51 protein-coding genes (2 of these 51 running past the window's edge) are annotated in these 56,023 nt (G+C 72.7%); 20 read left to right on the top strand and 31 right to left on the bottom strand.

Features of this window, described 5'->3' with window-relative positions; all coding sequences use genetic code 11:
- Window positions 1-598 carry the 5' portion of an ArsR/SmtB family transcription factor gene (locus tag AF335_RS27500; protein ID WP_102921205.1) on the bottom strand. The gene continues 158 nt to the left of window position 1, outside the view, so only the first 598 of its 756 coding nucleotides appear in the window; it begins with the start codon at window positions 596-598; its stop codon lies beyond the left edge, outside the window.
- Between the two features lie 565 nt (window positions 599-1,163).
- Here AF335_RS27500 and AF335_RS27505 point away from each other — a divergent pair.
- The gene (locus tag AF335_RS27505) at window positions 1,164-2,144 is read left to right on the top strand and encodes a helix-turn-helix transcriptional regulator (RefSeq protein ID WP_102921120.1); all 981 of its coding nucleotides are present in this window, start codon (window positions 1,164-1,166) and stop codon (window positions 2,142-2,144) included.
- Window positions 2,141-3,115: a radical SAM protein gene (locus tag AF335_RS27510; RefSeq protein ID WP_102921121.1), complete on the top strand. Its 975-nt coding sequence runs from the start codon at window positions 2,141-2,143 to the stop codon at window positions 3,113-3,115. Before AF335_RS27505 ends, AF335_RS27510 begins: the two co-directional genes overlap by 4 nt.
- A 48-nt stretch (window positions 3,116-3,163) precedes the next feature.
- Here AF335_RS27510 and AF335_RS27515 read toward each other — a convergent pair whose 3' ends face one another.
- Window positions 3,164-3,622, bottom strand: a complete 459-nt coding sequence (locus tag AF335_RS27515; protein ID WP_102921122.1) for a VOC family protein — start codon at window positions 3,620-3,622, stop codon at window positions 3,164-3,166.
- A 110-nt stretch (window positions 3,623-3,732) separates the two neighbouring features.
- Window positions 3,733-4,323 (bottom strand): TetR/AcrR family transcriptional regulator, encoded by a 591-nt coding sequence (locus tag AF335_RS27520; protein ID WP_102921123.1) that lies wholly within the window; start codon window positions 4,321-4,323, stop codon window positions 3,733-3,735.
- A 366-nt stretch (window positions 4,324-4,689) separates the two neighbouring features.
- Between AF335_RS27520 and AF335_RS27525 the strand changes: the two genes are divergently transcribed.
- A complete protein-coding gene (locus AF335_RS27525; protein ID WP_102921124.1) occupies window positions 4,690-5,073 on the top strand; it encodes a VOC family protein in 384 nt (127 codons plus the stop codon).
- Between the two features lie 5 nt (window positions 5,074-5,078).
- Entirely contained in the window at window positions 5,079-5,492 is a 414-nt protein-coding gene (locus AF335_RS27530) for a VOC family protein (RefSeq protein ID WP_102921206.1), read from the top strand.
- Window positions 5,493-5,576: 84 nt separating this feature from the next.
- Here AF335_RS27530 and AF335_RS27535 read toward each other — a convergent pair whose 3' ends face one another.
- The 6 genes from AF335_RS27535 to AF335_RS27560 form a co-directional block, all read right to left on the bottom strand.
- Window positions 5,577-6,452: an RICIN domain-containing protein gene (locus tag AF335_RS27535; protein ID WP_102921125.1), complete on the bottom strand. Its 876-nt coding sequence runs from the start codon at window positions 6,450-6,452 to the stop codon at window positions 5,577-5,579.
- Between the two features lie 208 nt (window positions 6,453-6,660).
- The gene (locus AF335_RS27540; protein ID WP_102921126.1) at window positions 6,661-7,005 is read right to left on the bottom strand and encodes a hypothetical protein; all 345 of its coding nucleotides are present in this window, start codon (window positions 7,003-7,005) and stop codon (window positions 6,661-6,663) included.
- Window positions 7,006-7,088: 83 nt separating this feature from the next.
- The gene (locus AF335_RS27545; RefSeq protein WP_102921127.1) at window positions 7,089-8,543 is read right to left on the bottom strand and encodes a carbohydrate binding domain-containing protein; all 1,455 of its coding nucleotides are present in this window, start codon (window positions 8,541-8,543) and stop codon (window positions 7,089-7,091) included.
- A 98-nt stretch (window positions 8,544-8,641) separates the two neighbouring features.
- A complete protein-coding gene (locus AF335_RS27550; protein ID WP_102921207.1) occupies window positions 8,642-9,694 on the bottom strand; it encodes a glycosyltransferase family 4 protein in 1,053 nt (350 codons plus the stop codon).
- A 97-nt stretch (window positions 9,695-9,791) separates the two neighbouring features.
- Window positions 9,792-10,706 (bottom strand): hypothetical protein, encoded by a 915-nt coding sequence (locus AF335_RS27555; protein WP_102921128.1) that lies wholly within the window; start codon window positions 10,704-10,706, stop codon window positions 9,792-9,794.
- Window positions 10,707-11,716: 1,010 nt separating this feature from the next.
- Window positions 11,717-12,538, bottom strand: a complete 822-nt coding sequence (locus AF335_RS27560) for a glycoside hydrolase family 16 protein (protein WP_102921129.1) — start codon at window positions 12,536-12,538, stop codon at window positions 11,717-11,719.
- A gap of 284 nt (window positions 12,539-12,822) precedes the next feature.
- Here AF335_RS27560 and AF335_RS27565 point away from each other — a divergent pair, with 284 nt between their 5' ends.
- Window positions 12,823-13,380: a COG1361 family protein gene (locus AF335_RS27565; RefSeq protein WP_102921130.1), complete on the top strand. Its 558-nt coding sequence runs from the start codon at window positions 12,823-12,825 to the stop codon at window positions 13,378-13,380.
- A gap of 574 nt (window positions 13,381-13,954) precedes the next feature.
- On the top strand, window positions 13,955-15,178 hold the full coding sequence (locus AF335_RS27570; RefSeq protein WP_102921131.1) for a cation:proton antiporter: 1,224 nt from the start codon (window positions 13,955-13,957) through the stop codon (window positions 15,176-15,178).
- Here AF335_RS27570 and meaB read toward each other — a convergent pair.
- The 5 genes from meaB to AF335_RS27595 all read right to left on the bottom strand — a co-directional run bounded on the left by meaB (window position 15,175) and on the right by AF335_RS27595 (window position 23,665).
- The gene (gene meaB / locus AF335_RS27575; protein WP_102921132.1) at window positions 15,175-16,173 is read right to left on the bottom strand and encodes a methylmalonyl Co-A mutase-associated GTPase MeaB; all 999 of its coding nucleotides are present in this window, start codon (window positions 16,171-16,173) and stop codon (window positions 15,175-15,177) included. The two genes, AF335_RS27570 and meaB, sit on opposite strands and share 4 nt — an antisense overlap.
- 13 nt (window positions 16,174-16,186) lie before the next feature.
- Complete coding sequence (gene scpA / locus AF335_RS27580) at window positions 16,187-18,388, bottom strand: methylmalonyl-CoA mutase (protein ID WP_102921133.1); 2,202 nt, start codon at window positions 18,386-18,388, stop codon at window positions 16,187-16,189.
- Window positions 18,388-20,286, bottom strand: coding sequence for a methylmalonyl-CoA mutase small subunit (gene mutA / locus AF335_RS27585; RefSeq protein ID WP_102921134.1), 1,899 nt, complete (start codon window positions 20,284-20,286; stop codon window positions 18,388-18,390). The genes scpA and mutA overlap by 1 nt, the downstream gene beginning before the upstream one ends.
- Window positions 20,287-20,386: 100 nt before the next feature.
- A complete protein-coding gene (locus AF335_RS27590) occupies window positions 20,387-21,412 on the bottom strand; it encodes a CinY protein (protein ID WP_102921135.1) in 1,026 nt (341 codons plus the stop codon).
- A 102-nt stretch (window positions 21,413-21,514) separates the two neighbouring features.
- Window positions 21,515-23,665: a SpoIIE family protein phosphatase gene (locus tag AF335_RS27595; RefSeq protein WP_102921136.1), complete on the bottom strand. Its 2,151-nt coding sequence runs from the start codon at window positions 23,663-23,665 to the stop codon at window positions 21,515-21,517.
- Between the two features lie 70 nt (window positions 23,666-23,735).
- On the opposite strand from AF335_RS27595, the gene AF335_RS27600 reads away from it, so the two are divergent.
- Window positions 23,736-25,163, top strand: a complete 1,428-nt coding sequence (locus tag AF335_RS27600; RefSeq protein WP_102921137.1) for a lipase maturation factor family protein — start codon at window positions 23,736-23,738, stop codon at window positions 25,161-25,163.
- 28 nt (window positions 25,164-25,191) lie between these two features.
- On the opposite strand, the gene AF335_RS27605 is transcribed toward AF335_RS27600, so the two are convergent.
- Window positions 25,192-26,607 (bottom strand): FAD-dependent monooxygenase, encoded by a 1,416-nt coding sequence (locus tag AF335_RS27605; RefSeq protein ID WP_102921138.1) that lies wholly within the window; start codon window positions 26,605-26,607, stop codon window positions 25,192-25,194.
- A 236-nt stretch (window positions 26,608-26,843) separates the two neighbouring features.
- Here AF335_RS27605 and AF335_RS27610 point away from each other — a divergent pair, with 236 nt between their 5' ends.
- A complete protein-coding gene (locus AF335_RS27610; protein ID WP_102921139.1) occupies window positions 26,844-27,866 on the top strand; it encodes a PHP domain-containing protein in 1,023 nt (340 codons plus the stop codon).
- Between the two features lie 72 nt (window positions 27,867-27,938).
- Entirely contained in the window at window positions 27,939-28,892 is a 954-nt protein-coding gene (gene ligD / locus AF335_RS27615) for a non-homologous end-joining DNA ligase (protein WP_102921140.1), read from the top strand.
- A gap of 15 nt (window positions 28,893-28,907) precedes the next feature.
- On the opposite strand, the gene ligD (AF335_RS27620) is transcribed toward ligD (AF335_RS27615), so the two are convergent.
- Window positions 28,908-29,810, bottom strand: a complete 903-nt coding sequence (gene ligD / locus AF335_RS27620; protein ID WP_102921141.1) for a non-homologous end-joining DNA ligase — start codon at window positions 29,808-29,810, stop codon at window positions 28,908-28,910.
- Between the two features lie 41 nt (window positions 29,811-29,851).
- Here ligD (AF335_RS27620) and ku point away from each other — a divergent pair, with 41 nt between their 5' ends.
- Complete coding sequence (ku, locus tag AF335_RS27625; protein ID WP_228773475.1) at window positions 29,852-30,826, top strand: non-homologous end joining protein Ku; 975 nt, start codon at window positions 29,852-29,854, stop codon at window positions 30,824-30,826.
- A gap of 27 nt (window positions 30,827-30,853) precedes the next feature.
- Here the strand turns inward: ku and AF335_RS27630 are convergent, their stop codons facing one another.
- On the bottom strand, window positions 30,854-33,559 hold the full coding sequence (locus AF335_RS27630; RefSeq protein WP_102921143.1) for an ATP-binding protein: 2,706 nt from the start codon (window positions 33,557-33,559) through the stop codon (window positions 30,854-30,856).
- A 513-nt stretch (window positions 33,560-34,072) separates the two neighbouring features.
- Here AF335_RS27630 and AF335_RS27635 point away from each other — a divergent pair.
- Genes AF335_RS27635 through AF335_RS27655 form a run of 5 tightly spaced genes read left to right on the top strand, consistent with a single transcriptional unit; the run spans window position 34,073 to window position 38,464 of the window.
- On the top strand, window positions 34,073-35,623 hold the full coding sequence (locus AF335_RS27635; protein WP_102921144.1) for a sensor histidine kinase: 1,551 nt from the start codon (window positions 34,073-34,075) through the stop codon (window positions 35,621-35,623).
- Between the two features lie 25 nt (window positions 35,624-35,648).
- Window positions 35,649-36,041 carry a roadblock/LC7 domain-containing protein gene (locus tag AF335_RS27640; RefSeq protein ID WP_221505784.1) on the top strand — a complete coding sequence of 131 codons (393 nt, stop codon included), beginning with the start codon at window positions 35,649-35,651 and terminating at the stop codon, window positions 36,039-36,041.
- Complete coding sequence (locus tag AF335_RS27645; protein WP_102921145.1) at window positions 36,038-36,403, top strand: DUF742 domain-containing protein; 366 nt, start codon at window positions 36,038-36,040, stop codon at window positions 36,401-36,403. The genes AF335_RS27640 and AF335_RS27645 overlap by 4 nt, the downstream gene beginning before the upstream one ends.
- On the top strand, window positions 36,384-37,034 hold the full coding sequence (locus tag AF335_RS27650) for a GTP-binding protein (RefSeq protein WP_102921146.1): 651 nt from the start codon (window positions 36,384-36,386) through the stop codon (window positions 37,032-37,034). Before AF335_RS27645 ends, AF335_RS27650 begins: the two co-directional genes overlap by 20 nt.
- Window positions 37,031-38,464 carry a cytochrome P450 gene (locus tag AF335_RS27655; RefSeq protein WP_102921147.1) on the top strand — a complete coding sequence of 478 codons (1,434 nt, stop codon included), beginning with the start codon at window positions 37,031-37,033 and terminating at the stop codon, window positions 38,462-38,464. The genes AF335_RS27650 and AF335_RS27655 overlap by 4 nt, the downstream gene beginning before the upstream one ends.
- Here the strand turns inward: AF335_RS27655 and AF335_RS27660 are convergent.
- A complete protein-coding gene (locus AF335_RS27660) occupies window positions 38,353-39,495 on the bottom strand; it encodes a terpene synthase family protein (RefSeq protein ID WP_244927186.1) in 1,143 nt (380 codons plus the stop codon). The genes AF335_RS27655 and AF335_RS27660 overlap by 112 nt on opposite strands.
- A 381-nt stretch (window positions 39,496-39,876) precedes the next feature.
- Here AF335_RS27660 and lnt point away from each other — a divergent pair, with 381 nt between their 5' ends.
- Complete coding sequence (lnt, locus tag AF335_RS27665; RefSeq protein ID WP_102921149.1) at window positions 39,877-41,448, top strand: apolipoprotein N-acyltransferase; 1,572 nt, start codon at window positions 39,877-39,879, stop codon at window positions 41,446-41,448.
- Here lnt and AF335_RS27670 read toward each other — a convergent pair.
- Window positions 41,420-42,325: a Gfo/Idh/MocA family protein gene (locus AF335_RS27670; RefSeq protein WP_184743947.1), complete on the bottom strand. Its 906-nt coding sequence runs from the start codon at window positions 42,323-42,325 to the stop codon at window positions 41,420-41,422. The genes lnt and AF335_RS27670 overlap by 29 nt on opposite strands.
- A gap of 106 nt (window positions 42,326-42,431) precedes the next feature.
- Between AF335_RS27670 and AF335_RS27675 the strand changes: the two genes are divergently transcribed.
- A complete protein-coding gene (locus tag AF335_RS27675) occupies window positions 42,432-43,088 on the top strand; it encodes a TetR/AcrR family transcriptional regulator (protein ID WP_107503497.1) in 657 nt (218 codons plus the stop codon).
- A 1,080-nt stretch (window positions 43,089-44,168) separates the two neighbouring features.
- On the opposite strand, the gene AF335_RS27680 is transcribed toward AF335_RS27675, so the two are convergent.
- From AF335_RS27680 to AF335_RS27705, 6 genes are all read right to left on the bottom strand, one after another.
- Window positions 44,169-44,855, bottom strand: a complete 687-nt coding sequence (locus tag AF335_RS27680) for a uracil-DNA glycosylase (RefSeq protein WP_102921151.1) — start codon at window positions 44,853-44,855, stop codon at window positions 44,169-44,171.
- 78 nt (window positions 44,856-44,933) lie between these two features.
- Window positions 44,934-45,695 carry an SDR family oxidoreductase gene (locus AF335_RS27685; RefSeq protein WP_102921152.1) on the bottom strand — a complete coding sequence of 254 codons (762 nt, stop codon included), beginning with the start codon at window positions 45,693-45,695 and terminating at the stop codon, window positions 44,934-44,936.
- Between the two features lie 17 nt (window positions 45,696-45,712).
- Window positions 45,713-46,474 carry a 3-oxoacyl-ACP reductase FabG gene (gene fabG / locus AF335_RS27690; protein ID WP_102921153.1) on the bottom strand — a complete coding sequence of 254 codons (762 nt, stop codon included), beginning with the start codon at window positions 46,472-46,474 and terminating at the stop codon, window positions 45,713-45,715.
- A gap of 173 nt (window positions 46,475-46,647) precedes the next feature.
- Window positions 46,648-47,043, bottom strand: a complete 396-nt coding sequence (locus AF335_RS27695) for a DUF3037 domain-containing protein (RefSeq protein WP_102921154.1) — start codon at window positions 47,041-47,043, stop codon at window positions 46,648-46,650.
- Window positions 47,040-47,864, bottom strand: coding sequence for a HipA family kinase (locus AF335_RS27700; protein ID WP_102921155.1), 825 nt, complete (start codon window positions 47,862-47,864; stop codon window positions 47,040-47,042). Before AF335_RS27700 ends, AF335_RS27695 begins: the two co-directional genes overlap by 4 nt.
- A 114-nt stretch (window positions 47,865-47,978) precedes the next feature.
- Entirely contained in the window at window positions 47,979-48,572 is a 594-nt protein-coding gene (locus AF335_RS27705) for a cysteine hydrolase family protein (protein ID WP_244927187.1), read from the bottom strand.
- A 211-nt stretch (window positions 48,573-48,783) separates the two neighbouring features.
- Here AF335_RS27705 and AF335_RS27710 point away from each other — a divergent pair, with 211 nt between their 5' ends.
- The gene (locus AF335_RS27710) at window positions 48,784-49,257 is read left to right on the top strand and encodes a pyridoxamine 5'-phosphate oxidase family protein (RefSeq protein ID WP_102921157.1); all 474 of its coding nucleotides are present in this window, start codon (window positions 48,784-48,786) and stop codon (window positions 49,255-49,257) included.
- 9 nt (window positions 49,258-49,266) lie between these two features.
- Here AF335_RS27710 and AF335_RS27715 read toward each other — a convergent pair whose 3' ends face one another.
- The gene (locus AF335_RS27715; RefSeq protein WP_102921158.1) at window positions 49,267-50,184 is read right to left on the bottom strand and encodes a LysR family transcriptional regulator; all 918 of its coding nucleotides are present in this window, start codon (window positions 50,182-50,184) and stop codon (window positions 49,267-49,269) included.
- 74 nt (window positions 50,185-50,258) lie between these two features.
- On the opposite strand from AF335_RS27715, the gene AF335_RS27720 reads away from it, so the two are divergent.
- Entirely contained in the window at window positions 50,259-51,260 is a 1,002-nt protein-coding gene (locus AF335_RS27720) for a DMT family transporter (protein ID WP_102921159.1), read from the top strand.
- 79 nt (window positions 51,261-51,339) lie between these two features.
- Here AF335_RS27720 and AF335_RS27725 read toward each other — a convergent pair whose 3' ends face one another.
- The 4 genes from AF335_RS27725 to AF335_RS27740 all read right to left on the bottom strand — a co-directional run bounded on the left by AF335_RS27725 (window position 51,340) and on the right by AF335_RS27740 (window position 54,945).
- Window positions 51,340-52,353, bottom strand: a complete 1,014-nt coding sequence (locus AF335_RS27725; RefSeq protein WP_102921160.1) for a DMT family transporter — start codon at window positions 52,351-52,353, stop codon at window positions 51,340-51,342.
- A gap of 160 nt (window positions 52,354-52,513) precedes the next feature.
- Complete coding sequence (locus AF335_RS27730; protein ID WP_102921161.1) at window positions 52,514-53,533, bottom strand: EamA family transporter; 1,020 nt, start codon at window positions 53,531-53,533, stop codon at window positions 52,514-52,516.
- Window positions 53,534-53,577: 44 nt separating this feature from the next.
- Window positions 53,578-53,739: a Clp protease N-terminal domain-containing protein gene (locus AF335_RS36735; RefSeq protein ID WP_425329130.1), complete on the bottom strand. Its 162-nt coding sequence runs from the start codon at window positions 53,737-53,739 to the stop codon at window positions 53,578-53,580.
- A gap of 588 nt (window positions 53,740-54,327) precedes the next feature.
- Entirely contained in the window at window positions 54,328-54,945 is a 618-nt protein-coding gene (locus AF335_RS27740; protein ID WP_102921162.1) for a PadR family transcriptional regulator, read from the bottom strand.
- A 158-nt stretch (window positions 54,946-55,103) separates the two neighbouring features.
- On the opposite strand from AF335_RS27740, the gene AF335_RS27745 reads away from it, so the two are divergent.
- Window positions 55,104-55,919 (top strand): PhzF family phenazine biosynthesis protein, encoded by an 816-nt coding sequence (locus tag AF335_RS27745; protein WP_102921163.1) that lies wholly within the window; start codon window positions 55,104-55,106, stop codon window positions 55,917-55,919.
- 51 nt (window positions 55,920-55,970) lie between these two features.
- Here the strand turns inward: AF335_RS27745 and AF335_RS27750 are convergent, their stop codons facing one another.
- On the bottom strand, window positions 55,971-56,023 hold the 3' portion of the coding sequence (locus AF335_RS27750) for a CPBP family intramembrane glutamic endopeptidase (protein ID WP_376697877.1). The gene runs 760 nt beyond the window's last position; only the last 53 of its 813 coding nucleotides appear in the window; its start codon lies beyond the right edge, outside the window; the stop codon is at window positions 55,971-55,973.

Below are 56,023 nucleotides of genomic sequence, written 5' to 3' on the forward strand. Positions count from 1 at the left end.
GCTTGAGGTCGAAGGTGACCGTGGACGGGCCGTTCGGGCGGTCCTCGCCGGGGCTGGCCCAGGTGATGACGAGGCGCTCGGCCGGGACGGCTTCGACGACGGTGCCCACCACGTCGGCGATTCCGGAGCCGTCGGTGCGGCGGTGTTCCCAGGCCGAACCCGGCTGCCAGTCCGAGACGTTGCTGTGGCCCCAGTAGGCGGCGGTCATCCCGGGGTCGGTCAGGGCTTCCCAGACCTTGTCGGGGGTGGCCTCGATGTAGGTGGTGTAGACGAACTGCGGCTTGGCGGACATGGCGTGCTCGGCCTTCCGTTTCAGTGCGCTCAGAGCCCGCAGGCGCGGGCGCTCGAACTTGTCGATCCACCGCTCCTGGATCTCGTGGAGCGGTACGGGGTTGAGGTAGTGGAGTTTCTCCCGGCCCCTTCTGGTCGTGCTGACGAGGTTCGCGGCCTCCAGGAGGCCCAGGTGCTGCGTGATCGCCTGGCGGGACATCGCCAGGCCGTCGCACAGCTCGCTGAGGGTCTGGCCGTTGTTCTCGTGCAGCCGGTCCAGCAGGCGCCGGCGGGTCGCATCGGACAGAGCCTTGAAGACCTTGTCCATCTCATCGCTCACACTCACCATCATGCAAGCATTTACCTGCATGTCAACCCGGGGGCCGCCTCCACCCCGCCCGCATCACCGGAAAGGGGGCGCCGGCCTGGGGAAAAGCCGCTTCCCCAGGCCGCCCCGCCACTCCCCTGCGCGGCCGCCCCGGCAGCGGACTTGATCACGCGCTTCCGCCTTCCGTGAGCCGCGGTGGAGGGAGTCGCCGGAGAGGTCGACCACACAGGTCTCGGCGGTGAGGGGTGTGACGCGCCCGGGCAGGCCCTGGGTGCGGGCGAGGGCGGTTGCCGCGGGGGCGGCGACGGTGGCGACGGCGCGGCGCGGGGAGAGCGTGTCCCCGCGCCCGGGACTGCCCGGTGCAAGCGGGAGAGGCGTCTGTGAACCTCTGGTACGACCGTAGAAAGCCAATAGGCCAGAACGTGGCCTATTGGCTCGCCCATTGGTTCACGGCTCGCGCCTACTGGCTCGCTGCTTGCGCCCGGCCGGGCGAAATACCTGATCAGAGGAGTCGGGAAAGCGCAATAGGCCGGGAAACGTCCTATTGGGCTGCCATCCTCCGGGCATGAGTGATACCCCCGCCCGCCTTCTGCGACTGCTCTCCCTGTTGCAGTCCCCGCGCGAATGGCCCGGCCACGAGCTCGCCGACCGTCTCGGAGTGAGCCCGCGCACCATCCGCCGCGACATCGACCGCCTGCGCGAGCTCGGCTACCCCGTCCACGCCACCCAGGGCAACACCGGCGGCTACCGCCTCACCGCCGGCACCGCCATACCACCCCTCCTCCTGGACGACGACGAAGCCGTCGCCATCGCCATCGGCCTGCGCACCGCCGCCGCAGGCTCGGTCACCGGCATCGAAGAAACCTCCGTACGCGCCCTGGCCAAACTCGAACAAGTCCTCCCCTCCCGCCTGCGCCGACGCGTCACCGTCCTCCAGGAAGCAGCAGTCGCCGTACCACAAGGCGGACCGAGCGCCGACGCCGAACACCTCACCCTCCTCGCAGCCGCCTGCGTCACCCACGAGAAAATCCGCTTCACCTACCACGCCGCCAACGGACAGGAAACCCGCCGCCTGACCGAGCCCCACAGCCTCGTCGCCGCCGGACGCCGCTGGTACCTCGTCGCCCACGACACCGACCGCGCCGACTGGCGCACCTTCCGCCTCGACCGCCTCACCAACCCCCTACGCACCGGCACCCGCGTCCCACCCCGCGAACTACCCAACAGGGTCGACGCAGCCACCTGGGTGGCCAACACCCTCAGCGGCACCGCCGGCCACCGCGCCCTGCTCCTCCTCCACGCACCCGCCGAACAGGTCACCGACCGGATCCCCGCCACCCTCGGCGTCATCGAACCCATCGACGACCACACCTGCCGCCTGCTCACCGGCGCCGACTCCCTCGAATACCTCGCCTACCGCGTCGCCGTCCTCGGCTACGACTTCGACATCCTCGACCCACCCGAACTCGGCGACCACCTAAGGACACTGGGAGAACGCGTCCTGCGCGCCGCGCACACCGCCGAGCGGGCGGGGGACGCCAAGTGAACACCCAGCCCGGGCTCTTCGACACGGCCGAAGTGGCCCCACCCCCCACACCGGCCCCCGCCTTCCGGGACATCACCTTCCACGAGAAGCGCGCCCGGACCCTGCTCAACAAGATCCCGGGCGCACGGCGGGGCGGCATGGCCTGGACCCTCAACCCCTACCGCGGCTGCACCCACGCCTGCACCTACTGCTTCGCCCGCGACGGCCACGCCCACCTCGGCCTCGACACCGGAGAAGGCTTCAACACCCAGATCGTCGTCAAGACCAACGCCGCCGACGTCCTGCGCCGCGAACTGCGCGGCGGGAAGACCGGCGACGACTGGATCATGGTCGGCACCTCCACCGACTGCTACCAACGCGCCGAAGGCCACTACCGGCTCATGCCCGGCATCCTGCGCGCCCTCGCCGACCACCGCGTCAACTTCACCACGACCACCAAGAGCGCCCTCCTGCGCCGCGACATCCCCCTCTACGCCGAGGCCGCGCGCGCCGCGAACGTCCTCGTCATGACCTCACTCGGCTCCCTCGACGAGCGGGTGTGGCGCGCCTTCGAGCCCGGCGCCGCGCCCCCGCGCGCCCGCCTGGCCACCATCGCCGCCCTGCGCGCGGCCGGTGTCCCCGCGGGCGTTCTCATCGCCCCCGTCATCCCCCACGCCGGCGACCACCCCGACGCCCTGAACGCCCTCGTCGACGCCTGCGCCGAGGCCGGGGCCGTCACCCTCTATCCCGACGTCATGCGGATCAGCCCCGGTGCCCGCGACTGGTTCCTCAACCAGTCCGCCGCCCACCTGCCACCCCACCTCCACCAGCGCCTGGCCGCCTCCTACACCAACAGCCGCGCCATGCCCGCCCGTTACATCCGCGAGGTCACCGCCCACCTCCACGCCCGGGCCGCCCACCACGGCCTGCCACGCTGGGAGGACTACATACGCCGGTCCCGCGAACGGGGCCCGGACAGCACGAGAGGGTGACCACCCGCCCCTGGGGCGGGTGGTCACCCTCTCCGTACGAGCCTGCCGTCAGCCCTGCTTCAGGTAACAGTTGGACTCCCAGATCACGCCGTAGCGGTCCTGGACGATACCGAAGACGGTGCCCCAGAACTTCTCCTCCAGCGGCTCCATGACCGTCCCACCCTCAGCGAGCTTGTCGAACTCCGCCTTCTGGACAGCCGTGTCGGTGTGCTGGAGACCGACGTGAATGTTGTTGCCGACGACCGCGCCGCCGTCCTTCGCGTAGACACCCTCATCGGACAGCTCGGCGACGTTCAAGCCGCTGCCGTCGGCGAACTGAAGCTTGGAGTAGACCACCACGTGCTCCGCACCCGGAACCTGCTCCATGCCCGGCACCTGGGACAGCAGCATGGTGCGCTCCGTGATCTCCTCCACGCCCAGGGCGTCGGCGTAGAAGGCGACCGCCTGCTTGCTGCCACGGACGTAGAGCATCGGCGTGAAGCGCTGCATCGTTTCCTTGAAGGCCATCGGACGGCTCCTTTCCTCAACGGGTCACCAGGGGTGGCCCGCACTCTTGAGAACAACCAGGGGTTTCCCTGATGCGCTCACACTAGGAGCCCAATAGGTCAGCAAATGTCCTATTGGCGTCGATCGGCGGGAGGCAAGGGGGCGAGGAGGCGGCGCAGGCAGTTCTCGATCTCGGCGCGGGTGGGGGTCCGGGTGCCGGCGAGGCCGCGCAGGGTGAGGCCGGTGATGGTGATGGCGGCCGTGGTGGCGGTGGTGAGGTCCGTGTAGTGGGCGAGGGTGTCGATGCTCAGCTGGATGTACTGGTCGGCGATGGGGCGCAGGGCCGGCCGGCGCAGGGCGGCGAGGTAGAGCTCGAATTCCAGGACCTGCTGGTCGCGCTGAGGGCCGAAGCAGTCGAGCAGCACGTCGGTGAGCAGGACGACCAGCTGATCGGCGGTGAGGTCGGGGCGGCGGGCGGCCCAGTCCTCGAGGTAGGCGGCGTAGCGGTCGACGGCGCGCTGGAGGGCCGCGGTGATCAGGTCGTCCTTGGTGGCGAAGTGATAGGTGGTCGCCCCCAGGGGGACGCCGGCCTTCTCGGCGACGGCACGATGGGTGAGGCCCTCGATGCCGCGCTCGGCGATGACCTGCTCGGTGGCCGCGGTGATCTCCTCGATCCGCTTCCGAGGATCACGCCGACGGCGGGCGGGCTGATCAGCGGGCATGTCCGGTCCTCTCCCTTGAATGCTTCAACATTACAGTACATGTGTACTTCTTTGTGGGCCACATCTCACCGCCCCCACTTCCGCGGCAACAGGGCGACCTGACCGCCCCACACGCCGACCGGACAGCAGTCACCGCACCCCACCCCGCCCTTTGACGCAGGGGCATCGCGACACCCCGGAGCGCCGCAGCCGAGGCGATCGAGCGACACAAAAAGCAAGATGTCCGTATTGCGCCACTCCTCGACGCTCTTGTACGGTACTAATGTACTGAACGAGCGGAGGCGAGCGCCCCGCAATGTTCCGCAAGGCGGGCGGCCGCTTCCGAAGGCCCCCGCAGTTCCTCAAAGCTCAAGGAGTGCCCCCCCCATGAAGGCTCCCGCTATCGCCCCCTGCCTCGGGGTGAAGGACACCGGCGCGTCCGTCGGCTTCTACGAGAAGCTCGGCTTCACGGCCCAGCCGGCCGGTGACGACCCGAACGACGACATCCGCTTGCTGCTCTTCGGCGGCGAGTTCGCGCTGATGGTCTACCGCGACGCGCACCTGCGCGACTGGCTGCCGGTCCTGAAGGACTCCGCGCCCGGCGCGTTCGGCATGTTCTACCTGGCGGTCGACGACTTCGACGCCTACGTCGCCAAGATCCGCCCCCTGGTGAACGCGGTCAAGGAGAGCGACCACGACGGCCGGCGGCTGTTCTACTTCACCGACCCCGACGGCTACATCATCGGCGTCGTGCAGAAGCAGGAGTGGTGAGCACCATGGCCACGACCACATCCCCCGCCGCCCTGGCCAAGGTCGCCTCGTACGCCTTCTGGGCCCGCGACGGCAAGGAGCTCGCCACCTTCTACGCCGCCGCCCTGGGCTTCCAGGTCGTGCAGGAATACCCGGACGAGGAGGGCGTGCCGACCGCGTTCCTGGTCAGCAACGCCGACGGCAGCGTCCTTTACACCTTCTACACCGCCCGTGACCACCAGGCGCCGAACTGGCCGCAGGACGAGCTGCCCTTCCACCTCGACCTGTCCTTCGACGACATCGAGGCCGGCGAGAAGCGACTGCTGGAGCTGGGCGCGACCAAGCCGGACCATCAGCCCGGAGGCGGGCAGTGGACGGTTCTGCTCGACCCGTCGGGCCAGCCGTTCTGCATCAGCCCCGCGGCCAACTGGCAGTACTGAAACCCGTCTTCCGTCCCCGGTGCCGGACCCTGCCCCACCTGCGGCCCGGCACCGGCCCCACGCCCCCGTCCCCGCTGTCAGCCGTCAGACGCGCTCCAGGCGCCACTTCTGCGCGTCGGTGTCATTGAACGTGTACTGCTGGACGTTCGCGCTGTTGTCCATCGACATGCCGGCGACGTCCACGGCCTTGCCGCTGAGGACGTTGCTGATCACGAAGACACCGTCGCCGACGGGGGTGACCCACCAGCGCTGGCTGGTACCACCGTTGCCCGTCCACTGCTGGATGTTGGCGGTGTCCTGGAGGTCGGCCTTGTCGACGTCGAGGAACAGCCCGCCGGCCTTGGACGTGATCTCGTACACGCCGGTGATGTCCCACGGGAACTTGCGGCCGGCGCGCCGTACGGCCTTGAACGTCCACTGCTGGTTGCCGCCGCCGTGGCGGGCGTACTGGCCGACGTTCGCCCCGCTCTCCTGCTCGTCGCCCAGGATGTCCAGCACCTTGCCGCTGGCGACGTTGGTGAGGATGTAGGTGCCTTCCTCGACCGGCAGCTTGCGGGTCACCTGTGCGGCGTCCGAGCCGTGCGGGAAGACGCGTATGGAGGCGGTCCGGTTCTTCAGCGCCGGGCCCAGGGTGGTGCGGGAGGCCCCCACGATGCCGCCGAGGTCGTCGATCTCCCGCGTGTCCTTCTCCGCGATGGACGCGAGTTCGTCGCGCGGTCCCACCTGGGCGGCGAAGCCCTTGGAGTCCGCCTCGACATACAGGGCGAGGCTCTGCTCGGTGTGGTTCGCCACCGACAGGACACGGCCTTCGAAGCCGAACGCCCGCAGATCGCCCAGCGTCTGGTCGGCCAGCAGGACGCGGCCGCTCTCCTTGGTGTTGAAGTCCTCGTGCTCGTACAGCGCGTACCAGCCCTTCGGGCACACCGCGACGCCACTGCCCTCGAAGATCTTGACCGTCACCCTGGTTCCGTCCTTCTCTGTTCACGTCTCCCGCGCACCGCGGGCCACAACATCACCCTAGGGTCCTGATCGCATCACCAGTAGTGATCAAATCCAGTCACCGGCCGGCATGATCCGGGCGGCCGGAAGCGGGGCATGCGAGAGCCCCGAAGCGCTGCCGCGCTTCGGGGCTTCCTTCGTGACGGCCGTCCGGCCGCCGGGCGGGCGCCTAGCTGCCGTCGACCAGGTCGGCGATGACCAGCGCGGTGACGCTGCCCTTGAACAACCAGTTCCGGTCCGGGGTGGCGGGTCGCAGCTGCAGCTTCGCCGACACCATGCCGCTCTTCTTACCGCCCGTCGGCAGGTCCAGCTTGATGTGCTGGTGTCCGATGCCGTATTCGAGGGGCCGCTCGTACTCGAGCACGAAGGACTTCAGCGCCACATTGATGATGGGCTGGTTGTCGTCGTCCAGACGGACCTTCCCGGGGAGGGCGAAAGTCCCACTCCCTATCTCGCCGTCGACGCAGCTTCCGTTGTCCACGTAGATGTTGACCTCGGTCATGTAAAGCGCCATGGTGCTTCCTCCTGAACGATGTGATGGTGCCGTTGATTCCTGCGGGGAATTCCCGCGGAAGTTCGCGCCGGTCCCCGGTCGTGCTACTTGTCCACGACGGTGATGGACGAGGAAGGCGAAGTGACGTCGCCCACCCGGAAGCTCAGCTCCGTCTCGCCGGGCGTGGCGTTTCCGGGAGCCTTCACCGCGACCCAGATCAGGGCCGTGGAGTCCTTGCCGGACAGGGCCAGGTCGACGTTCTCGAAGGTGAGGGTCTGGCTGTCCGCCGACAAGGTCCCGTTGTACTGACCGCCGTTCTGTACGGTCAGCTGGTATCCGGGATCGCCCTGGGCGACGAACTGCAGTCGCCTGCCCCGGGGGAGGGTCACCCGGACGTTCTGCGGAGGGACCGGGTCATCCTGGTCGGCCCGCAGATTCACACCCGGGTAGCCGGTCTCGCCGGCGCGTATCAGCGTCACCGGCCCTCCCCTGTACACCGAGAACCGGGCCACGGGCGCCCCGACCCTCAGGGCCACCTGGCCGCCCAGCCGTATGGTGTCCAGCAGCGCCTGGATCCGCATGGGGCCCTGCTGGGATCCTGCCTGCACCGCTCCTGCGGGAACGGACAGCCATCCGTCGACGTCCGTCTTCCCGATGTACGTCAGTGTCGCCCGGCCGTCGTGCACGAAGTGGGAGCCGGTCGCGCTCGGATCCAGGCTCAGCGTCACCTGCCGCGAGGAGAGCGGCTGGTCGGCCTCGTCCGAGAACCGCACGCGGAAGCCGTCGAACGGTGTGTCCGCCGGAGCGGTGAGGGGGTTGTCCGGGGAGGTCTCCGGGGCCGTCCTGGCGATCCGGTAGTCGTGCGCCGGAACGGAGAGCCGTACCGAGACGCAGGCCAGTTGGGTGCCGGTCGTGTACCGGTTGGTGGTGTCGTCCGCGAAGGAGAGGTACGCGTTCGACGACAGAGCGATGAAGGACCGCTGGTACCGCTTCCACTGCCGCACCCAGCTGCCGCCGGAAATCGCCACCCTCGGCGGCTCGGGGACGCTGATGTACTCCTGGTCCAGGGCCTTCCCGTCATCGCGCGACATTCCGTCGTTGACCTTGTAGCGCATCCTCGTGGCGTGCGGGGGCTCTTCCCCGTACCAGGGTGCCCCGGCCCAGAACGTGACGTCGTACTGCGCTCCGGGCGTCAGGTCGGGGAGGAGCTGCCCGATGAAACCGTGGCGGTTGTCGCCCCGGCCGACGAGGTCGATCGCGTTGCTGCCGTCGACCCGGTCTTCTATGTCGCTCTTGGCGAAGGCGTACATATGAGTGGAGACATCGATGTATTCACCCGGGTCCACGCCCGGATCGGGCTGCCCGTCGGGGTTGCCGCTGCCGCCGTAATCCCAGTACCGGAGGGATACGTTTCCGCCCTTGGCGAGCGCTTGGCTGTAGCCGCACCTGCCGTCCGTGAAGACCGGACGGTGCTTGAAGGAGCCGTCCTTCACCAGGTTGGGGTTCTCGTCGCCGCCGGGGACGGCCGGTTCGGACGGAACGAGTGAGTTCGGGGGCATGAGGGTTCTCCTTTGCCGGAGGGCGCCGGACGGACTCCGCGGTGCCCGCGGCGACGACCGCCACGCGGGCACGGCGGGGGTGCCGCCCGGAGCCGGGGTCACTTCGCGGGGAGGGAGACGGCCGGGGGCGGCGGTCCCACCACCCGGAAGGTCTGCCGTCGCTTCGCGCCGTGGAGCGACTCGACGGCGTCGCACCAGAGGCCGAGGTCGGGGGTCGCGCTCAGTTCGGCGGAGCGGGCCTTGGCCCTGCGGGACGCCTTCTCCCAGTTCGCCGGGTCCCGCAGCGACCGGAGGGCGTGCAGCCACGCGTTCAGGTCGTCGCGGTAGGCGAAGATCCCCGCTTCCCCGAGGGCTTCGACGAGACCGGGGGTGGGGTGGGCGACCACCGGGATGCCGGAGGCGAACGCCTCCACGGCCACGCGTCCCCAGGACTCGTACAGGCTCGGCATGAGGATCACGCGCGACCTGCCGTAGACGTGCTCGCGCATCTCGTTGCCCGGTACGCCGTCGACGACTTCGCAGTTGGGCAGGCGTACCGGCGGTGCGGTCTGCTGTCCGTAGGCGCCGCGGACCCCCAGGAACTCCCACTCCGGCATCCAGGCGGCGATCTGCCAGAAGATGTCGCCGCCCTTGTCGGGGTTGAGGTTCACCAGCGTCGCGCGGTCGCCCGGCGCGGTGCGGTAGTGCTCCGCGATGACGGGCGGGCGGACGACGATCGTGCGGCCGGGCAGGAACTCCTGGGGATACCGCCCGTAGTGGATCTCGCCGTCGCGCCGGATCCACTCGCTGTTGTAGACGACGAGGTCGGCTCCGGCCGCGTCGTGGAAGCTCGCGGCGAAGTTGTCGTGGCAGATCACGACCACGGGTATCCCGCGGGCCTTCGCGAGCCCCGCCACGATGGGCACGTTCTCGTACTGGGACAGGAGCACGTCGGCCCGCTGGGCCTCGGCGGCGAATTCGGCGCCTTCCTGGTAGGGGACGACCCGCACTCCGTCGATGTCGTAGGTCTTCTCGATGGTCCCGGGGTGCGACAACCACACCGTCACGCGGTGGCCCCGCTCGCTCAGCGGGCGCAGCATCGAGTGGAGCATCCACTCGGATCCCGCGTTGTGGGCCGGGGGGTACCCGTACACCCGGGCCACTATGGACATGCTGCGCGGCTTGGCGGACGCGGCCGGCCGGGGCGCACGGGCCGTCACCTTGTTCACCTGAACGTGCTCCTTCCGGATGAGGGCGATGCGGCGGTCGTCAGGCCGGCCGGTCCACGTGGACGGGCGTGGAGGCCGACACCCGGTCGCCCACGCAGAAGGTCAGGGTCAGGGGGTCCTTCGACGCCGGGGCGCCGTCCAGGGCCTTGACCGCGACCCACGCGCTGGACGTCGAACCCGCGCCCGGCAGGGCCGGGTTGACGCCCTGGAAGGTGAGGGTCCGGCCGTCCGACGACAGGGCCCCGCGATAGGTCTTCTTGTCGCCATGGGCGTCCTGAACGGTCAGCAGGCACCCCGTTCCGGCCTGGGGGACGAAGCGGAGCCCCTTGCCCTGCGGGAGCGCCACGTAGACGTCCTGCGGGGAGACCGTGCCCTCGCCCCCGGCCACCAGGACCACGCCCGGGTAACCGATCGGGGTGGCCGAGTTCAGCGTCACGTCCGGCGGCCCCCCGGGGGTCACCGAGAACGGGATGTGCTCCACGACGCGGACCGGGGTGGACTCCGACGCCCGGTCCCCCACGCAGAAGGTCAGGTACGTGCTCCCCAGCCGTGCGTTGTCGGACGCCTTGACCGGCAGCCACAGCGTGGACTTCGACCCCTTTCCCGACAGGGCCGGGTCGACGCCCTCGAAGGTGACGGCCCGGCCGTCCGCGGAGAGGATCCCGCGGTAGGTGTGCGTGTGCCCCTGGGCGTCCTGCACGGTCAGCACGTGGTCGATGCCGCCTTCGGCGACGAACCGGAGCCCCTTCCCCCGGGGGAGGGCCACATAGACGTCCTGCGGCGGCACGGTGCCGCTCTCGTCCGCCTGCTCCAGGCGCACTCCCGGGTAGCCGGTCGCACCGGCCGGTGCGAGCACCACCTCGGGCGGCCCGCCCGGGGACACCGTGAACGGCACGGCGGTCCGGGCGTCGGCGGGAGGCTGTTCGCCGGCGTTCGTGGTTTCGACAGCGGTCATGGCGATTGTCCTTTCACTCCGGATGAGGGAATGCGGGATCAAGTGACACCTGAGGAAATTCGGGAGAATGTGTCCGGCGGTTTTCCCGGGCGGGGAGTTCGCTCGGTCATTCGACTGCGGACTTTCGGAGCGACCGCCGGACACGGAGAGAAACGTACGGTCGCCGGAACGCGGGCGTCAAAGATGAGAATCGGCAAGAGCGGATCAATACGCCAGGCCGTTCCCGGGAGTTGCCCGGCACCGCCGGACCGGCTCGGGCGATGGGTCGATTCCGCCGGTGAGCTGCGACGACGAAGGTGTTCACGGTGAGCGGCACGGCGTACAACACGCGTTCACAACAAACGGATACCACTGTTCCGACAGTTCGACCGTCATGGGAAAGTCCTGGCCGGCGGCCTGCCCCGCGATGTTTATGGGCCGCCGCCGTACAGAGGCCGGATCCCGCCGGAATCCTCACCCCGAGTGACCGTCTCGCGGGGGCCGGATCCGTGCGTGCCGTTTCGGCGGGAGAGGCCGGAACCGGCCGCGCGGCCACGGCGTTCCGGCTCGCCCCGGACGGCTGCCCGGCCCTGCCACCAGGCACACCCCCGGAATGCGGAGCAGACAAAGAAGAATGTTGAACCGTTGAAACCCGATGGGACGCCATGCGATTCCACCGGGTTTCGGCAACCCCGGTATCACCGGGCGGTCGAAGCAACCGGTCGAATTGCCGTCCGGAATTCCTCTCGGTCGTTTATCGGCGGCCCGATGGGGGTGACCCGTGCCACTCGAATGAACTCGGAAGGGACTTGCCGGGCGAGCCCTCCGTAATGTGCGTTGCGTCACCACGGGTGCGTGCGGCGGGGAACGTCGCAGGTGGAGCGGTGTGGCGTGATCTCCTGGAGTGGGGTACCGGCGGCAGGCCGATTCCCCGGGTCCGGGCATGCGTTCAGTAAGCGTTTAGGCGGCCGCGCTTTACGGCCCCGCGCTCCGGGCCGGTGTCCGAAAGGAAGTCGGCCCGGGGTGTGCGGTCACCCCAGGCTCCAGCCCCGCACGTAGTCGATGTCGAGGCGGGACCACGACCCGGGGGCGGCCTGTTCGCCGTTGAGGGCCGACTCGTTCTGGATGTCCCACGTCATGGGGGCGTCGGGGATCTCGCGGGTGGTGCGGCCCACCTCCTCGCCGTCGAGGAGGAAACGGAGATCTCCCGGGCGCCATTCGATGACCGAGGTGTGCCAGCGGCTCCAGCGGGCTCCGGTGTCCACGGCGAACTGGCGGCCGCAGCCCGCGGGGTGGGCGAAGCCGGCGACCGTGGCCGTCCATTCGAGCTCCGGGAAGTCGATCTCGGCACAGCCGCCCCCGGCCACCGGCCAGAGCAGGTGGGCGCTCTTGTAGCCCGCGCTGACGTGGGAGACCCGCCACCTCTCCTCGTACCGCCCGTAGCGCATGCCCATCAGCGCCTTGGGGACGACGGTGGCGCTGTGCACGTCTCCGGTACGGCCGCGCCAGAGGCGGATGTGCAGCTTCCCCCGGGAGACGGAGAGGGTGGTGGCCGGGTCGTAGTGACCGCCGACCGGAAGGCCCCGCTGGGTCGCGGTGTCCGGCCACCCCTCGGGGTACGCCCACCAGCGCTCGCGCAGGGCGCCGGTGAGGCCGCCGCAGTACGCCTGCGGGGTGTCCGGGTGGTGGGCGCAGTCGCTGAAGGACCCGCGCGGGACGTCGGTGTCGAAGTCGTCGGCGAACCGCGGGTGCCAGTCGAGGGCGTCGGCCTCCACCGCGGGGGCGGTCAGGAGGGCGGTGGTGAGGAGGGCTGCGGCGAGGAGGTGGCGGGTCGGGTGTCGCGGGGAGGGCATGCATGGACTTGTACGGGTTCGGGCGGGCGGTGGGGGGTCGGCGGGGCGGGTGCGCGCCCGGGAACGGGCGATTCTTCGCCCGATGGGCCCAGGGTGTGCGGCGCCGTGGGGGCTTTTCCCCGGACGGGCTGAAATCAGCCCGTCCGGCGTTTGAGGACCGGGGTCCGGGGCGGAGCCCCGTTCGGGAAGGGGCGGGGTGGGGAAAAGCCCCCCGCCGCAAGCGCCGCCCACCCACCCGCCGCACCCGAGATGCGCCCCGCCACCCCCGAGCGCACCCTGGCCACATGGGACTGCCACCCCGGGTCAGCGCGTTCGTGGCCGCCACCGCCCTCACCGCCCTCACCGCCCTCACCGCCTGCGGCGCCCCCGGCGAGAAGGCGCCCGCCGGTCAGACCCTGTCCCCCGCCGCGGCCCGCACCTCCGCGGAGGGCTCCCGCGTGGTCGCGTTCGAGGACACCTTCGTCTACGCGAACGGGCTGAAGGTGAAGGTCACCCGGCCGGTCGCCTTCACACCGAGTGACACCTCCCTCGGCCATCAGCCGGGCCACTCCCCCGCCGCCTTCACGGTCACCCTGACCAACGCCACGGGCAAGGCGTTCGCCGTGACCGGCGTCCTGGTGCGGGTGAAGGCCGGGGAGCAAGGCGTACCGGCCCGGCAGGTCTTCGACAGCGCGCGCGGCGTGGGCAATCCGTTCACGGGCTCGCTGGCGCCCGGGGAGTCCGGCACGTCCTCGTTCGCGTTCGACATCCCCGCGAACGCGATGAGCAAGGTCGACGTCGAGGTGCGGCCCGACTTCGGAGGCGCGTACTACGCGGTGCACTGGGTCGGCCGGCCCGGCTGAGCGGGCCCGGGGCCGCGGGGGCGGGCGGGGGCGCCCGGCGCCCGGACCGGCCTCGTCCGGCCATGGCTTCACGCCCTGTGCGCGCCCTCGGACCTCCACGGCGCACGAGAGCACAACACGCGTCAGTCTTACCGGTCTTAGGTGAAATGGCGCCGTTTATCCGATTGTATTGCCCGCTAGAGTGCAAACGAGCTCGGACTTCGCTCCATTGAGCGTCCCCACGGTCATGTGCTCGCCCCAGGGCAGGACCCGTCGGCGTCCCCGGCGCCGGCTCGACGAGGGGGACATGCGATGGCGACCTCACGCCTCCCCCGCTCCACGCGCATCGACACCCGTGCGCGGAACGGCGTGCCCGATACGGACATCACCGGCTGACGCACGCCACGCCCCGACCCGCCGGCCTCCGGCGCCGGGTCCCCCTCGCACACACATCCCCGCACACTCCCGCGTCCCCACCCTTCCGCACCCGCTCTCGGCAACGCCCCCACCGCACCGGCGATGGCGCACGCCCCGTCGCCGGCATCCGCGCAGCACGGACGACACTGCCGCATCGACCGCCGGAGGTCAGCCGCCCATGCACCACACCACCGCGCTGTTCATCGAACTCGGGGCCGTCATCCTGGGCCTGGGGCTCCTCGGCCGCCTCGCCGGCCGGATCGGCTTCTCCCCGATACCCCTCTACCTCCTCGCCGGGCTCGCCTTCGGCCACGGCGGCATCCGCCCGCTCAGCGCGAGCGAGTCGTTCGTCGCCACCGGCGCCGACATCGGCGTCGCCCTGCTGCTGCTCCTCCTCGGCCTGGAGTACACCGGCTCCGAGCTGGCCGCCAGCCTCCGGGCCCAGTACCCCTCCGGCGCCGTCGACTTCGTCCTCAACGCCCTCCCCGGCGCCCTCGCCGCCCTGCTCCTGGGCTGGGGCGCGCTCGCCGCGGTGGCCCTGGCCGGCGTCACCTGGATCTCCTCCTCCGGCGTCGTCGCCAAGTCCCTCGGCGACCTCGGCCGCCTCGGCCACCGCGAGACCCCGGTCATCGTCGGCGTCCTGGTCATCGAAGACCTCGCCATGGCCGTCTACCTGCCCGTCCTCACCGCGCTCCTCGCCGGGCTGAGCCTGTCCGAGGGCGGCGTCACCCTGCTGATCGCCCTGGGCACGGTCGGCACGGTGTTCTACGTCGCCGTGCGGCACGGCCACCACATCAGCCGCGCCGTCTCCTCCGACAACCCCGAACTGCTGCTCCTGGTCGTCCTCGGACTCACCCTGTGCGTCGCGGGCCTGACGCAGGAGCTGCACATCTCGGCGGCCGTGGGCGCGTTCCTCATCGGCATCGCGCTCTCGGACGAGGTCGCGGAGGGCGTCCGCGGTCTGCTCGCCCCGCTGCGCGATCTGTTCGCCGCCGTCTTCTTCGTGTTCTTCGGCCTGAGCACCGACCCCGCCGACATCCCGCCCGTCCTCGCCCCGGCGCTGCTCCTCGCGGCCGTCACCGCCCTCACGAAGATCGCCACCGGGTGGTACGCGGCGCGCCGGGCGGGCGTCGGGGCCGCGGGGCGCTGGCGGGCGGGGGGCTCGCTGGTCGCGCGGGGCGAGTTCTCCATCGTGATCGCCGGCCTGGCCGCCGGCACCGAGCCGCGCGTGGGCCCGCTGGCCACCGCGTACGTCCTCGTGCTCGTCCTGCTCGGCCCGCTCGCCATGCGCTGGACCGAGCCGCTCGCCCGCCGGCTCGGCCACCTCGCGCGGGCGCGCGCGACCACGCCACCGGCCGCCCCTAGGGCGTCCCGCGAGGCCGAGGCCACCGGGACGCCCTAAGGACGGCCGGGCGGTGAGCGGAACGCCGCCAGCAACCGCTCGGCGGCCAGACTCGCCGGCAAGGTCCCCGCGCGGACCCGCTGTTCGAGCCCCGGCGTCTCCCGCCGGACGCCGGGGTGGTCGCGCAGCTCCCCCAGGAGCTGCTCGCGCACCATCGTCCAGACCCAGTCGACCTGCTGTTCACGGCGCCGGCCGGCCAGCTCGCCGGTCGCGTCGAGGACCCGGCGGTGCTGCTCCAGCCGCTCCCACAGGGCGTCCAGGCCCGAGCCCTCGCGGGCGCTGCAGGTGAGCACGGGCGGGTTCCAGGCCGCGTCGGGCGCCTGCATCAGGCGCAGCGCGCCCGCGAGTTCACGGGCCGCGGCCTTCGCGTCGCGCTCGTGCGGGCCGTCCGCCTTGTTGACCGCGACCAGGTCGGCGAGCTCCAGGACGCCCTTCTTGATGCCCTGGAGCTGGTCACCGGTGCGGGCCAGGGTGAGCATCAGGAAGGTGTCGACCATATTGGCGACGGCGGTCTCGGACTGGCCGACGCCGACGGTCTCCACCAGCACCACGTCGTAACCGGCGGCCTCCATCACCACGATGGTCTCGCGGGTCGCCCGGGCCACCCCGCCGAGGGTGCCGGCGGTGGGCGAGGGCCGGACGAAGGCGGCGGGGTCGACGGCGAGCCGCTCCATCCGGGTCTTGTCGCCCAGGATGCTGCCGCCCGTCCTGCTGGAGGAGGGGTCGACGGCGAGCACGGCGACCTTGTGCCCGAGGCCCGTGAGCATGGTGCCGAGGGCGTCGATGAAGGTGGACTTGCCCACGCCGGGCACGCCCGTGATGCCGATCCGCCGGGCCCCGCCCGCGTGCGGGAGCAGCTCGGTCAGCATCCGCTGGGCGTGCTCGCGGTGGTCGGCCCGGGTGGACTCCACCAGCGTGATGGCCCGCGCCACCGTCGCCCGCTTGCCGTCCAGCACGCCCTTGACGTAGGCGTCGGTGTCGATCGCGCGCGCCATCAGCGGTCCGGGCTCACAGCTCGTGGCCGAGGGCGTCGGCCAGGGTCTTCAGCAGGTCGTGGGCGGCGTCCGGGATGACCGTGCCGGGCGGGAACACCGCGGCCGCGCCCATCTCCAGCAGCGTGGGCACGTCCTGCGGCGGGATCACCCCACCGACGACGATCATGATGTCCTCCCGGCCCTGCTCGGCCAGCTGCTCACGCAGCGCGGGCACCAGCGTGAGGTGGCCGGCGGCGAGCGAGGAGACGCCGACGATGTGCACGTCGGCCTCCACCGCCTGCCGGGCGACCTCCTCGGGCGTCTGGAAGAGCGGGCCGACGTCGACGTCGAAGCCCAGGTCGGCGAAGGCGGTGGCGATCACCTTCTGGCCGCGGTCGTGGCCGTCCTGGCCCATCTTGGCGACCAGGATGCGGGGGCGGCGGCCGTCCTCCCGCTCGAACGCCTCGACCAGCGCGCGAGTGCGCTCCACCCCGGACGACGGTCCGGCCTCGTCACGGTACACACCGGAGATCGTACGGATCTGCCCGGCGTGCCGCCCGTACACCTTCTCCAGGGCGTCCGAGATCTCGCCCACGGTCGCCTTGGCGCGGGCGGCGTTCACGGCGAGGGCGAGGAGGTTGCCTTCGAGGCCCTGGCCGGATCCGGCCTCGGCGGCGCGGGTCAGCGCGTGCAGGGCGTCCTGGCAGGCCGCTTCGTCGCGCTCGGCGCGCAGCCGCCGCAGCTTCTCGATCTGCTGGGTGCGCACGGAGGAGTTGTCGACCTTGAGCACCTCGATCTGCTCGTCGCTGTCGACGCGGTACTTGTTGACGCCGATCACGGGCTGCCGGCCGGAGTCGATACGGGCCTGGGTGCGGGCCGCGGCCTCCTCGACGCGGAGCTTGGGGATGCCGGCGTCGATCGCCTTGGCCATGCCGCCGGCCGCCTCGACCTCCTCGATGTGCCGCCAGGCGCGGCGGGCGAGGTCGTGGGTGAGCTTCTCGACGTAGGCGCTGCCGCCCCAGGGGTCGATGACCCGGCAGGTCCCGGACTCCTGCTGGAGCAGCAGCTGGGTGTTGCGGGCGATGCGCGCGGAGAAGTCGGTGGGCAGCGCGAGCGCCTCGTCGAGGGCGTTGGTGTGCAGGGACTGGGTGTGCCCCTGGGTGGCGGCCATCGCCTCCACGCAGGTGCGTGCCACGTTGTTGAAGACGTCCTGGGCGGTCAGCGACCAGCCGGAGGTCTGCGAATGGGTGCGCAGCGAGAGGGACTTGGCGTTCTGCGGCTCGAAGCGCCTGACGAGCTTGGCCCACAGCAGGCGGGCGGCCCGCAGCTTGGCGATCTCCATGAAGAAGTTCATGCCGATCGCCCAGAAGAAGGACAGCCGGGGCGCGAACGCGTCGACGTCCAGGCCGGCCTCGATGCCGGCCTTCAGGTACTCCACCCCGTCGGCGAGGGTGTACGCGAGCTCCAGGTCGGCCGTCGCACCAGCCTCCTGGATGTGGTAGCCGGAGATGGAGATGGAGTTGTACCGCGGCATCTTCAGCGAGGTGTAGGAGAAGATGTCCGAGATGATCCGCATCGACGGCGTCGGCGGATAGATGTAGGTGTTGCGGACCATGAACTCCTTGAGGATGTCGTTCTGGATGGTCCCGGCCAGCTTCTCGGGCGGTACGCCCTGTTCCTCGGCGGCGACGATGTAGAGGGCGAGGACGGGCAGCACCGCACCGTTCATCGTCATCGACACGCTCATCCGGTCCAGCGGGATGCCGTCGAAGAGCTGCCGCATGTCGTAGATGGAGTCGATGGCGACGCCCGCCATGCCCACGTCGCCGGTGACGCGCGGGTGGTCGCTGTCGTAGCCGCGGTGGGTCGGCAGGTCGAAGGCGACGGACAGGCCCTTCTGACCGGCCGCCAGATTGCGGCGGTAGAAGGCGTTGGACTCCTCGGCCGTGGAGAATCCGGCGTACTGCCGGATGGTCCAGGGCTGGTTGACGTACATCGTGGGGTACGGGCCGCGCAGGTACGGCGCGACGCCGGGGTAGGTGCCGAGGAAGTCCAGCCCCTGGAGGTCGTCGGCGGTGTAGAGCGGCTTGACGCCGATGCCCTCGGGGGTCTCCCAGAGGAGGTCCTCGGCGCTCCTGCCGGTGCTCTCCTTCAGCGCGGCGCGCCAGGCCGCCGGGTCGGCGGGGGCGGCGGAAGCGGGCCCCAGGTCGATGCCGGAGAAGTCGGGGATCGACATCACGCCACTCCCATGCGGTCGAGGACGGAGGAGAGGACGGCGACGGCGTCGCCGCCCGCGAAGACGAACTCGTCGACCCCGGCCCGTAGATACGCTTCCCGTTCCTCGGTGCCCGGCCGGCCGGCGAGGAACACCCGCAGGGCGCCCGCCTCCTTGAGGGCGGCGGCGACGGCCTCGGCCTGTTCGGCGTAGAGCCTGTCGCTGGAGCACAGGCAGGCGACGGTGGCGCCGCTGCGCGCGAGGGCGTCGGCGGCGGTCTCCGCGTCGGCGGTCACGGGGTCGTGGACGGGCTCGATGCCGCCCGCCTGGAAGAGGTTGGCGGCGAAGGTGGCGCGGCCGGTGTGGGCGGCGGCGGGGCCGAGCGCGGCGAGGAGCACGCGGGGCCGGGCTCCGGTGGTGGCGAGGTGGGCGTCGGAGCGGGCGCGCAGCGCCTCGTACGCCTCGTCGCGGCGGACCTTCGGCAGGCCGGCCGGGTGCGGGCCGGATCCCTCGGGCAGCGGTTCGCGGACCACGGGCGGCTCGCCGAGGTGGGGGAACTCGCTGACTCCGGTGACGGGTTCGCGGCGGGTGGCGAGGTCGGCGGAGCGGCGGGCCCAGGTGCCGGCCAGCCGCTCGGCGACCAGTCCGGAGCGGAGCGCCGCGGCCTGTCCCCCGGCGCGCTCCAGCTCCTGGAACCAGGCCCAGGCGGCGTGGGCGAGTTCGTCGGTCAGCCGCTCGACGTACCAGGAGCCGCCCGCCGGGTCGACGACCCGGGCCAGGTGGGACTCCTCCAGCAGGATCGAGGAGGTGTTGCGGGCGACGCGGCGGGCGAAGGCGTCGGGCAGGCCGAGGGCGTCGTCGAAGGGCAGGACGGTGACGGCGTCGGCGCCGCCGACCCCGGCGGCCAGGCAGGCGACGGTGGTGCGCAGCATGTTCACCCAGGGGTCCCGGCGGGTCATCATCACCGCCGAGGTGACCGCGTGCTGGCGCTGTGCGGCGGCGGTGCCCGTGACCCCGCTGACCTCGGCGACCCGCGCCCACAGCCGGCGCGCGGCGCGCAGCTTGGCGATGGTCAGGAACTGGTCGGCGGTGGCGGCGTAGCGGAACTCCAGCTGGGCCGCGGCGGCTTCCGCGCTCAGGCCGGCGGCGGTGAGGGCGCGGAGGTAGGCGACTCCGGTGGCGAGGGAGCAGCCGAGCTCCTCGGCCGGGGAGCCGCCGGCGTCGTGGTAGGGCAGGGCGTCGACGGTGAGGGCGCGCAGGCCGGGGTGGTCGCGGTCGCAGCGGGCGGCGAGGGCGGCGGCGGCCGCCAGCGGCCCGGCCGGGTCGGCGGCGGCGCCGGTGCGGGCGAGGACGGCGAGCGGGTCGGCGCCGAGGTTGCCGGCGGCGGCGCCGCGGGGGACCTGCCGCTCCTCGTACAGGCGGAGGAGGGCCTGGGCGGCGGGCTCGAATCCGGCGCCGGCGTCGAGGACGACGGGGGCCAGGTCGAGGTAGACGCCGTCGAGGGCGGTGGCGAGGCCGTCCACGGGCAGGCCCTGGTCGCCGACGGTCAGCCAGAGGGAGGTGACGCCGTTCTCCAGGTCGGCGAGCACGGCCTCGTTGGCCCGCCGGGGGTCCGGGTGGGCGTGGCGCTGGCGGATGTCCCACCCCGTGACCGCGGTTCCCTCCGGGCGGCCGCCGCGGACGAACGGCGGGAAGCCGGGGTATCCGGAGACCGTGCCGGTGTCCTCGGCGGTGTAGAGGGGGCTGGTCGCCAGCCCGTCCTGGAGCCGGGTGGCCAGCGCGGCCTCGGCCGCCGGGCCGGATGCATCCGTGGTGCCGGCTTTGCGTAGCACGCCTTCCACCAGGCGCTGCCATTGCTCACGGGAGGCGTCCGGGAACTCGGCGGCCAGGGAGAAGCCTTCGTCAGGCAGGACCGTCATGGGGGAAGGCTAGGGGAGCCGGTGCGTTCGGCAGCAGTGGCAGCCGCTGTGACCTTGGCCTCTTCACTTCGGTTCGCACCGGCTTCCCTCGAACGGGAGGTCAGCTCCGGGGGGCGCAGTCGCGTACGGGCGCGTCGTGGGTCAGGACGCAGGCGATGCGTGCGCCGCGCTCCTCGCCGTAGCGCTCGGTGAGCGCGGCGCGGAAGTCGGCCCACTGGCGGCGGGTGTCGGTGACGGCGCCGTGGACGGCGCGGTCGAAGTTGCCGCCGGTCCTGCCGCGCGGGGTGGTGGGGCCGCTGGTGGCGCCGGTGGCCGGGTCGATGGTCCCGGTGTCCTTGTTGAGGTCGCCGTGCTGGACGCGCTTGCCGCAGCCGAGGGGGACGAGCGAGAAGCAGCCGGTGGTGAGTTCGGCGGGGACGGCGGAGGCGAGGAGGGGCCGGCCGCCGGTGAGGCTGAGCAGCGGGGAGGGGGCGGGGAGGTCGAGGCCGGGCGGGTTGGCCTTGCCCACGGGGCCGGGGGCGGCCCGGTCGGTCCAGTTGCTGTGGGAGTAGAAGTCCTGGACGCCGTGCAGGGCGCGGCCGAGGCCCTCGATGGCTTCGCACTTGTCGCGGCCGGGCACGCCGAGGGAGAAGGTGCAGTCCTTGCCGAGGTCGCTCTCGCCGGGCGCGACCGCGCCGTCGGCCGCGAGGACGCCGGCGGCGGCCGTGACGCCCTGGGCGAAGCGGTTCTGGAGCTGGCCTACGCAGCTCTGGAGCGCGCGGGTGGCCTCGGCGCGGCTGCGCGGGTAGCCGGGCGAGGTGAGGTGGTCGGCGTCGTCGCAGTGGGCGGCGGGGGTGAAGACCTCGTCGGTGTCGGGCGCGCCGACGGCGCCGAAGGTGCCCGAGCGGCCGGCGACCTGGTCCAGGGAGCGGGGTTCGAAGCAGGTGCCGTCGGAGGGGGTGTTCGGCCGGCAGGCGAGGGCGGCGCGGGTGATGCGCTCGTGCTCGGTCTGCTGGCCGAACTTGCCTATGGTGCCGAATGCCTGAGCGGGCGTTGTCTGAGTGAACGTCAGTACCGGGGTCACCAGGGTCGCGGCCGCCAGGAACAGCACGCCGCGGCGGAATGAGGTGGGTCTCTTGTGCCACATGGGTCTTCGGCCTTCGTTACGTCGAGGGGGGTTGAAAAGGCGTAAAGACGACAGTGCAGCGGCAAGTGACGGAATATGCAATTTTGCTTGTAGCGTCCCTCGTTATCGGTGGGGCCGCCGGGGTCCCGGCTCTCCGGCGGCCCGGGGCTCGGGCGGGCCGGGGTCCGGGTCGGCGAGCTCATGGCGGCCGGGGACGACGAACTCGCACCACACCGACTTGCCGGTGCCGCGGGACTCGACCCCCCAGACGTCGGCGAGCCGGTCCACCAGCAGCAGGCCGCGTCCCGAGACCCCGGATTCGCCGGGTTCGCGGCGGCGCGGCAGGACGCTGGAGCGGTCCTCCACCTCGACGCGCAGCCGGCGTTCGGGGCCGGTGAGCATCCGGATCGTCACCACGGCCGCGCCGTCGGTGTGCAGGAGGGCGTTGGTGACGAGTTCGTCGGCGACGAGCTCGATCTCGTCCGAGCGCTCCCGGGCGCCCCAGGCCCGTACCGCCGCCCGGATCATGTGCCGGCCGGCGGAGAGGGCCTCGGGGTCGGCGGGCGCGATGTGCTGCTGGAGCCGGCCGCCGTGCCGGGCGGTGGAGCCGTGCCGGCGCAGCAGCAGGACGGCCATGTCGTCCTCGCCGACCCGCTCCTGGATCACGTCGCACAGCTTGTCGGCGAGGTCGTGCAGGTCGTAGGGGCCCTCGCTGACGAGGCCGGTGAGGTACTGCATGCCTTCGTCGAGGTCGGCCCCGGGCTGTTCGACGAGGCCGTCGGTGAACATCAGCAGGGTCTCGCCGGGGTCCAGCTCCACCGTGGTCACGGGGTAGTCGAGACGGCCGAACTCGGCGGAGAGGCCGAGCGGCAGCCCGCCGGCGACGGGCAGCCGGCGGGCGGTGCCGTCGGCGTGCCGCAGCAGCGGGTCGATATGGCCGGCGCGGACGAGCTGGACGACGCCGGTGGAGAGGTCGGCCTCGGCGTAGGAGCAGGTGGCGAAGCGGTCGGTGTCGAGTTCGTGGAGGAAGGCGGAGGCCCGCGCCATGATGGTGGCGGGGGCGTGGCCCTCGCTGGCGTAGGCCCGCAGGACGATGCGCAGCTGGCCCATGACGGCGGCGGCGTGGGTGTCGTGCCCCTGGACGTCGCCGATGACGGCGCCGACCCGGCCGCCGGGCAGCGGGATCACGTCGTACCAGTCGCCGCCGATGTCCCGGCCCATCCGGGCGGCGCGGTAGCGGACGGCGATCTGCGCGCCGGGGATGTCCGGGATCCGGCGCGGGAGCATGGCCTGCTGGAGCCCCTCGGCGAGGTCGTGCTCCTGGTCGAAGAGCATCGCGCGGGCGATGGCCTGGGCGAGGCTGCTGGAGAGGGCGATGAAGAGGTTGCGCTCCTGCTGGGTGAAGCCGCGGGTGCCCCGGTAGAGCAGGCCGAGGGCGCCGATGGGGCGGGCCTGGGCGATGAGGGGCAGGTAGGCGGCGCAGGCGATGCCGATGTCCTCGATGTTCTCCCACAGCCAGGGGTAGGAGGTGGCGAAGTCCTCGCGCGACTCGATGAAGCGCGGGGCCATGGTGCGCACGACCTCGCTCATGGGGAAGGCGTCGTCGATGCGGGTGTAGCGGGTACCGGGGATGTAGTGCTCCTCGGGGCCCTCCGCGACCAGGTGGATCCTGCCGGACTCGACGAGGCCGAGGACGAGCAGGTCGCAGCCGATGTGCCGGATGGCCTGGGAGTCCTTGAAGAAGTCGATGACGTCCTGGACGGTACGGGCGTGGGCGAGGGCCGCGGTGAGCGTCTCGACGACGGTGGTGGTGTCGCGCGCCTCCGGGTCGGACACCCGCGGCCCGTCCGCCTCCAGCTCCACGGTGGCGTCGCGGACGATGCCGATGATGCGGCAGGGGCGGCCCTGGTCGTCGCGCCGGATGCGGCCCTGGGTGTAGGTCCAGCGCAGGGAGTCGTCGGCGACGCGGACCCGGTAGAAGGCGCCGTACGCCTCGCTGCCGTCCTTCAGGGCGCGGGAGACATGGGCGTCGAGCGCGGCGGCGTCGGCGCGCGGCAGCCGGCCGGCGAGGTCGCCGATCCTGCCCTCGAAGCGGTCCGGGGGCACGTTGAGGAGCTCCAGGGCCGTCCCGTCCAGGTGGAGCCTGCCGCTGACCAGGTCCCAGTCGAAGGTGCCGACGCGGTTGAGGGCGGCGCACAGCTCCGGGCGAGCGGGCCAGTCGTCCGGCACCGATCCGGCCGGCATGGCGGCAGGCGTCGCTCCCCGATCAACCATAGAGCTACTCTGACACCTTTTGCCCGTTTCTTCGATGTGACTGCACGCTCCAGGGTGGTACGGATACGCCATGGAGTGGTTCACGGTCTCCGGGTACTGGCTGAGCCGGCTGGTGGTGCAGCGCGCGCTCGCCGCCGTCTACCTGGTCGCCTTCCTCACGGCCGCCCTGCAGTTCCGCGCGCTCATCGGCGAGCGCGGCATGCTGCCCGTACCGCGCCATGTGCGGGGGCTGCCGTTCCTGCGGGCTCCGGGCGTCTTCGTGCTGCACTACTCCGACCGCTTCTTCGCCGCCTGGGCGTGGGCGGGCGCCGCCCTCTCCGCGGCGGTCGCCGCGGGCGCGGCGGACGCGGTGCCGCTGTGGACGGCCATGCTGATGTGGGCCGCCCTGTGGGTGATGTACCTGTCGATCGTCAACGTCGGCCAGACCTGGTACGCCTTCGGCTGGGAGTCGCTGCTGCTGGAGGCGGGCTTCCTCGCCGTCTTCCTCGGCAACGCCCGGACCGGCCCGCCGGTGCTCGTGCTGTGGCTGATGCGCTGGCTGCTCTTCCGCGTCGAGTTCGGCGCCGGCCTGATCAAGATGCGCGGCGACCGCTGCTGGCGGGAGCTGACATGCCTGTACTACCACCATGAGACCCAGCCGATGCCGGGCCCGCTGAGCTGGTTCTTCCACCGCCTGCCCCGGCCCCTGCACCGCGTCGAGACGGCCGCCAACCACGTCGCGCAGCTGGTCGTGCCGCTCGCCCTGTTCACCCCGCAGCCCGCCGCGAGCGTCGCCGCCGGCGTGATCGTCTGTACCCAGCTCTGGCTCGTCGCCTCCGGCAACTTCTCCTGGCTGAACTGGGTGACGATCGTCCTCGCCTTCGCCGCCGTCGACGGGGACGCGCTGTCCGGCGCGCTGGGGCTGCCCGCCCACGGGCCGGCCGGCGCCGCCCCGGTCTGGTTCGAGGTGCTCGTGCTCGCCGCGACCGCGCTGGTGGTCGCGCTCAGCTGGTGGCCGGTGCGGAACATGCTCTCGCGGAACCAGCGGATGAACATGTCCTTCAACGCCTTCCACCTGGTCAACACCTACGGCGCCTTCGGCAGCGTCAACCGCCGTCGGCACGAGGTGGTCGTCGAGGGCACGGACGCGGCGGAGCTCGGCCCGGACACGGTGTGGCGGGAGTACGGCTTCAAGGGCAAGCCCGGCGACCCCCGGCGGCTGCCCCGCCAGTTCGCCCCGTACCACCTGCGGCTCGACTGGATGATGTGGTTCGCCGGGATCTCACCGGCCTACGCGCAGTCCTGGTTCGGCCCGTTCGTCGAGCGGCTGCTGGAGGGCGACCGGGACACCCTGCGGCTGCTGCGCCACAACCCCTTCCCCGGGACCCCGCCCACGTACGTACGGGCCCGGGTCTATCTCTACCGCTTCACCACGTGGCCGGAGCGGCGGGCCACCGGCGCCTGGTGGCACCGCACCCTGGAGCGGGAGTTCCTGCCGCCGGTGGCCCTGCGCCGCTGACCGCCGGTGGCCCTGCACCGCTGAGCCCTCAGCGCGGCGGCAGCCCGCACAGCGCGAGCTCCGCCGCCGTGATCGGCGGCCCGCCCCGGGCCGCGCGCCCGGGGCCCCGCGCGACGCAGAGCGCCACGGACGGTCTGAGCAGGCCGGTCATCGGCGCGGACAGGGTCATCACGTCCATCAGCGCCCGCAGCACCACCGGATCGCCGGTCGCCGTCCGCATCAGCCGCTGGACGTAGCCGCGCAGCAGCCGGGTGGCCGCCGGTGGCGGCGCGCCGATCGCCCCGGGGTAGTTGATGTCCTCGCCGGTGGCCAGGTCCCAGGGCCCGCTCGCCGCACGGGCGATCCGCCGCTGGACGTACGGGCCCAGCCCCGGCGAGCGGACGCCCCGCCGGCCGAGGACCTCGCGCAGCACCACGGCGCTCTGAGCGGCCACCGAAAGCCCCTGCCCGTAGACCGGGTTGAAGGTCGCGAGGGCGTCCCCCATGGCGACGAACCCCTCGGGAGGGGCGGGCAGCCGCTCGAAGAACCGGCGCCGGTTGACGGTGCTCCGGGTGAGGGCCACGTCCGTCAGCGGCTCGGCGCACGCGAGGAGATCCGCGATGAGCGGATGGCGCAGGGCCCGGATGAACGGCTCGAACTCCGCCGCCTCACCGGACGGTTCGGCGCCCCGGGTGCCGGAGGTGGTCACCAGCCAGCGGCCGCCCTCGACGGGGACCAGCACGGCGCCCTGACCGGGACCCCGCCCCCGTGGATCGGGCTGGACGCTGATGACCGGGAACCGCTCGGACTCCGGCGGCGCCCGGAAGATGCGGGTGGCGTAGACGACCCCGGAGTCCACGGTCTCCTCGTGGACGACCGGCAGCCCCAGCTCGGTCAGCCGCCGCGCGGCCTGCGAACCCCGGCCGGACGCGTCGACGACCAGATCGGCCGCCAGCTCCTCGGCGGCGCCCGTGCCGGCGTCCCGGACCCGTACCCCCGCGACCCGGCGGGCGTCGCCGAGCAGGGCGACCGCCTCGGTGCCCTCCCGCAGGACGACCCCGGGCAGGGCCCGGACCCGCTCGCGGACGACCAGGTCCAGCAGGTCGCGGGTACAGGCCAGCATGTACTGCGTCCCGGGCCAGCGCGGGAACCAGCCGCCGGGGCCCAGCGCCACCAGGCCCGTCGGCAGCACCGTCCGCCGGGCGCCCGCGCTCACCCACCCGTCGAGGGTGCCCGGCAGCAGGGACTCCACGGCCCGCGCGCCCCCGGACATCAGCAGATGGGCGTGCCGGGCCTGCGGCAGCCCCTTGCGGGGCAGCGGCCCCACGGGCATCCGGTCCCGGTCGACGACCACGACCTCGTCGGCGTGCCGCACGAGCACGGCGGCGGCCAGCAGCCCGGCCATCCCGCCCCCGAGGACGACGGCACGACTCGGACCGCCAGGGACGTTGTCAGACGTACGCATGCCCGGACCTTCCCCTTCCGACAGGGGGGTTACGCATGGTTCACCCGCGCACGACTTCCAGGGGAAAGCCGACCCTGAGCGAATCCAGCCCGGAAGGGGGCCCGGGGGCTTGCCCCCGGTTGCGGGAAGGGGCGGGTAGGGGACAAAGCCCCGCGCAGCGGCACCCCGTCCCCCACATGCGCCCCGCCCACCCATCCCGCACCGTGGATACCGACCCGCCGGCGAAAGGCGACCCCATGGACCCCCTGGACGCCCTGGACCGCATCGCCTTCCTCCTGGAACGCTCCCAAGCCCCCACCTACCGGGTGAAAGCCTTCCGCACAGCCGCCGACGTCATCAGCGCCCTCCCCGACCGGGAACTCCGCCGCCGCGCCGAATCCGGCACCCTGACCAGGGAGAAGGGCATCGGCCCCAAGACCGCCGGCGTCGTGACCGAGGCCCTGGCCGGCGCCGTCCCGGGCTATCTGGCACGGCTGGAGGAGGAGGTCGCGGGCCCCCTCACCGAGGGCGGCGAGACCCTGCGCGCGGCCCTGCGCGGCGACTGCCACCTGCACTCCGACTGGTCCGACGGCGGCAGCCCGATCGAGGCGATGGCCCGTACCGCCCGCGCCCTCGGGCACGAGTGGGCGGTGCTCACCGACCACTCCCCCCGGCTGACGATCGCCCGCGGCCTCTCCCCCGAGCGGCTGCGCGCGCAACTCGCCGTCGTGGCCGAGGTGAACGAGCTGCTGGCCGCCGGGGGCGGCGGCTTCCGGCTGCTGACGGGCATCGAGTGCGACATCCTCACCGACGGGTCGCTCGACCAGGAGCCGGAGCTGCTGGCGGAGCTGGACGTCGTCGTCGCCTCCGTCCACTCCAAGCTGCGGATGGCCGCGGAGGGCATGACCCGCCGGCTGGTCGCGGCCGCCGCCAACCCGCTCGTCGACGTCCTCGGGCACTGCACCGGACGGCTGCTGGGCGACAAGGGCCGCCCGGAGTCGGAGTTCGACGCGCCGCTGGTCTTCGCCGCGTGCGCCCGCTTCGGCACCGCCGTGGAGATCAACAGCCGCCCCGAGCGCCTCGACCCGCCGCGCCGGCTGATCCACGAGGCCCTCGACGCGGGCGTGCTGTTCGCCGTCGACAGCGACGCGCACGCCCCCGGCCAGCTCGACTGGCAGATCCACGGCTGCGCCCGGGCCGAGGAGTGCGGGGTGCCCGCCGAGCGGATCGTCACCACCTGGACCGCCCCGGAGCTGCTGGAGTGGACCCGCTCCCGGTGACCGGCCCGGCGACCCCGCCCGGCCGGCGGCGCCGACCTGCGCGCGGCCGGGCTCCCCCTGATCATCGAAGACATGGGCCACGCCACGATCCCCGTGATCCAGCCGATGCTCGCCACCCCCGGGCCGCTGCCCGCCCCGGGGGACGAGGCCGCATGGGCGTTCGAGGTCAAGTGGGACGGCGTGCGCTGCGTCGTCACCGCGCCGGGCGACGGCACCGTGCGCCTGACGACGCGCACGGGCAACGACGCCACCGCGACCTACCCGGAGCTCCGGGCGCTCGGCGAGCGGTTCCGCCGCCGCGCCGCGGTGCTGGACGGCGAGGTGGTCGTCCTCGACGCCCACGGGCGGCCCGACTTCGGGCTGCTCCAGCGGCGGATGGGCGTGCTGAACCCGCGCCGCGCGGCCCAGCTGGCCATGGAGTACCCCGTCCACCTGATGCTCTTCGACATCATGCACCTGGACGACCGGTCACTGCTCAAGCTGCCCTACGGGGACCGCCGGTCGGTCCTCGCCGGGCTCCGCCTCAGCGGTACGCACTGGTCGGTGCCCGCCCATATGGAGGGGCACGGCCGGCGGGCGTGGGACGCCACCCTGAAGGGCGGCTTCGAGGGCGTGCTGGCGAAGCGGCTCGCCTCGCCCTACCTCCCCGGCGTCCGCTCACCCGAGTGGCGCAAGACGAAGCATGTGACGACCATCGATGTGGTCATCGGCGGCTGGGCGGAGGGCCGGGGCATGCTGACCGGGCTGCCCGGAGCGCTCCTCACCGGGCTGGACGAGCCGGGCGGTCTGCGCTTCACCGGCTCCGTCGGCTCGGGGCTGTCCGAGCGCGAGCGGCGCGACCTCGCCCGCTATCTGGAGGTGCTGGCCCGCCCGGAGTCCCCGTTCGCGGGCCCCACCGGGGTGGCGGGCGCGCACTGGGTCGAGCCCCGGCTCGTCGCCGAGGTCACCTTCTCCGGCTGGACCCCGGCCGGTCATCTGCGCCACCCGACCTGGCACCGGCTGCGCCCCGACCTCACCCGGCTGTGAGACGCCGCCGCCCGCTCAGGGCAGCGGACGGCGGGTGTCGTCCCCGGTGAGCGGCGCCAGCGGATCGCCGTGGGCGGCGATCCGGTCGAGCACCTCCTCGGGGGTGAAGGCGAGCTCCTCGGGACTCTCGCAGGCGGCGACCTCGTCCCAGCCGACCGGGGCGGCGACGCCGGGGCGCTCGCGCAGCCGGACGGTGTAGGGCGCGGCCGTGGTCTTGGCGCTCGCGTTCTGCGACCAGTCGATGAACACCTTGCCCCGGCGGGCCGCGCGCGCCATGGAGGCCACCACCAGCCCGGGGTGCTCGCCCTGCAGCCGGCCGGCCAGCTCCTTGGCGTACGCGGAGGCCGCCCGGCCGGACGTGGGGCACAGGGCCGCGTAGAGGTGGAGGCCCTTGGCGCCGGAGACGACGGCGTGGGCGGTCAGGCCGTCGTCGTCGAGGAGCTGGCGCAGCCGCTGGGCGACCCGGCAGCAGAGCACCAGGTCGGCGCCGGGCCCCGGGTCCAGGTCGAGGACGAGGCGGTCGTGCGCGTCGGGCCCCGCCGCCGCCGTCCACTGCGGGACGTGCACCTCGTACGCCCCGAGGTTGACCATGGCGACCAGGGCGGCGGCAGAGTCGATCACGACCTGCTCGGTGACGCCCTCCCGGTGCTCGACGGGCACCACGGACACCCAGCCGGGCACCCCGCCCGGCGGGTTCTTGGCCACCCAGCTCTGGCCCGTGAGGCCCTCCGGGGCCCTGACGAACGAGGCGGGCCGGCCGGTGGCGTGCGGCAGCAGGACCTCCGCGACCTGGGCGTAGTAGTGCAGCACCTGCGCCTTGGTGTGGCCCGAGGCGGGGAACAGCACCCGGTCGAGGTGGGAGAGGGACAGCCGGTGGCCCTCGATCTCCACCGCCTGCCGGTCCGGGGATGCGGGCATAAGGTAGGAATTCCCCATGGAGGGACTGAATTATGCGAACCATGTGGAAAGGTGCGATCGGCTTCGGACTGGTGTCCGTGCCGGTCCGGCTGTACGCGGCGACCCAGGAGCACGGCGTCCGGCTGCACCAGGTCCACGACCAGGACGGCGGCAGGATCCACCTCAAGCGCGTCTGCGACCTGTGCGGCGAGCAGGTCGACTACGAGCACATCGCCAAGGGCTTCGAGGACGACGAGGGCCGCACCGCGGTCGTCACCCAGGACGAGCTGGCCGGGCTGCCGCTGCCGAGCAAGAAGCTCATCGACGTACTGGCCTTCGTCGACTCGGACCGCATCGATCCGCTCCAGCTGGCCGGCTCCTACTACCTGGCGCCGGAGAGCGCGGCGGCGAACAAGCCGTACGTCCTGCTGAGGGAGACCCTGAAGCAGACGGAAAGGGTGGCCGTCACCAAGATCGCGCTGCGCACCCGGGAGTCGCTGGCGCTGCTGCGCGTCCACGGCGACCTGCTGACCCTGCACACCATGTACTGGCCCGACGAGGTCCGCGACAGCGGCGACCTGGCCCCTCCGGACTCGGTCACCGTGCGTCCGCAGGAGCTGAAGATGGCCACGAGCCTGATGGACACGCTCTCCGAGGACTTCGCCCTGGAAGAGCTGGAGGACGAGTACGAGGTCGCCCTGCGCGAGCTGATCGACGCCCATCTGTCCGACCGGCCCGTGCCCCGTAAGGAGACGGCTCCCGCGCCCGACAACGTCATCGACCTGATGGCCGCCCTCCAGGCGTCCATCGACTCGGCCGGGAAGAAGCCCTCCGAGGGAGCCGCCGGGAAGAAGGCGCCGGCGACGAGGACGGCGCGCGGCGCCGCCGGGAAGACCGCCGCGCCCAAGAAGACCACGGCGGCCGCGAAGGCGGCGGCCTCGTCATCCGGGGCGGCGAAGAAGACGGCGTCCCGGAGTTCCACGGCCAAGAGCACCAAGAAGGCGGCGCCGAAGAAGACCGGCCGCCGCGCCTCCTGAGTGCCCCGGGCCCCGCGGGGCCGTCCGTCACCCGGCCGGTTCGGTCTCCTCGCACACGGCGTCGGGCAGCAGCGCCCGGACGGTCCTGACCAGGCCGCGCGCACCACAGACCGCGGCGATCTCCCCACCCTCGCGCAGCCGCTCCTCGGCCTCCGCCGTACGCCCGGCGGCGTCGAGCGCGACGCCGTGGTCGACCAGGGCGGCCGCGAGCTCGTACCTGCACGGCGACTTGCGGAGATGGCCCACCGACTGGTCGAGCATCTTCAGGGCGTCCTGCGGCTCCACGACCTTGGCCGCCATGCGCAACGCCTCGCCGAGCGCGGAATCGGCGCCGAACCGGGCGGCGTGCCGCACGGCCTGGCCCGCCAGGGTACGGGCGCGCTCCGGGTCGTCGGGCGCGACCGCGACGGCCAGGTCGAGCGCCCAGGGCGCCCAGACGGTGTTGTGCCGCCCGCGCTCCTCCAGTCTGCGCCCGGCCGCCTCCAGTTCGACGATGGCCTCCTTCCGCCGTCCCTGCGCGAGCATCAGGCGTCCGGCGAGGCACATGGCGTCGGGCAGGACGACCGCCGGGGTGTAGGGCGGGCGGAAGCCGTTCTCCTCGGCGACGACCTGCGCCTCCTCCACGTCTCCCCGGGCGAGCAGGGTGTCGATCAGCATGCAGGTGCCGTCCCATTGGATGGGCAGGCCCGGGCCCAGCCGGTAGGCCAGCCGCAGTCCTTCGCGCACCAGCTTCTCGGCCTCGTCGAGCTGACCGAGGCGCCGGTGGGCGTAGCCCAGGAAGTCATGGGCGAAGGCGAGGTGGATGCCGCTCCAGCCGGAGATCTCGAAGGCCCGGATGGCCTCCTCGAACAGTTCCTTGGCACGGTCGAGGCGGTCGGTGTAGAGGAGGCAGATACCGACGATGCTGGGGAGTTCGAAGCCCCACTCGGTGTTGGTCCAGCTCATCCCGTCGGACAGCCGGCCGTCCACCATGGCGCGGTCGATCCGGTCGAGGACCTGGACGGCGTCCTCGCCCCGGATCAGCCCGTCGAAGGCGCGGATGGCGAGCAGGGCCCGCTCCGCGTCGTCCCTGCCCTGCAGGTGGTCGGCGAGCTCGGAGATGCGCCGGGACCGGGCGGGTGCGTCCACCTCCTCGGACTGGATGCCCTTCCACAGATAGTGGGCGGCCTGGAGGCGCATCCGCCCCGCGCCCGGCGGGGTGCGCTCCGCCTGCACGGAGATGACCTCCGCGGCCTCCTTGAGCTGGTTGTTGTGGGCGTACACCTGGGAGAGCCGGTAGGTGGCGTCCACCCGCAGCTCCTCGGTGAGGTGCGGCAGCGCCAGCGCGGACTTGAGGTGGTTGATGGTGGTGGACGGCGAGGTGAGCAGCGTGGAGCAGGCCAGCTCGTAGAGGAGGGAGGCGCGCTCCTCCTCGGGCGGGGGCTCCCGCAGGGCTCGCTCCAGACAGCGGCGGGCCGCGTCCGGGGCGCCGACGGCGAGATGCTCGCGGGACGCCGTCCGCAGCTGTTCGACCAGCTCGGGGTCGTGGTCGGGGTGGACCTCCAGCAGATGGCGGGAGGCGACGGCGGCGCCCTGGCCCGCCTCGGACACGGACCAGGCGGCCTGGCCGTGCATCGCGGTGCGGGTGGCGGCGGGGATCGCGCTGTAGACCGCGGTGGCGATCAGCGGGTGCACGAACTCCAGCTGGGTGACGCCGGTGAGGATACGGGCCTTGCGCAGCTTGTCCGCGCAGTCCGCGCCCTGCGCCGGGCCCATGCCCGCGAGGTTCGCGGCGAGGACGGGCGAGATCTCCGTGCCGAGGACGGCTGCGGCGAAGGCGAACCGGGTGACGGCGTTGCCCAGGCCGTCCAGCCGGGCCACGAGGCCGCTGCCCCGGGCCGCGGCGCCGAGCTCCCTCAGGAGCGCGGCGGACTCCTCGAGCGGTTTGAGGTCGCGCTCTCGGGCCTTGGCGATCAACTCCACGGCCTCGTAGGGATTGCCGCCGGTGACGGCCCAGACCTCACGGCAGAACTGGCCGTCCGCGGTGCCTTCACCGAAGGCCGATTCCACCAGGCCGGCGACCGCGTCGGGCGTGAGGGCGCGCAGCTCCACGGGGCGGGCGCTGCGGCCGTCGATGAGCTCGCGGAAGGCCGGGGTGTGGTCGGGCAGTTCGTGCGGGCGGAAGGCGAGGGCCACCAGCAGCGGCATCTCGCGCAGCCGCACGGCGTAGGACGTGAGCCAGGCCAGCGACTCGGCGTCGGACCAGTGGACGTCGTCGATGATGACGACCACCGGGTCGCCCTTCATGGCGAGTTGGGTCACCAGCCAGTCGAGTCCGTCGCGCACGCCCTGCGGATCCTGGGGACCGCTGGGCGGCGAGATGCCGAGCGCGGGGCCGGCGATGTCGTACCAGCCGCTGAGCAGGTCCTGCCGGGCCACCGTCGTCATCGGGGCGAGGGCCGGCTGGAGGAGCTGGCGCACCACGTTGAAGGGGACGGACCGGGAGGACTCGCTGCCGCGCGCGAAGAGCACGGTGCAGCGCTCGGTCTCGGTGGCGATGCGGCGCAGCTCGGTGAGCAACGACGTTTTGCCCAGGCCCGCTTCGCCGCTGTAGAGCAGAAGTCCGCCGAGCCGGCTCCTCCCTTCACTCACGTGCCCGCACAGGCGGCGCACGGCCTTTTCCGCTGTATCTAGTTCAAGCTCACGCTCGAACAGGGCGGCGGCTGCGTTCTGTTCACGCTGAGGCCCTGGCATGGCGTTGACTCCCGGGAGGATGTGGTGGGGGCGAGCCTAGTCCCGTCGGCCGGGCCGGGGGCAGGGTTCGCCGGACGCACCACCCGGGAGCGTGACCTTCGAGCCGTGCCCGCAACCATCCGGTGACGCCGCGCGTACAGCACCCCTGTGACTGCGGCGCGGCTCCGGCCGTCGGGGACTTCCCACCCCGCAACGATCGAACAATCGTCCATGAAATGCGGAAACACATTCGGTATTTGTGACGTGGGGTCATTATGGGGCCTTACCAATTCCCCCGTCAGGCCAATCCGCGAATATGACAACTTCGCGCCGGAGCACCTCGGCGACCGGCTACGCTCCATGTCGCCGCAGCGGGTTGTGGCCAGTGCACGGCTGCTGCACCACCAGTGCACGCCCACCGCACGCCGCGGACGAGTGCCGCTCTGTCGCCGTTCTCCGCGAGACCGCGAAGACCGCTGCGCTCCGGCACCCACGCCCCTTTTTCTCATGCGTATCAAGAGTCCGAGGATCCCGATGGTTGGTACTGGCTCGTCAGCCCAGCGACGGCCCGTCTCCGCGCTGATATGGCTGATCTCACCTCTGGTGCTGGCGGTGTGCACGGGAACAGCGGTGGCCGCCGTGACCCCGGAGGCGCGGGTCCCCGTCGGCTGGTGCGGCTCCTCGGCCACGGTCGCGGTGGCCCTGGCGGCCTCCGAGGCGGCCCGGCGCGGCCGGGTGATCACCACCCTGCGCCGGCGGTGCGCCGAGCAGGAGACCGCGCTGCGGTACCGGCTCGACGAACACGAGGCGGAGACCCTCCGGTTGGCCCGTGAGCTGCTGCCCAAGGCGGTCCGCCTGCTGAAGCGCGGGGAGCCCACGGAGGTGATCCTGCGGCACACCCTGCCGGTGCACGACCTGGAGCCGGGCTATGCCGCGGCGCACCGCTCGGTGCTGAAGTCCGTCATCGAGGCGGTCCAGGCGGAGGAGAGCATGCGCGACTCCGCGCAGCGCGCCTTCGTCAACATCGCCCGCCGGGTGCAGGCCATCGTCCACCAACAGGCTTACGACATCCGGGAGATGGAGCACAAGCACGGCAACGACCCGGACGTCTTCGGCGACCTGCTCCACCTCGACCACGGAAACGCCCTGACCGGCCGGCTCGCCGACAGCATCGCCGTGCTCGGCGGTTCCCGCCCCGGCCGTCAGTGGAAGAACGAGATCCCGCTCTACAACGTGCTCCGCGGCGCCATGTCCCGGATCCTCGAGTACCGCCGCGTCGACCTGCACTCCGTCGCGGACGTCGCCGTGGTCGGCCCCGCCGTCGAGCCGGTGATCCACGCGCTCGCGGAGCTGCTGGACAACGCCACCCGCTACTCCCCGCCGCAGACCCGGGTGCACCTGACCGCGGTGGACATCCAGTCGGGCATCGCGGTGGAGATCGAGGACGCCGGCGTCGGCCTGACCGACGAGGCCAGGCGCCGCACCGACCGGGTGCTGTCCAAGGAGAGCGAGCTCGACCTCGACGACCTGGGCGAGGCACCCCGGCTGGGCCTCGCGGTCGTCGCCCGGCTCGCCCGCTCGTACAACTTCCTGGTGTCGCTGCGGCCGTCCGCCTACGGCGGCGTCCGGGCGGTCCTGGTCATCCCCATGAATCTGATCACCGCCAGCAAGCACCCCGGCGGCGACATCGCGCGGGCCCCCAAGCTGCCCCCCTTCAAGTCCAAGCGGCGCCCCGGCCAGCGGATCCCCGCGCCCGGCCCCGAGGCGCCGCCGCCCATGATGGAGCACCCCATCCCGCCGCCGCTGGGCGACAGCGGGCTGCCGCAGCGCAGGCGGCGGCGCGGGCCCGCGCCGCTCCCCTTCGGCCGGGCCGCGGCCGCCCAGCGGGAAAGGGAGCGGGAGCAGGCGATGCGCGCCCGGCCGAGCGTCCCGGTGCAGCCGGGGCCCGAGCGAGACCTGCCGGGGCAGCCGCCCAAGCAGCCCGGCATGTGGCTCGCGGCCTTCACCAGAGGCATCAACGGGGAGCTCCCGGAGCCGGATCCCGACCGGCCGAACAGTGATCTCTCGTCAGACAAGGAAGAGTAGCCAAGTGACGCAGCCGCGGTTCAACATGGACTGGATGCTCAAGGACCTGGCAACGGGCGTTCCGCAGACCCGGCACGTGATCGTGCTGTCCTCGGACGGCCTGCGCATGGCCCAGCACGGCACCGACCCTGACGTCGCCGACCGCCTCGCCGCCGCCTGTGCCGGACTGCAGAGCCTGTCCGCCGCCATCGCCGCGGAGTTCCCGAATCCGCGCGGGGACGGACAGATGCGGCTGGTCGTCATCGAGGTCGACGGCGGTTTCTTCTACCTCATGGCCGCCGGGGCCGGGGCGTATCTCGCCGTGCTGGCCGACGACGACGTGGACGCCGAGCTGATGGGCCTGCGGATGCGGGATCTGGTGGCCCGGATCGGCTCGCACCTCACCAGTCCCCCGCGGGTCGGCGGGCCGGTGACATGAACGGGGCCGGACCCGACCCAGCGACAGCGCCCGGCAGTCCGGACCGGCTGTACATCCTCACCGGCGGCCAGGACCGCGCGGAGAAGAGGACCGAGCTCGATCTCGTCACCCTGATCGTGTCCCGGACGGAGTCCGAGGCCGGTCTGCAGCCCGAGCACGCGGCCATCGTCCGGATGTGTCACTACCCGCTCTCCGTCGCGGAGATATCGGCCTATCTGGAGCTGCCGGTCAGCACCCTGACCCAGCTCCTCACCGAACTGCTGGCGGACCGACAGGTCGAGGCCCGCCCCCCTGTCCCGGCGGCGGCCCTGCCCGACGTCCGACTTCTGGAGGCGGTGATGAATGGACTACAGAAGCTCTGACCCGTACGCCTCCCCGTACGGCCCCGACATCCCCGCGGGGCCGCGGCGCGAGGACGTCCTGCCGGCGTCCGCGACCGCGGCCGTCAAGGTCGTCATCGTCGGCGGCTTCGGCGTGGGAAAGACGACCCTGGTGGGCGCGGTCAGCGAGATCAGGCCGCTGACCACCGAGGAGACCATGACCCAGGCCGGCGTCGGCGTGGACGACCTGGCCGGGGTCGAGCACAAGACCGAGACCACCGTGGCCATGGACTTCGGCCGGATCAGCATCAACGAGCAGCTGGTGCTGTATCTGTTCGGCACCCCCGGCCAGCAGCGCTTCTGGTTCCTGTGGAACGGCCTCTTCGAAGGGGCGCTCGGCGCGGTGGTGCTGCTCGACACCCGCCGGCTGGAGGTGAGCTACGACGTGATCGGCCAGCTGGAGGAGCGCGGTGTGCCGTTCGTCGTGGGCGTCAACCGCTTCCCCGGCTCCCCCACCTACCCCATGGCGGAGCTCCGCGCGGCGATGGACCTGGAGGACTCCGTGCCCATGGTCGACTGCGACGCCCGGGACCGCGGCTCCTGCCGCGACACCCTGCTGACCCTCATGCGCTATCTGTACACCCTCACGACCGCCTCACCGGAGCCCCAGTGACCCTCCCTCCCGAACACCCCCGCGCCGACGCCATGGTCGTGCCGCCCCCGCAGTGCCCCGCCCACGGCCCGGGCGGCGCCACCCGGCTGTACGGGCCGGAGGCCGAGGCCGACCCCATGGGGCTGTACGAGCGGCTCCGCGAGAAGCACGGCCAGGTGGCGCCCGTCCTGCTGCACGGCGACGTCCCCGCCTGGCTCGTCCTCGGCTACCGCGAGAACCTCGACGTCGCGCGCACCCCGTCCCGGTTCTCCCGGGACTCCCGGCTCTGGCGCGAGGCGCGCGAGGGCCGGATCGCCCCCGACCACCCGCTGACCCCGATCACCACCTGGCAGCCGATCTGCGTCTTCGCGGACGGGCAGCAGCACGAGCGCTGGCGCGGCGCGGTCAACGACGGCATCGCGCGCTTCGACAAGCGGGGCATCCGGCGCCATGTCACCCGCTTCGCCAATGAGTTGGTGGACCGCTTCTGCCAGGAGGGCCGCGCCGATCTGGTGCACCAGTTCGCGGAGCACCTGCCGATGATGGCGATGACCCAGCTGCTGGGCATGCCCGAGGCGTACGACACCCGGCTGGTCAACGCGGCCCGCGACATGATCAAGGGCACCGAGACGGCCGTCGCGAGCAACGAGTTCGTCCAGGAGACGCTCCGCAAGCTGGTGGCCCGCAAGCGGCTGGAGCCCGGCTCGGACTTCACGAGCTGGCTGCTGGAGCACCCCTCCGGGCTCACCGACGACGAGGTGCAGCAGCATCTGCGGCTGGTGCTGATCGCCGCCTACGAGACCACGGCGAACCTCATCGCCAACACCCTGAAGATGGTGTTCACCGACGTCCGCTTCCGGGCCTCGCTCGCGGGCGGCCATATGACCCTGCCGGACGCGGTCGAGCAGGTGCTGTGGGACGAGCCGCCCTTCATCACCATCCTCGGCCGCTGGGCCACCCAGGACACCGAGCTGGCCGGGCAGCAGATCAGGGAGGGGGACGCCCTGGTGCTCGGGCTGGCCGCCGCCAACATGGACACGGTGGTCCGCCCCGACCCGGATCTGCCGATCCACGGGAACCGCTCCCACCTGGCGTTCAGCGGGGGCGCGCACGAGTGCCCCGGGCAGGACGTGGGCCGGGCGATCGCGGACACGGGCATCGACGCCCTGCTGCTGCGACTGCCCGACCTCACGCTCGCGGTGGAGGAGTCCGAGCTGGTCTACGCCTCCGCCTTGATGTCCCGTCACCTGATGGCCCTTCCGGTGAAGTTCGCGGCACAGCCGCCGCTGCCCCCGGAACCCGCCGGGGACCGCGCACCGGAAGGACCGGCTTCCTCCGTTCAGCCCGAGCGGCCCGAACAGCCGGTCGCCACACCGGCGCCGTCCGGCCAGGTCGCACCGTCCCGGACGCCGTGGTGGAGGTCGTTGCTGCGCCGGCTGCGGCGCGGATAGGGAGTGGATTCGAGTTGGTCCCACCACCAGGCGACGGCGGGCAGGGGGAGCGGTTCCAGGCTGTCGTCGGCCGGGGCCGGCTTCCACCACCGCGCGGGTTCCGCGGTCCCGTAGGGGTCGGCGTAACGGGCGCAGGCCGAGGCCCAGTCGAGGTGGCCGCGGACGAACTGCCCCAGCGCCACGAGGTAGCAGCGCAGCTCCACCCCGGAGCGTGGCCAGAGCTGCTCGCGCAAGCGCAGGAAGAGCGTCATGACGCGGTCGCGCATCGCCATGGCCTCCTCCTGCGCGCGGGCGGGCGGGCAGTCCCGCTCCTGGGCGAGGACGTCGATCAGGTTGAGGTTGTCACCGGCTCGCTGGATCTCCTTGTTCCGTGAGTAGAAGTCGTTGTCCCAGGCGACGAGGGTCCAGGTCATCTCGGTCATGGCCCGGATCTCGGGCCGGTCGAGGTCCTGGTCCCGGAGCTCGTACCCTCCGGCGATGTCCATGAGGGCGGTGGACGGCGCCATGCCGATGGCGCGCATCCACATGGCGGCGTAGTCGTTGACGGACGGCAGGGCGCGGTCGCGGCGGCACGCCGCCTCCCACACCAGGCCGGACATATAGGTGCGCATGCCCTCTGTCCAGTGGCGTAACTGACCGGCCGTGGCGTGCTCGGCCAGCTCCAGGCGGATGGCGCGGAGCGCCGCCGCGTGGGGCGTGTCGTCCGGCCAGTCCGGTGTCGGGGCTTCCAGGACACGCATGATGCGGGAGGTCGTATGGGCCAGGCCGTGGGCCGTGGCGCCCGCCTCGTCGCAGAGGGCGTCGTCCAGGGAGAAGAGCACCGAGTGCAGTTTCGCCACCACCGTCAGCGGGCGGACCTGGCCATAGGGCATGGTCCTGGCGGTGAGCCCGCCGAAGTCGCAGCGGATGAGGCGTTGCCGCTGGTGGGACGAGGTATCGAGGTCCTGCTGGAGCATCCAGTCCACCGAGGCGTCGTCGATCTCCCGCACCCGGGGATGGGCCGCCGGTGGTATCGGGCAGTAGAAAGGCACGCTCTCCAAGGGCTGGACTGTTATGCGGTCTCGCACGCTCGTCACGCCGCCTCCCCGGGTCGACTCGCAGCGTTCCTGTCCACTTTTGCGCGGTACCTGCCCAGGGCGGACCGCGGATAACCCGTTGCACATATCCGGTCACACCTTTCCAGCATGGGACGCAAGGTTTACTTCAGATCGTTTTCGACCGAATGCAACCAAAGACGCCCTCCGGAAGGGTAGGAACGGTTGAATATTGCACACCGTTGTCGGGGTTTTTTTCCTCATGATCCTCCGCTGTTCGAAAAACTGAGGGATGGCCGGATCCCGCTCACATATGACAGGGACGGATGATCGACGTTCCCCGGCACCGGTGATCGTCGAGCCCGAGGGAGGCATGACATGGTGAAGGCATCGTCGGCCCGGCGGTACGGCCCGCTCCGCGCCGGGCCCTGGCGCCGAGGCGCGCTGGCGGTGGTGGCGGGCGCCCTTCCCGCCCTGTGTTTTCCGGCTCCGGCCCTGTGGTGGCTCGCCTACGTGACCCTCGTGCCGTGGCTGCTGCTGATCCGCTCGGCCGGCTCGGGCCGCCGGGCCGCGCTCGACGGGTGGCTGGGCGGGGCGGGTTTTCTGCTCGCGGTGCACCATTGGCTGCTGCCGAGTCTGCATGTCTTCATTCTGGTACTCGCGGCGCTGCTGGGGTTGTTGTGGGCGCCGTGGGGATTGGTGGTGCATCGACTGCTGGGAGGATCACCCGGCGTCGGGCGGTGTGCGGCGGCTCTCGTCGTCGTACCCTCCGCCTGGTTGATGGTCGAACTTGTCCGTTCATGGGAGTACTTGGGTGGCCCCTGGGGGCTGTTCGGGGCGAGTCAGTGGCAGGTCGCCCCCGCGCTCAGACTGGCTTCCCTGGGCGGGATCTGGCTGGTTAGTTTCCTCCTCGTGGCCCTCAACACCGCCCTCGCCACGCTGGTTCGCGCCCCGCGCGCACGCGCCACCGGGGCGGTGGGCGTGCTCGCGTGCGCCGCGGTCGCCGCCGGTGGATGGGTGTGGGCCCCGCAGCCACGAGGCGCGGGGACCGTCCGGATCGCCGTCGTCCAGCCGGGCGTGATCTCCGGCGCGCACAGCCCGCAGCGGCGCTTCGATCGCGAGGAGGAGCTGACCCGGCGGCTGGTGGGGCACCGCCCCGACCTGGTGGTCTGGGGCGAGAGCAGCGTGGGCGAGGACCTGGACCGGCGGCCCGATCTGCGGAACCGGCTCGCCGCGCTCTCCCGGGAGACCGGCGCGGACCTGCTGGTGAACGTCGACGCCCGCCGTACGGACCGGCCCGGGATCTTCAAGAGCTCCGTGCTGATCGGCCCCGGCGGCCCCACCGGGGACCGGTACGACAAAATGCGGCTGGTGCCGTTCGGGGAATACGTACCGGCGCGCTCGGTGCTGGGCTGGGCCACGTCGGTGGGCAAGGCGGCCGGCGAGGACCGGCAGCGGGGCGAACGGCAGGTGCTGATGCGGCTGCCGGCCGGTGGTACGGCGGCCGGCGGGCTCCGGATCGGGCCGCTGGTGTGCTTCGAGTCGGCCTTCCCCGATATGAGCCGGAAGCTGGCGCGGGACGGGGCGCAGGTGATCGTCGCCCAGTCGGCGACCTCCACCTTCCAGCACAGCTGGGCGCCCCGGCAGCACGCCTCGCTGGCGGCGATGCGGGCCGCCGAGACCTGGCGGCCCGTGGTGCACGCGACGCTGACCGGGGTGAGCACGGTCGCCGGCCCGCGCGGGGAGATCGTGGGCACACCGCTCGGCACCGAGCGCAGCGCGTCCGCCGTCTACGAGGTGCCCCTGGCCCGGGGCACCAGCCCGTACGTCCGCACGGGCGACTGGGCCGTCCTCGGCTCGGTGGGGATCCTGGTCTGCTACGCCGCCGCCGAGGTGCTGCGGCGCTTCACCCGACGAGAGGTCAGGAAGCCTGCTCCAGAGCATCCCTGACGACTCGTTCGGCCAGTTCATGGGTGCGCAGCGCGTCCTCGGCGTCCAGCACTTCGCCCGCCCGGACCGCGTCGAGGAAGGCGTGGACGACCTGCTCGATGCCGCGCTGGCGGGCGACGGGCACCCAGTCGCCGCGGCGGCGGACGCTCGGCTGTCCCTTGTGGTCGATGACCTCGGCGAGGTTCACGACCTGCCGCTTGGTGTCCTGGCCGGAGACCTCCAGGATCTCTTCGCTGGAGCCGCTCATCCGGTTCATGGTGCCGAGGGCGGTGAAGCCGTCGCCGGACAGCTGGAGCACCACGTGGTGCATCAGGCCGTCGCGCATCCGGGCGCGGACGTCGATGTGTTCGACGGGCCCGGGTGCGAGGAAGCGCAGGGTGTCGATGACGTGGATGAAGTCGTCGAAGACGAGGGTGCGCGGGTCCTCGGCGAGGCCGACGCGGTTCTTCTGCATCAGGACGAGGTCGCGCGGGTGGTCCAGGCACTGCGCGTAGGCGGGGGCGTAGCGCCGGTTGAAGCCGACCGCCAGGCTCACCCGGCGCTCCCGTGCGAGGCGGACGAGGCGCTCGCTGCCGGCCAGGTCGTAGGCGAGGGGCTTGTCCACGTAGACGGGCACGTCCGCTTCGAGGAGGCGGGTGACGATCTCGGGGTGCGCGGCGGTGGCCGCGTGGACGAAGGCCGCGTCGAGGCCGACGGCCAGCAGCGAGTCGAGGTCGGTGTGGCGGTGCGCGGCGGGGACGCGGTAGGTGTCGGCGACGCGGTGGAGGGTCTCGGCCGTCCGGGTGTGGAGGTGGGGTTCGAGCCCCGGGTGGGTGGTGAGCACCGGCAGATACGCCTTCTGCGCGATGTCCCCGAGCCCGATGCAGCCGACCTTCACGGAGCCTCCTTGGTACGCGTTTCCGTTTGAGCAGCATACGGGCGTACGGGTGGGTGTCGGGCGGGCACGAACACTACTCCTGTAGTGAAGGAGGTAGGTTGAAGGCATGTCAGTGGAGAAGGAGCCCGCACAGCACCCCGGGAAGCCGCTGACACGGCTGCCCGCCGGAGCCGCCCGTGCCCGGCTGATCGCCGACACGGCCCTCGATCTGCTCGCCGAACGCGGCATGCGCGGGCTGACCCACCGGGCCGTCGACGAGGCGGCGGGCCTGCCGACCGGCTCGACGTCCAACCAGGCCCGGACCCGGCTCGCGCTCCTGGAGGCGGCGGTGCGCCGGCTCGCCGTGCGCGAGGGCGAGATGCTGGCACTGCGGGAGCTCCCCGACCCGGCGGGCGGACCGGAGGCGCTCGCCGACACGATCGCGCTCGCCCTGCACCGGACCCTGACCGGCCGGCGGACACTGCTGATCGCCCGTTACGAACTGACCCTGGAGGCGTCGCGGCGCCCCGAACTGCGGGCCATCCACGACACGGAGGGCCGCGCCTTCCGCGACCCGCTCGTCGCGCTGCTGACGGCGGCGGGCTCGACGGCTCCGGAGCGGCACGCGCTGTCGGTGCTGGCTTGGTGCGAGGGGTTGATGTTCTCGTGTGCGGCGGGTTCGTATCGTGCGGAGGTGTCGGGGCTGGAGTTGTTGCGGGTGAGTGCGCGGGAGTTGTTGCGGGGGTTCTTTCCCCTACCCGCCCCTTCCCGTAACCGGGGCTGACGCCCCGGGCCCCCTTTCCGCGCTACCGCGCGGTGTCCTCAATCGCCGGACGGGCTGAATTTCAGCCCGTCCGGCGATTGAGGACCGGGGTCCGGGGCGGAGCCCCGGTTCGGGAAGGGGCGGGGAACAAGCCGCCCGCAGGCCGATGATCGGACATCACCCCTGCGGGGCATTCCCAACCCCCGCCCCCGGGCAGCAGAGTTGAGCGAGTGCAGCGAACCCCCGCAGCCGCGGCCCTTACGGTGATCGCCATGATGGCCTCCGTAGGCTGCGTATCCGTATCCCCGCACACCGCCTCCCACTCCCCCGCCGGCTCGTCCCGGTGGCCGGGCACCGACCCCCGCGTGGGCCCGGGTCCGGCCCGCGAGGCCCTGGTCACGACGGAGCCGGACGGCTCCGGGGGCGGCGGACACTCCGGGCCCGGCAGGGATCCGGGAGGGCCGGGCGCACCGGCCTTCTGGAACCCCTCCGACCCCTCGCACCCCGGAGCCCCCATGGACCTGGAAAGGTTCTGGAATCCCCCGGGTTCCCCCGGCTCCCCGGGACCGTCGGGTCTGACGGGCCCGGGGGATCCGTCCGGCTCCTCCGCCCCCGCCGGCTCCGCGGGCCCCTCCGGCCGCTCGGACCGCCCGGCCCGCTCGGGCTCATCGGGCTCTTCCGGTTCCTCGGGGCCTTCGGGCTCCTCAGGACCTTCCGGTTCCTCGGGGCCTTCCGGACCGGCCGGTTCTTCCGGACCGGCCGACCGCTCACCCGTAAGGAGTTCCGCCGACCCCCCGCGCTCCTCGTCCCCCTCGGGCCCGGGTTCGTCGAGCCCCTCCGGGGAGGCGCCCCCGGACCGGTCCGCACCGCGCCAGGACACCCCCGCGCCCCAGCACCACTCGGACCCGCCCGCGAGTGCCCACACCTCCGAGCCCCGCAAGGAGGCGCCCGCTCCCGCCCCGGCGGCGGGCGGCGGCAATGTGTGCGCCATGGGCCGCGACTACGGCCGCTGGCAGCAGGGCAGCGACGCCAACCGCATCTGCGGTCAGGTGTACGGACACTGACCCGGGCACCGCGCCCGGGCCGGTGTCCCGCACCGGATCAGACCGCCAGGTCCGGGATGCGCCAGTCGATCGGCTCGTGGCCCTGGGCGGCGACCGCCTCGTCGATCTGGGTGAAGGGGCGGCTGCCGAAGAACTTCTTGGCCGACAGCGGCGAGGGGTGCGCGCCCTTGACGACCGCGTGGCGCGACTCGTCGATCAGCGGCAGCTTCTTCTGGGCGTAGTTGCCCCAGAGCACGAAGACGGCGGGGTCGGGGCGGGAGGCCACGGCGCGGATGACCGCGTCGGTGAACTTCTCCCAGCCCTTGCCCTTGTGGGAGTTGGGCTCGCCGCCGCGGACGGTGAGGACGGCGTTGAGCAGCAGGACGCCCTGCTCGGCCCACGGCATCAGGAAGCCGTTGTCCGGGACGTCGTAGCCGAGCTCCTCGCGCATCTCCTTGTAGATGTTGCGCAGGGAGGGCGGGGTCTTGACGCCCGGCCGGACCGAGAAGGAGAGGCCGTGTCCCTGGCCCGCACCGTGGTAGGGGTCCTGCCCGAGGACGAGGACCTTCACCCGCTCGAAGGGCGTGGCCTCCAGCGCGGCGAAGACCTCGCCGCGCGGCGGGTACACCGGAGCGTTCGCCCGCTCCTCCTCGACGAAGTCGGTCAGCTCCTTGAAGTAGGGCTTCTCCAGCTCCTCGCCGAGGACTCCGCGCCAGGACTCGGGCAGCGTGTCGGTCACGGTCACGTCGACAACCTCCGGGGTTCGTTCCGTTCAACACCGGAGAACTTACCGGCGGCCACTGACATCGCCCGCCACACGGTCTCAGAAGCCCGCGTTGAGGAGGATCCCCCCGTCCACCACCAGCGTCTGCCCGGTGATCCAGGCGGCGGCGTCGGAGAGCAGGAAGGCGGCCGCTCCCCCGATGTCCTCGGGCACGCCGAGCCTGCCGAGCGGGTACGACGCCACGGCCTCCGCCTCGCGCCCTTCGTAGAGGGCCGCGGCGAACTTCGTCTTCACGACGGCGGGGGCGATGGAGTTGACGCGGACGCCCGGGGCCATCTCGTGGGCGAGCTGGAGCGAGAGGTTGACCATGGCGGCCTTGCTGATGCCGTACGCGCCGACGAACGGCGACGCGCCGAGCCCCGCGACGGACGCGATGTTGACGATCGCCCCGCCGTTCTCCTTCTGCCACGCCCGCCAGGTGCGCTGGGCGAAGCTGAGCGCCGAGATCACATTGGTCTCGAAGACCTTGCGGGCGACGGACAGGTCGAGCTCGGCGATCGGGCCGAACACGGGGTTCGTCCCGGCGTTGTTGACGAGGTGGTCGATCCGCCCGAAGGCGTCCATCGCGCGCTCCACGACGGCGGCCTGGTGGGCCTCGTCATGGGCCTTGCCGGCCACCGCGAGCACCCGGTCGGGGCGCCCGGCCGACAGGGCCTCGGCCGCCCGCTTCAGGTTGTCCTCGTCCCGTCCGGTGATGACGACGCGGTCGCCGCGGGCGACGAGCGCCTCGGCGATGCCGTATCCGATGCCGCGGCTGGCGCCCGTGACGAGGGCGACCTTCCCGCTGTCCTGTGCGGTCACGTCTTCTTCCCTCCCCGTCAGTTGAGCGGTCCGCCGGCCACGTACAGCACCTGGCCGGAGACGAAGCCGGCCTGCTCGCCGGTGAAGAAGGCCACCGCGTTGGCGATGTCCTCGGGCTCGCCGACCCGCTGGACCGGGATCTGGCTCGCGGCGGCGGTCTTGAAGTCCTCGAAGCCCATGCCGACGCGGGCGGCGGTGGCCGCGGTCATGTCGGTGGCGATGAAGCCGGGGGCGACGGAGTTGGCGGTGACGCCGAACTTGCCGAGTTCCTTGGCGAGGGTCTTGGTGAGGCCCTGCATACCGGCCTTGGCGGCGGCGTAGTTGGCCTGGCCCCGGTTGCCGAGGGCGGAGCTGCTGGAGAGGTTGACGATCCGGCCGAAGCCCGCGTCGACCATGTGCTTCTGGCAGGCCCGCGACATCAGGAACGCGCCCCTCAGGTGCACGCTCAGGACGGTGTCCCAGTCGTCGTCGCTCATCTTGAAGAGGAGGTTGTCACGGAGCACCCCGGCGTTGTTGACGAGGATGACCGGGGCGCCCAGCTCGGCCGCGATCCGGGCGACGGCGGCCTCGACCTGGGCGGTGTCCGAGACGTCGCAGCCGACGGCGAGGGCCGTGCCACCCGCCGCCGTGATCTTCTCCACGGTGCCCGCGCAGGCCGCCTCGTCGAGGTCGAGGACAGCGACCGCGCGGCCCTCCGCGGCCAGGCGGACGGCGGTCGCGGCGCCGATGCCACGGGCCGCGCCCGTCACGACGGCTACGCGCTGCTGGGTGGTGGACATGCGGGGCTCTCCTCACCTCGGAGACGTCGGCGTCGACGTCGGGCTCGGCTCCAGCGGCGGCACCCCGGCCGAGCAGGTGAGCAACCGCTTAGTAGCTAGTGGATCAGACGCTAGAAGCCCCGCCATCCCCTGTCAACGCCTCGGACCGCGCCCTCCGGCGCGGCCGCCGCCGCTCACCGCACCAGCAGATCCAGGAGGCGCTCCGGTTCGCTCTCGGGGTCCGCGGTCAGCCCGGTGTGCACCGGACCCGGCTGGACGACCGTGGAGCGCGGGGCGATCAGCCACCGGAAGCGGCGCCCCGGGGCGTCCTCGGCCGCCTGCCCGGCCCGCTCCCCGCCGAGGCAGACGCCTTCCACGGCGCCCAGCGCGGCCCGTACGCCCGCGACGTCCGCGGTCGGGTCGAGGGCCAGCAGCCGCGCCTCGTCCAGGTGGACGCGGGCGGCGACGTAGGACTTCGCCTGGCAGTAGACGACGACCCCGGCGTTGATCTGCTCACCCCGCTCCACGCGCGGGACCACCCTCAGCAGGGCGTATTCGAAGACGTCGCGTCCGTTGTGGCGCCCGGTCACTTGCCGGCCTTTCCGTCGAGCCTGACACGCACCCACTCCGGCGCCTGCGAGGGCTTGTCCTTGCTTCGTTCGCCGAGGGTGACGCGGTCGCCGATGGTCGCGGCGCGCTCCAGCAGCACTTCCACGTAGGCGCGGCGCAGCGCGTCCGGGCCGTCGAAGCCCGGCTCGTCCACGAGCCACTCGTCGGGCACGTCGGCGGCGACCCGGGTCAGCAGCTCCTCGGTGACCAGCGGGGCCAGGGCGGCGGCCGCACCGGCGACGTCCGGCGCGAAGGAGGCCAGGACGTGGTCGGAGGCGTCGTACGCCTTGCCGGCCGCGGCGCCGGCGGCCGGCCAGTTGTGGTGCCAGATCATGGTCGCGCCGTGGTCGATGAGCCACAGCTGTCCGTGCCACACCAGGAGATTGGGGTTGCGCCAGGAGCGGTCGACGTTGTTGATCAGCGCGTCGAACCAGACGACCCGGCCGGCCTCGGCCGCGTCGGTCTCGAAGGCGAGCGGGTCGAAGCCGAGGGCGCCGGGCAGGAAGTCCATGGCGAGGTTGAGCCCGCCGCTGGCCTTGAGGAGCCCCTGCACCTCCTGGTCCGGCTCGCCCCGGCCGATGACCGGGTCGAGCTGGATCCGGGCGAGGTCCGGGACGCGCAGGCCCAGGGCCCGGCCGAGCTGTCCGCAGATGACCTCGGCGACGAGGGTCTTGCGGCCCTGTCCGGCGCCGGTGAACTTCATGACGTAGGTGCCGAGATCGTCGGCCTCGACGATGCCGGGGAGCGAGCCACCCTCACGCAAGGGCGTGACGTACCGGGTGGCGGTGACTTCGGGGAGCATTGCCCCAGGCTACTGCGGTGCGCCGGGCTCCCCGGCACCGGGCGCGGCGGGGCTCTCGGGGCCGTCCGGGTGGCCCGGGCCGCGCCCGGCGGCCCGCGGTGGGGCGGTACGGGCTCAGGGCGCCCTGCGCGGGCGCCGCCAGCCGCGCAGCACGGCCTCGGCCGTGGTGACGGTGGCGACGAGGGCGAGGGTGTGGCGGATCATCGCCGCGGTGTAGTCGGCGGGCACCCCGGCGATGGCGTCGGCCGGGACCACGGCCGTGTAGCCGAGGTTCACGGCGTCGAAGACGGCGTTGGGGACGGCCACGTTGGCCGAGACGCCGGTGACGACGAGGGTGCGGCAGCCGAGGTTGCGCAGCAGGCCGTCCAGGCCGGTGCCGGCGAGCGGCGAGAGGCCGTGCAGCCGCCGTACGACCAGGTCGGCGTCGGCGACCGGGACCGGCTCGGCGACCCGGACGGCCTTGGTACCGGCCAGCTGGCGCACCGGCAGCCGCTCGGCGGCGCGGAAGAGGCGGGCGTTGCGGCCGGCGCCGCGGCCGTCGGGGCGGCGCTCGGCGACGGCGTGCACGACCTGGATCCCGGCGGTGTGCGCGCCGGCGACGAGCCGCGCCACGTTGACCAGGGCCCCGGAGGTGCGCGCGGCGGCGGCGAGTTCGGGCAGGGCGCTGTCGGCGCCGACGACGCCCTCCTGGCACTCGACGGTGAGCAGGACGGTGGTGGCGGGATCGGGCGGCTCGGCGTGCGGATCGACGGAGGGGACGGGGCGGGGAGGGGGTCGGTGGGCGGGGGCATGGCTCCCTCGTCGGGGCGCGGGATCGGTGACCGGCCGCGTGAGGCTAGCGGGGATTGCGCGGCGCCGGAAGAGGCCCCATCCTTCTGACAGTCAGTCAGATTCAGCTGGATCACCGGGAGGTGCGGAGATGGCCGCCACCCAGCGGCGGGGCCGCCGGATCATGCTGGCGCCGGCCGAGCTCGACGCCTTCCTCGCGGAGCGGCGCACCTGCCGGGTGGCGACGGTCGGCCGGGACGGCCGGCCGCACGCCGGCGCCCTGTGGTTCGTCTGGGACGGCCGGTCCCTGTGGCTCTACTCCCTCGTGCGCAGCCGGCGCTGGGCCGACCTGCGCGGCGACGCGCGGATCGCGGTGGTGGTCGACGACGGCCGGGAGTACGGGGAGCTGCGCGGCGCGGAGCTGTCCGGCACGGCCGTCGCCGTCGGCGAGGCCCCGCGCACGGGTGAGCCGTGTGCGGAGCTCGACGCCCCGGAGGCGCTGTTCGCGGCCAAGTACTTCGGCGCGGCCGCGCTGCCGCACGACGGCCGCCACGCCTGGCTGCGCCTGACGCCGGAGGCGGTCGCCTCCTGGGACTTCCGCAAGCTGGCCGGTCCGCGGCCGTAGCCGTACCGCTCACACCTCCGCGGGCTCGCCGGAGATCCGGGAGCCCGCCGTGCGCAGGACGTCCACCGCCGCGCGGATCGACGGGCGGCGGTCGGCGTCGGCCCGCCAGATCGCGTAGACATGGCGGCGCATCGTGTGCCGCACGGGCACCACGCGTACCCCTTCCGGCACCGGACCCCGGCCCAGCCGGGGCGCGACGGCGACGCCGAGCCCGGCGGCGATCAGGGCGAGCTGGGTGTGGTGCTCCTCGGCCATATGGGAGATGCGGGGCTCGATGCCCTTGCCGCGCAAGGTGAACATCAGCCAGTCGTGGCAGAACTCGCCGCAGGGCCAGGAGACCCACTCGTCGTCGGCGAACTCCTCCAGGTCCACCTCCGCGCGGTCCGCGAGCGGGTGGCCGACGGGCATCGCCACATCGGCGGGGTCGTCGAGGATCGGGGCCTTGGCGAGCCCGTCCGGCACGGGCAGCGGCTTGTTGTACCAGTCGAGGACGACGGCGAGGTCGATGTCGCCGCGCACCACGCGCTGCACGGCCTCGCCCGGCTCCATCTCCTCCAGCCTGGCGCGCAGCTGCGGGTGCGCGGTGCGCAGCTCGGCGAGCGCGGCGGGGAAGAGGCCGCGGGCGGCGGTGGGGAAGGCGCCGAGCAGCAGCTCGCCGACGGCCTGGCCGCGCTGCGCCTCCAGGTCGGCCTGGGCCAGCTCGACCTGGGAGAGGATCCGCGAGGCGTGCTCGGCGAGCAGCCGCCCGGCGTCGGTGAGGCGCACCCCGCGGCCCTGCTTCGCCAGCAGCTGCTGGCCGGTCTCCCGCTCCAGCTTGGCGAGCTGCTGGGAGACGGCGGAGGTCGTCACATGGAGCCCGTCGGCGGCGGCGCTGACGGAGCCATGACGGGCGACGGCGTTGAGGGTCCGCAGACGATCCAGGTTCATGTAAGCAATGCTACGCGATTAACCATACAATTATTTGCTTGTTCTAATGGGTTTGAGTCGTCATTGTGGTGTCCATGAGCACCACGAGCCACGCCGCCCGCAGATCCCCCGCCGGCCCCCCGTCATCCCCCCAGGCCGACCCGGCCCCCACTCCCCCGCCGGCCCGGCGGCAGGGTTCCGGCATCGACTGGCGGATCCGGTTCGGCGCGCTCGCCCTCATCTGGGGGTGCAGCTTCCTCTTCATCAAGCTCGGCACCGACGGCTTCGCGCCGCTGTACGTCTCGCTGGGCCGCATGGTGTTCGGCACGGCGGTGCTGCTCGCGGTGGTCGCTGTGAAGCGGGAGCGGCTCCCCTCCGGCGCGCGCGTCTGGGGCCATCTGGCCGTCGCGGCCTTCCTGCTCAACTCCCTTCCCTTCACCCTCTTCGCCTACGCCGAGCTGCGTGTCTCCTCCACGCTCGCCGGCATCTGCAACGCGACGACCCCGCTGTGGGGCATGGCGCTCTCCCTGGTCGCACTGTCGGACGACCGGCCGACCCGGCGCCGCGTCGCCGGGCTCGGCATCGGCTTCCTCGGCGTCCTCACGGTGCTCGGCGCCTGGCAGGGCTTCTCCGGCCAGGACCCGGCGGGCACGCTGATGGCGCTGGTCGCCTCGGCCAGCTACGCGGTCGGCTGGGTCTACGTCCGGCGCCACCTCTCCTCGGCCGGCGGCTCCCACCTGGCGACGTCCGGAAGCCAGCTGCTGGTCGGCACCGTCCAGCTCGCCGTCGTCGCCCCGCTGTTCAGCCCGCTGCCGACGTCCTTCCCGGCCGTGCCGCTGCTGGCCGTCCTCGCCCTGGGCGCGCTCGGCACCGGCTTCGCCTTCCTCGTGCAGTACGGGCTGGTCGCCGAGGTCGGGCCGACGACCGCGACCCTGACGACGTACTTCATCCCGGTCGTCGCGACCGTGGCCGGAGTGGCCCTGCTCGGCGAGGACCTCTCCTGGAACACCCCGGTCGGCGCCGCGATCGTCCTCGCGGGCGCGGCTCTCACCCAGAGCAGGCCCAAGCCGAAGGCCGACGGCGGACAGCGGTCGTAGCGCCTCCGCGCGGGGGCCGGTCACGGAGGTCTCCGTGACCGGCCCCCGCGCGTTCACCGGGCGGCGCCGCCCGGCCGGCTCACCGCTCCCCGGCGACCCCGGCCGCGACGGCCGGGGTCCCCGAGCCGCGCGCCTCGGCGACGGCCAGGGCCGCCACCGCGCAGAGCAGGACGACGGTGCCCGCCGCGGTCGCGGCGGTGAGCCGCTCGCCGAGCAGGAGCACCGCGATGGCCGCGGCCGTCACCGGCTCCAGGAGGGTGATCACCGAGACGGTGGTGGCCCGTACGACGACGAGTCCCGCGAAGAACAGCCCGTAGGCCAGCGCGGTCGGCACCGTCACCAGATACCCCGTCAGCCACAGGGTGCGGCCGAGCTCCCGCGTCTGCGGCCACAGCCCCTCGGCGGCCGCGAACGGCAGCAGGGCCACCGTGCCCACCACGAAGGACGACACCGTCGTGGTGAACGGGTCCGTCGCCCGGCCCTGGTGCTCCAGGGAGCGCGCGTAGAGGGTGACGACCGCGTAGCCCGCGGCGGAGAGCAGCGCCAGCGCCACGCCCACCGGGCGCACCGCGCCCGTTCCGTCGTTGCCCAGCATCAGCACGGCCAGGCCGGTGAAGGCGCCGGCCACCGCCAGCACACCGCCGCCGCCCAGCCGCTCGCCCATGAAGACCCTGCCGCCGATCGCGACCAGCACGGGCGCCGCGCCGAGGGTGACCACGGTGCCGACCGCGATGCCGGTGCTCTCCACGGCCCCGAAGTAGGCGACCTGGAAGACGGTCAGGGCGAGTCCGGTGACGAGGGTCCGCGCCGCCCTGCGCGGCAGCGTCTCGCCGGGCCGCCGGGTCCGCCGGGCCGCTCCGGCGGAACGCCGCCGGAGCGGGATCCCCACCGCCAGCAGCAGGAGGAGACCGCCGGCCGTGCGCCAGAAGGTCAGCGCGACGGGGCCGAGGCCGCTGCCGTCCATGACCAGGTCGGCGGTGGCGCCGGTGGTGCCCCAGGAGGCGGCGGCCACGGCGACGTAGAGCAGCCCCCGGCCGACCGGTATACCGGCGGCGGCCGAGGGCGCGTCAGAGGTGAGAGGGTTTTCGGGCATGACTGTTCTCCCGCGGGAAGACATGGGGTGGATGGCCTGGTGTCCTCTTGCGGGCAGCGGCGATCCGCCCAGGGCGACACCCTGGGCCCGGTCCTCCGGGAGCGGCCGCCCGCGCTAGGCGGCGGGAGGCGGCAGAACGGTCATCGGCATGATCGGGAGCCTACGTCCGCGGTGATCCGGCCGACAACTCCCTTTCGCCGGCCCCGGCGGCCGGGCCACCGGCCGGACCCGCACCGGAGCCGCCGACCGGCCCTTCGGCCGGGGCCTTCGGCGTCGAGGACTGGGCGATGAAGGCGCCCAGCAGCACCACCGCGCCACCGGCGATCTGCGGCGCGGAGAGCGTCTCGCCGAGCAGCACCCAGGCGAGCACCGTCGCGATGACAGCCTCCAGGCAGGCGACGACGCCGGCGACCTGCGGCGAGAGGCGGCGTACGGAGAGGACGCCGGTGACGTAGGCGGCCACGGTGGCGATCAGCACGATCCAGCCGAGCAGCAGCGCGGCGGGCAGCCGGGTGCCGTCCATCCCGGCGTCCCCCGCGAGCACGGACCAGTCCATGCCCCACGGGCGGGAGACGGCGGTGAGGACGAGGGCGCCGAGCAGCAGCCCGTAGGCGATGACGCCGACCGGGTCGGCGGGCTCCTCGCCGTCGCTGCCGTGGTCGGCGAGGACGAAGTAGCCCACCTGGCAGCAGGCGGCGCCGAGGGCCAGCAGGAGGCCGACGACGTCGAAGCCCAGCCCCGACCACACCTCCACCACGCAGGCGAGGCCGCCGACGGCGAGGACGACGCCCACGGCGGCGGCCCGGCTCACCGGGCGCCGCTGGACGAACCGCACCCAGCCCAGCACCAGGGCGGGGGCGAGGTACTCCACCAGCAGGGCCACGCCGACGGGGATGCGGGATATCGCGGCGAAGTAGCACGCCTGCACGCCCGCGACGGCCAGCAGGCCGAAGCCCGCGAGGAGCCCGGGGCGCCGGGTCACCAGCGCCCGGTGGCGCCAGGCGACAGGCAGCATGACCAGGGCCGCCCCGGCCACCCTGAGCCAGACGACGTGGAGCGGGTCCAGACCCGCGAGGATCAGCGGCTTGGCCGCGACACCCGACCCGCCGAACGCCAGCGCGGACACCAGGGCCAGGCCCAGTCCGGCGCTTCTCCCCCGAGAGACCTCAGACGCGTGCATCGGAGCATCATGTCAGCCGACGACAGGACCGTCATCCTTTTCACTCATGGCATTTCTCCGGCGGGGCGCACCCCGCCGGACCCCGGGTCCCGCCGGGGGACGCCGTCGAGCCCGGCGACCAGCGCGCCGGGGTCGATCCCGGCCCGGCGCAGCACCTCGGCGGCCCGGCAGTCGCGGTCCCGGGCGAGGGCGGCGAGCAGGTCCACGCCCGCCACCCGGTCGGCGCCCGCGCGCGGGCCCGGACGGCCGCGCCTCCAGCGCGGCCGCGGCGGGCGGCGACCAGCCGGGCGCCCGGCTGTCGGAGCGGGCCGGCAGCGCCCCGGAGTCCTCGGCCGTGCCGCTCCAGCGCAGCCCGTAGCCGATCGCGCGCTGGACGAGATAGCCCAGCAGCCGTACGACACGGCCCGTGCCGCCGTCGAGGACCAGGCGCGTCTCGGGGTCCGCCTCCAGGAGGGTGTGCAGCAGGTGCGCGGTGTCGATCTGCCGGTCGCCGTCGCGGACGGCGCGCCTGCGGGCGCCCGCGACCACCGAGGCCAGTTCGACGCTGAGCCGGTCCTCACAGGCGGTGCCGGCCGGTCCGATGTCACGTGTACGGCTTTGCACCCTCCCACCCCATCAGTCACGCGCTGTCCGGTCATCCCCGCCGGGGAGCATTCGCGCATCCGACGCCGGTTGGGCGCGCACGGCTCCGCCCTCATCCTTGAGGAGGATGAGGGCGGATCGGGTGTCAGGGGTGCCGGCGCTCCGGAGCGGCGGCACCGGCGGGCCCGGCCGACGGGCCGGGCTCGCGCGGATCAGCTCTCGTCGGCCAGGATCAGATACAGCTTCCTGCGCGATTCGTCGATCACGTCGAGCGCCTTCCGCCGCTGCTCCTCGCTGCCGGTCTTCCAGACCTGGCCGAACGCCTCGAGCAGCTTGAAACCGGCCTGCCGGACCTCCTGGGCGCCTTCCCAGCCGGCCCCCCGGCCGACCTCCTCCCAGGGGGCGGCGGAGCCGGTGTCGGCCTCGGCACGCCCGGCGTCCGTGAGGGTGAACAGCTTCTTGCCGCCCTCGCTCGCGCTCTCGATCAGGCCCTCGTCCTCCAGCATCTGGAGCGTGGGGTAGACCGAGCCCGGGCTGGGCTTCCAGGCCCCGGCACTGCGCTCGGCGATCTCCTGGATCATCTCGTAGCCGTGCATCGGCCGGTCCTTGAGCAGGGCCAGGATCGACGCGCGGACGTCACCGCGCCGCGCCCTGCCGCCCGGACCGCCGCGGCCCCGGCCCCGCGGGCCGCCGAAGGGCGGCCCGCCGAAACCCGGCCCGAACGGCCCGAAGGCCGCGCGGCGCCCCTCGAACTCACCCGGCCCCCGGCGGCCGCCGCGGCCGTGGTGCTCCCGCCCGTACTCGTCTCCGTGTCCATGTGAACGCCACATGACGTCTCTCCCCTCGTCGGTCGGTATCGCAGAACTCCTTCGATCAGTCGCGATACGTCAACGATATATCGGTAACACTCGTTCGGCAACGCCTCGCGGGCCAGATTCCGGAGATTGGCTCTGGCCTGCGGCTTTGCCCGTTCCGATACGGTCCGGGCATGCGGATTCGAATCGTCGACGCCTTCACCGACCGACCCTTCGCCGGCAATCAGGCCGGGGTCCAGCTCCTCGACACGGACGGCTTCCCCGAGGACGCCCGGCTCCAGCGGATCGCCGCCGAGCTCAACCTCTCCGAGACGGCCTTCGCGCACCGGCTGCCGGCCGGCGGGGAGGCGGACTGGGCCCTGCGCTGGTTCACCCCGACCACCGAGGTCGACATGTGCGGCCACGCCACGCTCGCCACCGCGCACGTCCTGCACACCACGGGCACCGCCACCGGCACCGTCCGCTTCGCCGCGCGCTGCGGGATCCTCACCGCGACCGCCCACCCGGACGGCTCCGTCACGCTGGACTTCCCGACTTCGGAGCTCATTCCGACGGCCGTCCCCGACGGGGTCGCCGAAGCGCTCGGCACCGAGCCCCTCGGCGCGTACGGCACGAGCGCGCACGTCGGCGACCTGCTGATCGAGCTCGCCGACGAGAAGACCGTACGGACCCTGGACCCCGACATCCCGGCGCTCGCCCGGCACTCGCGGCGGGGCATCATCGCCACCGCCGCCGCCGAGGACCCCGGCCGCGGCTACGACTACCTCTCGCGCTGCTTCTTCCCCAACGTCGGGATCGCCGAGGACCCGGTGACCGGCAGCGCGCACACCGCCCTGGCCCCCTTCTGGTCCGCCCGCCTGGGCCGCGACGACCTGACGGGGCTCCAGGCGTCCGCCCGCACCGGGCTCGTACGCACCGCGCTGCGCGGCGACCGCACGCTGCTCACCGGCAGGGCGGTCACCGTCGTCGAGGGCGACCTGCTCGTCTGACGACTCCCCCGGCGGCCCCGGGCGTTCCCCGCCCCGGGGCGCGCCCCGGGGTCAGGCCGTGGGCAGCCAGTCCACCTTGCCCGCGAGCAGGGCGTAGCCCACGA

The sequence above is a fragment of the Streptomyces eurocidicus genome, assembly GCF_002891295.1.
Taxonomy (GTDB): domain Bacteria; phylum Actinomycetota; class Actinomycetes; order Streptomycetales; family Streptomycetaceae; genus Streptomyces; species Streptomyces eurocidicus.

Excerpts from the sequence above, each read along its gene's own strand:
- AF335_RS27605 (WP_102921138.1), bottom strand. The coding sequence starts at position 26,607 with ATGCGTACGTCTGACAACGTCCCTGGCGGTCCGAGTCGTGCCGTCGTC.
- AF335_RS27550 (WP_102921207.1), bottom strand. The coding sequence starts at position 9,694 with ATGTCCATAGTGGCCCGGGTGTACGGGTACCCCCCGGCCCACAACGCG.
- meaB (WP_102921132.1), bottom strand. The coding sequence starts at position 16,173 with ATGGCGCGCGCGATCGACACCGACGCCTACGTCAAGGGCGTGCTGGAC.
- AF335_RS27600 (WP_102921137.1), top strand. The coding sequence starts at position 23,736 with ATGGAGTGGTTCACGGTCTCCGGGTACTGGCTGAGCCGGCTGGTGGTG.
- AF335_RS27725 (WP_102921160.1), bottom strand. The coding sequence starts at position 52,353 with ATGCCCGAAAACCCTCTCACCTCTGACGCGCCCTCGGCCGCCGCCGGT.
- AF335_RS27730 (WP_102921161.1), bottom strand. The coding sequence starts at position 53,533 with ATGCACGCGTCTGAGGTCTCTCGGGGGAGAAGCGCCGGACTGGGCCTG.
- AF335_RS27630 (WP_102921143.1), bottom strand. The coding sequence starts at position 33,559 with ATGCCAGGGCCTCAGCGTGAACAGAACGCAGCCGCCGCCCTGTTCGAG.
- AF335_RS27540 (WP_102921126.1), bottom strand. The coding sequence starts at position 7,005 with ATGGCGCTTTACATGACCGAGGTCAACATCTACGTGGACAACGGAAGC.
- ku (WP_228773475.1), top strand. The coding sequence starts at position 29,852 with ATGTGGAAAGGTGCGATCGGCTTCGGACTGGTGTCCGTGCCGGTCCGG.
- lnt (WP_102921149.1), top strand. The coding sequence starts at position 39,877 with ATGGTGAAGGCATCGTCGGCCCGGCGGTACGGCCCGCTCCGCGCCGGG.
- ligD (WP_102921141.1), bottom strand. The coding sequence starts at position 29,810 with ATGCCCGCATCCCCGGACCGGCAGGCGGTGGAGATCGAGGGCCACCGG.
- AF335_RS27700 (WP_102921155.1), bottom strand. The coding sequence starts at position 47,864 with ATGCTCCCCGAAGTCACCGCCACCCGGTACGTCACGCCCTTGCGTGAG.
- fabG (WP_102921153.1), bottom strand. The coding sequence starts at position 46,474 with ATGTCCACCACCCAGCAGCGCGTAGCCGTCGTGACGGGCGCGGCCCGT.
- AF335_RS27505 (WP_102921120.1), top strand. The coding sequence starts at position 1,164 with ATGAGTGATACCCCCGCCCGCCTTCTGCGACTGCTCTCCCTGTTGCAG.
- AF335_RS27590 (WP_102921135.1), bottom strand. The coding sequence starts at position 21,412 with ATGTGGCACAAGAGACCCACCTCATTCCGCCGCGGCGTGCTGTTCCTG.
- AF335_RS27555 (WP_102921128.1), bottom strand. The coding sequence starts at position 10,706 with ATGACCGCTGTCGAAACCACGAACGCCGGCGAACAGCCTCCCGCCGAC.
- ligD (WP_102921140.1), top strand. The coding sequence starts at position 27,939 with ATGGGCCACGCCACGATCCCCGTGATCCAGCCGATGCTCGCCACCCCC.
- AF335_RS27560 (WP_102921129.1), bottom strand. The coding sequence starts at position 12,538 with ATGCCCTCCCCGCGACACCCGACCCGCCACCTCCTCGCCGCAGCCCTC.
- AF335_RS27710 (WP_102921157.1), top strand. The coding sequence starts at position 48,784 with ATGGCCGCCACCCAGCGGCGGGGCCGCCGGATCATGCTGGCGCCGGCC.
- AF335_RS27650 (WP_102921146.1), top strand. The coding sequence starts at position 36,384 with ATGGACTACAGAAGCTCTGACCCGTACGCCTCCCCGTACGGCCCCGAC.
- AF335_RS27520 (WP_102921123.1), bottom strand. The coding sequence starts at position 4,323 with ATGCCCGCTGATCAGCCCGCCCGCCGTCGGCGTGATCCTCGGAAGCGG.
- AF335_RS27745 (WP_102921163.1), top strand. The coding sequence starts at position 55,104 with ATGCGGATTCGAATCGTCGACGCCTTCACCGACCGACCCTTCGCCGGC.
- AF335_RS27610 (WP_102921139.1), top strand. The coding sequence starts at position 26,844 with ATGGACCCCCTGGACGCCCTGGACCGCATCGCCTTCCTCCTGGAACGC.
- AF335_RS27675 (WP_107503497.1), top strand. The coding sequence starts at position 42,432 with ATGTCAGTGGAGAAGGAGCCCGCACAGCACCCCGGGAAGCCGCTGACA.
- AF335_RS27515 (WP_102921122.1), bottom strand. The coding sequence starts at position 3,622 with ATGGCCTTCAAGGAAACGATGCAGCGCTTCACGCCGATGCTCTACGTC.
- AF335_RS27720 (WP_102921159.1), top strand. The coding sequence starts at position 50,259 with ATGAGCACCACGAGCCACGCCGCCCGCAGATCCCCCGCCGGCCCCCCG.
- AF335_RS27715 (WP_102921158.1), bottom strand. The coding sequence starts at position 50,184 with ATGAACCTGGATCGTCTGCGGACCCTCAACGCCGTCGCCCGTCATGGC.
- AF335_RS27525 (WP_102921124.1), top strand. The coding sequence starts at position 4,690 with ATGAAGGCTCCCGCTATCGCCCCCTGCCTCGGGGTGAAGGACACCGGC.
- AF335_RS27570 (WP_102921131.1), top strand. The coding sequence starts at position 13,955 with ATGCACCACACCACCGCGCTGTTCATCGAACTCGGGGCCGTCATCCTG.
- AF335_RS27565 (WP_102921130.1), top strand. The coding sequence starts at position 12,823 with ATGGGACTGCCACCCCGGGTCAGCGCGTTCGTGGCCGCCACCGCCCTC.
- AF335_RS27545 (WP_102921127.1), bottom strand. The coding sequence starts at position 8,543 with ATGCCCCCGAACTCACTCGTTCCGTCCGAACCGGCCGTCCCCGGCGGC.
- mutA (WP_102921134.1), bottom strand. The coding sequence starts at position 20,286 with ATGACGGTCCTGCCTGACGAAGGCTTCTCCCTGGCCGCCGAGTTCCCG.
- AF335_RS27635 (WP_102921144.1), top strand. The coding sequence starts at position 34,073 with ATGGTTGGTACTGGCTCGTCAGCCCAGCGACGGCCCGTCTCCGCGCTG.
- AF335_RS27640 (WP_221505784.1), top strand. The coding sequence starts at position 35,649 with ATGGACTGGATGCTCAAGGACCTGGCAACGGGCGTTCCGCAGACCCGG.
- AF335_RS27645 (WP_102921145.1), top strand. The coding sequence starts at position 36,038 with ATGAACGGGGCCGGACCCGACCCAGCGACAGCGCCCGGCAGTCCGGAC.
- AF335_RS27740 (WP_102921162.1), bottom strand. The coding sequence starts at position 54,945 with ATGTGGCGTTCACATGGACACGGAGACGAGTACGGGCGGGAGCACCAC.
- AF335_RS27595 (WP_102921136.1), bottom strand. The coding sequence starts at position 23,665 with ATGGTTGATCGGGGAGCGACGCCTGCCGCCATGCCGGCCGGATCGGTG.
- AF335_RS27530 (WP_102921206.1), top strand. The coding sequence starts at position 5,079 with ATGGCCACGACCACATCCCCCGCCGCCCTGGCCAAGGTCGCCTCGTAC.
- scpA (WP_102921133.1), bottom strand. The coding sequence starts at position 18,388 with ATGTCGATCCCCGACTTCTCCGGCATCGACCTGGGGCCCGCTTCCGCC.